At 70.6% G+C, this 56213-nt stretch carries 59 protein-coding genes and 1 tRNA gene (1 of these 60 running past the window's edge); 30 read left to right on the forward strand and 30 right to left on the reverse strand.

All coding sequences use genetic code 11. The features are described 5' to 3' along the window. Nucleotides 1-167 precede the first annotated feature (167 nt). Both BLT23_RS34345 and BLT23_RS34350 read left to right on the forward strand, forming a co-directional pair. On the forward strand, nt 168-2465 hold the full coding sequence (locus BLT23_RS34345) for a DEAD/DEAH box helicase (RefSeq protein ID WP_245744496.1): 2298 nt from the start codon (nt 168-170) through the stop codon (nt 2463-2465). A gap of 242 nt (nt 2466-2707) precedes the next feature. Then, nucleotides 2708-3481, forward strand: a complete 774-nt coding sequence (locus BLT23_RS34350; RefSeq protein ID WP_090057780.1) for an aminoglycoside adenylyltransferase domain-containing protein — start codon at nt 2708-2710, stop codon at nt 3479-3481. 464 nt (nt 3482-3945) lie between these two features. Here the strand turns inward: BLT23_RS34350 and BLT23_RS34355 are convergent, their stop codons facing one another. The 8 genes from BLT23_RS34355 to ssd all read right to left on the reverse strand — a co-directional run bounded on the left by BLT23_RS34355 (nt 3946) and on the right by ssd (nt 9599). Then, nucleotides 3946-4569, reverse strand: coding sequence for a bifunctional DNA primase/polymerase (locus BLT23_RS34355; protein ID WP_090057783.1), 624 nt, complete (start codon nt 4567-4569; stop codon nt 3946-3948). Between the two features lie 205 nt (nt 4570-4774). After that, the gene (locus BLT23_RS34360) at nt 4775-5194 is read right to left on the reverse strand and encodes an Rv3654c family TadE-like protein (protein WP_090057785.1); all 420 of its coding nucleotides are present in this window, start codon (nt 5192-5194) and stop codon (nt 4775-4777) included. Next, nucleotides 5191-5490, reverse strand: a complete 300-nt coding sequence (locus BLT23_RS34365) for a TadE family type IV pilus minor pilin (RefSeq protein ID WP_090057788.1) — start codon at nt 5488-5490, stop codon at nt 5191-5193. Before BLT23_RS34365 ends, BLT23_RS34360 begins: the two co-directional genes overlap by 4 nt. A gap of 10 nt (nt 5491-5500) precedes the next feature. After that, entirely contained in the window at nt 5501-5662 is a 162-nt protein-coding gene (locus tag BLT23_RS34370; protein ID WP_090057792.1) for a DUF4244 domain-containing protein, read from the reverse strand. 9 nt (nt 5663-5671) lie between these two features. Further along, entirely contained in the window at nt 5672-6196 is a 525-nt protein-coding gene (locus tag BLT23_RS34375) for a type II secretion system F family protein (RefSeq protein ID WP_090057795.1), read from the reverse strand. Continuing rightward, the gene (locus BLT23_RS34380; RefSeq protein WP_245744497.1) at nt 6193-6957 is read right to left on the reverse strand and encodes a type II secretion system F family protein; all 765 of its coding nucleotides are present in this window, start codon (nt 6955-6957) and stop codon (nt 6193-6195) included. Before BLT23_RS34380 ends, BLT23_RS34375 begins: the two co-directional genes overlap by 4 nt. Continuing rightward, nucleotides 6951-8063: a TadA family conjugal transfer-associated ATPase gene (locus BLT23_RS34385; RefSeq protein ID WP_090057798.1), complete on the reverse strand. Its 1113-nt coding sequence runs from the start codon at nt 8061-8063 to the stop codon at nt 6951-6953. The genes BLT23_RS34380 and BLT23_RS34385 overlap by 7 nt, the downstream gene beginning before the upstream one ends. 501 nt (nt 8064-8564) lie before the next feature. After that, nucleotides 8565-9599, reverse strand: a complete 1035-nt coding sequence (gene ssd / locus BLT23_RS34390) for a septum site-determining protein Ssd (RefSeq protein ID WP_090058183.1) — start codon at nt 9597-9599, stop codon at nt 8565-8567. A 447-nt stretch (nt 9600-10046) separates the two neighbouring features. On the opposite strand from ssd, the gene BLT23_RS34395 reads away from it, so the two are divergent. The 4 genes from BLT23_RS34395 to BLT23_RS34410 all read left to right on the forward strand — a co-directional run bounded on the left by BLT23_RS34395 (nt 10047) and on the right by BLT23_RS34410 (nt 15861). Beyond that, nucleotides 10047-10841 (forward strand): HAD family hydrolase, encoded by a 795-nt coding sequence (locus tag BLT23_RS34395; RefSeq protein ID WP_090057802.1) that lies wholly within the window; start codon nt 10047-10049, stop codon nt 10839-10841. 592 nt (nt 10842-11433) lie between these two features. Further along, a complete protein-coding gene (locus BLT23_RS34400; RefSeq protein ID WP_425434445.1) occupies nt 11434-13125 on the forward strand; it encodes a glycoside hydrolase family 3 protein in 1692 nt (563 codons plus the stop codon). Beyond that, complete coding sequence (locus BLT23_RS34405) at nt 13122-14330, forward strand: exo-beta-N-acetylmuramidase NamZ family protein (protein ID WP_090057805.1); 1209 nt, start codon at nt 13122-13124, stop codon at nt 14328-14330. Before BLT23_RS34400 ends, BLT23_RS34405 begins: the two co-directional genes overlap by 4 nt. Before the next feature lie 7 nt (nt 14331-14337). Beyond that, entirely contained in the window at nt 14338-15861 is a 1524-nt protein-coding gene (locus tag BLT23_RS34410) for a serine hydrolase domain-containing protein (RefSeq protein ID WP_090057808.1), read from the forward strand. On the opposite strand, the gene pdxR is transcribed toward BLT23_RS34410, so the two are convergent. Beyond that, nucleotides 15844-17181, reverse strand: a complete 1338-nt coding sequence (gene pdxR / locus BLT23_RS34415; RefSeq protein ID WP_245744498.1) for a MocR-like pyridoxine biosynthesis transcription factor PdxR — start codon at nt 17179-17181, stop codon at nt 15844-15846. The two genes, BLT23_RS34410 and pdxR, sit on opposite strands and share 18 nt — an antisense overlap. Nucleotides 17182-17230: 49 nt before the next feature. On the opposite strand from pdxR, the gene BLT23_RS34420 reads away from it, so the two are divergent. The 3 genes from BLT23_RS34420 (at nt 17231) to BLT23_RS34430 (ending at nt 19575) form a co-directional block, all read left to right on the forward strand. Next, the gene (locus BLT23_RS34420) at nt 17231-17677 is read left to right on the forward strand and encodes a carboxymuconolactone decarboxylase family protein (protein ID WP_090057813.1); all 447 of its coding nucleotides are present in this window, start codon (nt 17231-17233) and stop codon (nt 17675-17677) included. 69 nt (nt 17678-17746) lie between these two features. Then, nucleotides 17747-18667: a MurR/RpiR family transcriptional regulator gene (locus tag BLT23_RS34425; RefSeq protein WP_090057816.1), complete on the forward strand. Its 921-nt coding sequence runs from the start codon at nt 17747-17749 to the stop codon at nt 18665-18667. Further along, complete coding sequence (locus tag BLT23_RS34430) at nt 18664-19575, forward strand: N-acetylmuramic acid 6-phosphate etherase (protein ID WP_090057820.1); 912 nt, start codon at nt 18664-18666, stop codon at nt 19573-19575. The genes BLT23_RS34425 and BLT23_RS34430 overlap by 4 nt, the downstream gene beginning before the upstream one ends. Here BLT23_RS34430 and BLT23_RS34435 read toward each other — a convergent pair. The 3 genes from BLT23_RS34435 to BLT23_RS34445 are packed head-to-tail and all read right to left on the reverse strand — an operon-like array spanning nt 19564 to nt 22069. Next, entirely contained in the window at nt 19564-20688 is a 1125-nt protein-coding gene (locus tag BLT23_RS34435; protein WP_090057821.1) for a globin domain-containing protein, read from the reverse strand. The two genes, BLT23_RS34430 and BLT23_RS34435, sit on opposite strands and share 12 nt — an antisense overlap. An 11-nt stretch (nt 20689-20699) precedes the next feature. Further along, a complete protein-coding gene (locus BLT23_RS34440; RefSeq protein ID WP_090057824.1) occupies nt 20700-21134 on the reverse strand; it encodes an Rrf2 family transcriptional regulator in 435 nt (144 codons plus the stop codon). Between the two features lie 38 nt (nt 21135-21172). After that, complete coding sequence (locus BLT23_RS34445; RefSeq protein ID WP_090057826.1) at nt 21173-22069, reverse strand: SDR family NAD(P)-dependent oxidoreductase; 897 nt, start codon at nt 22067-22069, stop codon at nt 21173-21175. Nucleotides 22070-22172: 103 nt separating this feature from the next. Between BLT23_RS34445 and BLT23_RS34450 the strand changes: the two genes are divergently transcribed. Next, on the forward strand, nt 22173-23015 hold the full coding sequence (locus BLT23_RS34450; RefSeq protein ID WP_090057829.1) for a helix-turn-helix transcriptional regulator: 843 nt from the start codon (nt 22173-22175) through the stop codon (nt 23013-23015). On the opposite strand, the gene BLT23_RS34455 is transcribed toward BLT23_RS34450, so the two are convergent. Next, nucleotides 23004-23444 carry an Lrp/AsnC family transcriptional regulator gene (locus BLT23_RS34455; protein ID WP_218133970.1) on the reverse strand — a complete coding sequence of 147 codons (441 nt, stop codon included), beginning with the start codon at nt 23442-23444 and terminating at the stop codon, nt 23004-23006. The genes BLT23_RS34450 and BLT23_RS34455 overlap by 12 nt on opposite strands. Before the next feature lie 106 nt (nt 23445-23550). Between BLT23_RS34455 and BLT23_RS41895 the strand changes: the two genes are divergently transcribed. Next, entirely contained in the window at nt 23551-24366 is an 816-nt protein-coding gene (locus BLT23_RS41895; RefSeq protein ID WP_245744499.1) for a tryptophan 2,3-dioxygenase, read from the forward strand. Beyond that, complete coding sequence (gene kynU, locus BLT23_RS34460) at nt 24363-25463, forward strand: kynureninase (RefSeq protein ID WP_245744500.1); 1101 nt, start codon at nt 24363-24365, stop codon at nt 25461-25463. Before BLT23_RS41895 ends, kynU begins: the two co-directional genes overlap by 4 nt. Here the strand turns inward: kynU and BLT23_RS34465 are convergent. Continuing rightward, the gene (locus BLT23_RS34465; RefSeq protein ID WP_090057834.1) at nt 25453-26181 is read right to left on the reverse strand and encodes an oxidoreductase; all 729 of its coding nucleotides are present in this window, start codon (nt 26179-26181) and stop codon (nt 25453-25455) included. The genes kynU and BLT23_RS34465 overlap by 11 nt on opposite strands. A gap of 259 nt (nt 26182-26440) precedes the next feature. On the opposite strand from BLT23_RS34465, the gene acs reads away from it, so the two are divergent. From acs to BLT23_RS34485, 4 genes are all read left to right on the forward strand, one after another. Next, complete coding sequence (acs, locus tag BLT23_RS34470) at nt 26441-28423, forward strand: acetate--CoA ligase (RefSeq protein ID WP_090057836.1); 1983 nt, start codon at nt 26441-26443, stop codon at nt 28421-28423. A 101-nt stretch (nt 28424-28524) separates the two neighbouring features. Further along, nucleotides 28525-29718, forward strand: a complete 1194-nt coding sequence (nhaA, locus tag BLT23_RS34475; RefSeq protein WP_090057839.1) for a Na+/H+ antiporter NhaA — start codon at nt 28525-28527, stop codon at nt 29716-29718. Then, nucleotides 29715-30158, forward strand: coding sequence for a phage holin family protein (locus BLT23_RS34480; protein ID WP_090057842.1), 444 nt, complete (start codon nt 29715-29717; stop codon nt 30156-30158). The genes nhaA and BLT23_RS34480 overlap by 4 nt, the downstream gene beginning before the upstream one ends. Continuing rightward, complete coding sequence (locus BLT23_RS34485; protein ID WP_090057846.1) at nt 30155-31072, forward strand: alpha/beta fold hydrolase; 918 nt, start codon at nt 30155-30157, stop codon at nt 31070-31072. The genes BLT23_RS34480 and BLT23_RS34485 overlap by 4 nt, the downstream gene beginning before the upstream one ends. Here the strand turns inward: BLT23_RS34485 and BLT23_RS34490 are convergent. After that, nucleotides 31044-32528 carry an FAD-dependent oxidoreductase gene (locus BLT23_RS34490; protein ID WP_090057848.1) on the reverse strand — a complete coding sequence of 495 codons (1485 nt, stop codon included), beginning with the start codon at nt 32526-32528 and terminating at the stop codon, nt 31044-31046. The genes BLT23_RS34485 and BLT23_RS34490 overlap by 29 nt on opposite strands. A 70-nt stretch (nt 32529-32598) precedes the next feature. Here BLT23_RS34490 and BLT23_RS34495 point away from each other — a divergent pair, with 70 nt between their 5' ends. Then, nucleotides 32599-33294 carry a TetR/AcrR family transcriptional regulator C-terminal domain-containing protein gene (locus BLT23_RS34495; protein ID WP_090057850.1) on the forward strand — a complete coding sequence of 232 codons (696 nt, stop codon included), beginning with the start codon at nt 32599-32601 and terminating at the stop codon, nt 33292-33294. A 142-nt stretch (nt 33295-33436) separates the two neighbouring features. On the opposite strand, the gene BLT23_RS34500 is transcribed toward BLT23_RS34495, so the two are convergent. From BLT23_RS34500 to nth, 4 genes are read right to left on the reverse strand one after another with little or no spacing between them, the layout of a single operon-like run. After that, nucleotides 33437-34624 carry a MarP family serine protease gene (locus tag BLT23_RS34500; RefSeq protein ID WP_090057854.1) on the reverse strand — a complete coding sequence of 396 codons (1188 nt, stop codon included), beginning with the start codon at nt 34622-34624 and terminating at the stop codon, nt 33437-33439. Nucleotides 34625-34639: 15 nt separating this feature from the next. Beyond that, entirely contained in the window at nt 34640-35299 is a 660-nt protein-coding gene (locus tag BLT23_RS34505; RefSeq protein ID WP_090057856.1) for an NUDIX hydrolase, read from the reverse strand. After that, nucleotides 35296-35856, reverse strand: a complete 561-nt coding sequence (locus BLT23_RS34510) for a TlpA family protein disulfide reductase (RefSeq protein WP_090057859.1) — start codon at nt 35854-35856, stop codon at nt 35296-35298. Before BLT23_RS34510 ends, BLT23_RS34505 begins: the two co-directional genes overlap by 4 nt. Nucleotides 35857-35915: 59 nt before the next feature. Further along, nucleotides 35916-36623: an endonuclease III gene (gene nth / locus BLT23_RS34515; protein ID WP_245744511.1), complete on the reverse strand. Its 708-nt coding sequence runs from the start codon at nt 36621-36623 to the stop codon at nt 35916-35918. 136 nt (nt 36624-36759) lie between these two features. On the opposite strand from nth, the gene BLT23_RS34520 reads away from it, so the two are divergent. From BLT23_RS34520 to BLT23_RS34530, 3 genes are all read left to right on the forward strand, one after another. After that, nucleotides 36760-36999, forward strand: a complete 240-nt coding sequence (locus BLT23_RS34520; RefSeq protein ID WP_090057862.1) for a hypothetical protein — start codon at nt 36760-36762, stop codon at nt 36997-36999. 206 nt (nt 37000-37205) lie between these two features. After that, nucleotides 37206-37880: a Crp/Fnr family transcriptional regulator gene (locus tag BLT23_RS34525; RefSeq protein ID WP_030469453.1), complete on the forward strand. Its 675-nt coding sequence runs from the start codon at nt 37206-37208 to the stop codon at nt 37878-37880. 536 nt (nt 37881-38416) lie between these two features. Beyond that, on the forward strand, nt 38417-39664 hold the full coding sequence (locus tag BLT23_RS34530; RefSeq protein ID WP_090057865.1) for an MFS transporter: 1248 nt from the start codon (nt 38417-38419) through the stop codon (nt 39662-39664). Between the two features lie 289 nt (nt 39665-39953). On the opposite strand, the gene dnaN is transcribed toward BLT23_RS34530, so the two are convergent. The 3 genes from dnaN to BLT23_RS34545 all read right to left on the reverse strand — a co-directional run bounded on the left by dnaN (nt 39954) and on the right by BLT23_RS34545 (nt 42739). Further along, nucleotides 39954-41045 (reverse strand): DNA polymerase III subunit beta, encoded by a 1092-nt coding sequence (gene dnaN / locus BLT23_RS34535; RefSeq protein WP_090057869.1) that lies wholly within the window; start codon nt 41043-41045, stop codon nt 39954-39956. A gap of 96 nt (nt 41046-41141) precedes the next feature. Then, complete coding sequence (locus BLT23_RS34540; RefSeq protein WP_245744501.1) at nt 41142-41948, reverse strand: MBL fold metallo-hydrolase; 807 nt, start codon at nt 41946-41948, stop codon at nt 41142-41144. Further along, a complete protein-coding gene (locus BLT23_RS34545; RefSeq protein WP_090057871.1) occupies nt 41945-42739 on the reverse strand; it encodes an NUDIX hydrolase in 795 nt (264 codons plus the stop codon). The genes BLT23_RS34540 and BLT23_RS34545 overlap by 4 nt, the downstream gene beginning before the upstream one ends. Nucleotides 42740-42778: 39 nt before the next feature. Between BLT23_RS34545 and BLT23_RS34550 the strand changes: the two genes are divergently transcribed. Both BLT23_RS34550 and BLT23_RS34555 read left to right on the forward strand, forming a co-directional pair. Beyond that, entirely contained in the window at nt 42779-43135 is a 357-nt protein-coding gene (locus BLT23_RS34550) for a hypothetical protein (protein WP_090057874.1), read from the forward strand. A gap of 14 nt (nt 43136-43149) precedes the next feature. Further along, complete coding sequence (locus BLT23_RS34555; protein WP_090057877.1) at nt 43150-44040, forward strand: Gfo/Idh/MocA family protein; 891 nt, start codon at nt 43150-43152, stop codon at nt 44038-44040. A 17-nt stretch (nt 44041-44057) separates the two neighbouring features. Here the strand turns inward: BLT23_RS34555 and BLT23_RS34560 are convergent, their stop codons facing one another. From BLT23_RS34560 to sp36, 4 genes are read right to left on the reverse strand one after another with little or no spacing between them, the layout of a single operon-like run. After that, nucleotides 44058-45179 carry a hypothetical protein gene (locus BLT23_RS34560; protein WP_090057878.1) on the reverse strand — a complete coding sequence of 374 codons (1122 nt, stop codon included), beginning with the start codon at nt 45177-45179 and terminating at the stop codon, nt 44058-44060. An 11-nt stretch (nt 45180-45190) separates the two neighbouring features. Then, nucleotides 45191-45793: a hypothetical protein gene (locus BLT23_RS34565; protein WP_090057881.1), complete on the reverse strand. Its 603-nt coding sequence runs from the start codon at nt 45791-45793 to the stop codon at nt 45191-45193. Nucleotide 45794: 1 nt separating this feature from the next. Beyond that, nucleotides 45795-46250 (reverse strand): RidA family protein, encoded by a 456-nt coding sequence (locus BLT23_RS34570; RefSeq protein ID WP_090057883.1) that lies wholly within the window; start codon nt 46248-46250, stop codon nt 45795-45797. Next, the gene (gene sp36 / locus BLT23_RS34575) at nt 46247-46402 is read right to left on the reverse strand and encodes a Sp36 family protein (RefSeq protein WP_086668176.1); all 156 of its coding nucleotides are present in this window, start codon (nt 46400-46402) and stop codon (nt 46247-46249) included. Before sp36 ends, BLT23_RS34570 begins: the two co-directional genes overlap by 4 nt. Before the next feature lie 68 nt (nt 46403-46470). Between sp36 and BLT23_RS34580 the strand changes: the two genes are divergently transcribed. Genes BLT23_RS34580 through bagB form a run of 3 tightly spaced genes read left to right on the forward strand, consistent with a single transcriptional unit; the run spans nt 46471 to nt 48892 of the window. After that, on the forward strand, nt 46471-46722 hold the full coding sequence (locus BLT23_RS34580; RefSeq protein WP_090057887.1) for a hypothetical protein: 252 nt from the start codon (nt 46471-46473) through the stop codon (nt 46720-46722). Between the two features lie 44 nt (nt 46723-46766). Next, nucleotides 46767-47759, forward strand: a complete 993-nt coding sequence (gene bagA, locus BLT23_RS34585) for an ATPase BagA (protein ID WP_090057890.1) — start codon at nt 46767-46769, stop codon at nt 47757-47759. Continuing rightward, complete coding sequence (bagB, locus tag BLT23_RS34590; RefSeq protein WP_090057892.1) at nt 47756-48892, forward strand: ATPase BagB; 1137 nt, start codon at nt 47756-47758, stop codon at nt 48890-48892. The genes bagA and bagB overlap by 4 nt, the downstream gene beginning before the upstream one ends. A gap of 3 nt (nt 48893-48895) precedes the next feature. Here bagB and BLT23_RS34595 read toward each other — a convergent pair whose 3' ends face one another. Continuing rightward, a complete protein-coding gene (locus BLT23_RS34595) occupies nt 48896-49186 on the reverse strand; it encodes a WhiB family transcriptional regulator (RefSeq protein WP_090057895.1) in 291 nt (96 codons plus the stop codon). Between the two features lie 237 nt (nt 49187-49423). Between BLT23_RS34595 and BLT23_RS34600 the strand changes: the two genes are divergently transcribed. Further along, on the forward strand, nt 49424-51886 hold the full coding sequence (locus tag BLT23_RS34600; RefSeq protein ID WP_090057897.1) for a penicillin-binding protein: 2463 nt from the start codon (nt 49424-49426) through the stop codon (nt 51884-51886). Between the two features lie 223 nt (nt 51887-52109). Here the strand turns inward: BLT23_RS34600 and BLT23_RS34605 are convergent, their stop codons facing one another. Continuing rightward, nucleotides 52110-52757 carry a GntR family transcriptional regulator gene (locus BLT23_RS34605; protein WP_090057900.1) on the reverse strand — a complete coding sequence of 216 codons (648 nt, stop codon included), beginning with the start codon at nt 52755-52757 and terminating at the stop codon, nt 52110-52112. Nucleotides 52758-52810: 53 nt separating this feature from the next. Between BLT23_RS34605 and BLT23_RS34610 the strand changes: the two genes are divergently transcribed. Then, nucleotides 52811-53527, forward strand: coding sequence for an HAD-IA family hydrolase (locus BLT23_RS34610; protein WP_090057902.1), 717 nt, complete (start codon nt 52811-52813; stop codon nt 53525-53527). A 48-nt stretch (nt 53528-53575) separates the two neighbouring features. Here the strand turns inward: BLT23_RS34610 and BLT23_RS34615 are convergent, their stop codons facing one another. After that, on the reverse strand, nt 53576-54046 hold the full coding sequence (locus tag BLT23_RS34615; RefSeq protein WP_090057905.1) for a GatB/YqeY domain-containing protein: 471 nt from the start codon (nt 54044-54046) through the stop codon (nt 53576-53578). A gap of 68 nt (nt 54047-54114) precedes the next feature. On the opposite strand from BLT23_RS34615, the gene BLT23_RS34620 reads away from it, so the two are divergent. The 3 genes from BLT23_RS34620 (at nt 54115) to BLT23_RS40325 (ending at nt 55915) form a co-directional block, all read left to right on the forward strand. Next, nucleotides 54115-55068, forward strand: a complete 954-nt coding sequence (locus tag BLT23_RS34620; protein WP_090057907.1) for a metallophosphoesterase — start codon at nt 54115-54117, stop codon at nt 55066-55068. A gap of 19 nt (nt 55069-55087) precedes the next feature. Beyond that, nucleotides 55088-55161 (forward strand) — tRNA-Pro (locus tag BLT23_RS34625). 232 nt (nt 55162-55393) lie between these two features. After that, nucleotides 55394-55915: a hypothetical protein gene (locus BLT23_RS40325; protein WP_143036144.1), complete on the forward strand. Its 522-nt coding sequence runs from the start codon at nt 55394-55396 to the stop codon at nt 55913-55915. A 126-nt stretch (nt 55916-56041) separates the two neighbouring features. On the opposite strand, the gene BLT23_RS34635 is transcribed toward BLT23_RS40325, so the two are convergent. After that, nucleotides 56042-56213, reverse strand: the end of a protein-coding gene (locus tag BLT23_RS34635; protein ID WP_281248935.1) for a helix-turn-helix domain-containing protein. The gene runs 1058 nt beyond the window's last position; 172 of the gene's 1230 nt are visible here — the last part of the coding sequence; its start codon lies off the right edge, out of view — the gene reads right to left on this strand; the stop codon is at nt 56042-56044.

A 56213-nucleotide genomic window follows, 5' to 3' on the forward strand; every position in this document is an offset into this window, starting at 1 on the left:
CCTCGCGCGACGTGACGCATCCCTCATTGGATGCGATGAGCGGGGAGTCTAGGGGTTGCTCGCAACGGGGCGACGAACCGTTCCGAAGCGTGCACACACCGTTATCCGCGCAGGAAGTCGCGCACGCCCCGGCCGAAAGTGTCGGTGCCGTGTGCGAAGCTCGGGTCGTGGTGGATCAGGGACGGCGGTTGCTGGACCGCGTGCTGGCGGGCGTGCCCGCCGGGGAGTCGCCTCTCACACACGCCCGTGATCTGCCGTTGCGGCAGGCTGATCACGTGGAATGGCCGTCGTGGGCCGCCCCGGCGGTCGTCGGGGCGTTCACGGAGACCGGCGTGCGCGAGCCGTGGCGGCACCAGGCCGAGGCCGCGTCGCTCGCGTGGTCGGGGAGGCACGTGGTGCTCGCGACGGGCACCGCGTCGGGCAAGTCGCTCGCCTACCAGCTGCCCGTGCTTTCCACTCTTTTGGCGGACACGAAGGCGACGGCGCTGTACCTGTCGCCGACCAAAGCCCTTGGTGCCGACCAGCTCCGGTCGCTCGACGAGCTGGGGATCGAGGGGGTGCGCGCGTCGGCCTACGACGGCGACACCCCGCTGGCCGAACGCGACTGGGTCAAGGCGCACGCGAACTGGGTCTTCACCAACCCCGACATGCTGCACCGGGGAATCCTCCCGCAGCACCCGAAATGGCTGCGGTTCTTCCGCCGGCTGAAGTACGTCGTGATCGACGAGTGCCATTCCTACCGCGGCGTTTTCGGTTCCCACGTGGCGTTGTTGATGCGACGCCTGCGAAGGGTCGCGCGCAAATACGGCGCGGACCCGGTCTTCGTTTTGGCATCGGCCACAGTGGCTGATCCTTCCGCTTCCGCACGACGATTGCTCGGGGTTCCCGTTTCCGCCGTCGTCGACGACTTCTCCCCCCGCGCGTCGCGCACCGTCGCGCTGTGGGAACCGCCGCTGACGTCCCTGGAGGGCGAGAACGGCGCGCCCGTCCGGCGTTCGGCCGGAGCCGAGACCTCCCGCATCCTCGCCGACCTGGTGGTCGAGGGCGCGCGCTCGCTCGCGTTCGTGCGCTCACGCCGCGGCGCGGAGCTGACCGCGCTCGGCGCGCAACGCATCCTGTCCGAAGTGGACAGTGAGCTGCCGTCCAGGGTCGCCGCCTACCGGGGAGGGTTCCTGCCGGAGGAACGACGGGCCCTGGAGAAGGCGCTCTCCACCGGCGACCTGCTCGGCGTCGCGACCACCAACGCCCTGGAGCTGGGCGTCGACATCGCGGGCCTGGACGCCGTGGTCGTCGCCGGGTTCCCCGGCACGCTCGCGTCGTTCTGGCAGCAGGCGGGCCGCGCCGGCCGCTCCGGCGACAGCGCGCTGGTCGTGTTCGTCGCCCGCGACGACCCGCTGGACACCTACCTGGTCCACAACCCGGCCGCGGTGCTGGACCGCCCCGTCGAAGCGACGGTCCTCGACCCGCACAACCCGTACGTGCTGGGCCCGCAGCTGGCGTGCGCCGCCGCCGAGATGCCGCTGACCCCGTCGTGCCTCGACGACTTCGGCGGCCCCGTGGCCGAGGCCGTCCTGGCCGAGCTCGTCGCCGAGAAGCTGCTCCGCCGCAGACCGGCGGGCTGGTACTGGGCGTCGCACGACCGCCCGCACTCCGGCGTCGACATCCGCGGCTCCGGCGGCGACCAGGTGGCCGTCGTCGAAGCCGACTCCGGCCGCATGCTCGGCACCGTCGACCCCGGATCGGCCTGCTGGCAGGTGCATCCGGGCGCCGTCTACCTGCACCAGGGCCGCGCGTACGTCGTCGACGAGCTCGACCTCGACAGCGGCCTCGCCCTGGTCCACCGCGAAGACCCGGAGTGGACCACCCAGCCACGCGACTGCGTCGACATCACCGTCGTGCGCGAGCTCGAGCGCACCGACTTCGACGGCGTCACCGTCTCCCTCGGCGAGGTCGAGGTGACGACGCAGGTCGTCGGCTACCTGCGCCGCCTGCCGTCCGGCGTCGTGCTCGACCAGATCCCGCTGGACCTGCCGGAGCAGGTCCTGCGGACCCGCGCGGTCTGGTACACCGTCGACGAGAAGCTCCTGACCGGCGCGGGCGTGGACGCCAAACGCGTCCCCGGCGCCCTGCACGCCGCCGAACACGCCGCCATCGGCCTCCTGCCGCTGTTCGCGACCTGCGACAGGTGGGACATCGGCGGCGTCTCCACCGCCGTGCACCCGGACACGGGCATGCCGACGGTGTTCGTCCACGACGGCCACCCCGGCGGCGCGGGCTTCGCCGACCGAGGCCACTCGGCACTGCGCGCCTGGCTCTCCGCGACCCGCGCCGCGATCAGCTCGTGCACGTGCCCGATGGGCTGCCCGTCGTGCGTGCAGTCCCCCAAGTGCGGCAACGGCAACGACCCGCTCGACAAAGCCGGTGCCGTGCAGGTGCTGGACGTCGTGCTCGCCAAAATCACCTGACCGCGGGGCCGCGGCTTGGCTACCTTGCCGGGTGTGAACGCCTTCAGCTGCTTCGCCGCCGCCCGCACCCGTCGTTCCTGACGCGGCGGACCGACCGCCCGGCACACGTCGACCGTGCCAGGGCTTGGTCGTCGCCGCGCGGCGGCTGGTTGCCGATGCCCGGGCACTGCCTCGGCCGGTGTCACCGCCCTCCAGAAGAACACCCAGCCCACACCACGACGACGGGTTCACTGGAGTCCGCCTTGTTCACACCTTTCCCCGACCTGGACGCCCTGCTCGCCGACCTCGTCTCGGCCGTCCGGGAGATCCTCGGCCCCACCTACGTCGGCACCTACGTCCAAGGCTCGTTCGCCTTGGGCGCGGGCGACATCCACAGCGACTGCGACTTCATCGTCGCCTGCACCGAACTGCCGTCCGGCGCGCGTGAGGTGGCGTTGCGCGTGCTGCACGACGAGATCCCGACGCGGCCGGGCCGCTGGTCGACGGAGATCGAAGGCTCGTACGCCGACGTGGAGTCGCTGCGGTCCGTGGCGGGTCTCGGGATTTCGTGGCTGTTCAACGACCACGGCACCCGCACACTGGCCTGGGACACGCACTGCAACAGCCCGCACACCCGCTGGATCCTGCGCCACCACGGCATCGTGCTGGACGGCCCGCCGGTCACGTCGCTGGTCGACGAGGTTCCCGCCGACGTCCTGCGTTCGTCGATGCGGGCCGAGCTGCCGCACGTCCTGGACGGCATCCGGGAGTGGGCGCCGATGGACAACGCCTGGACACAGCGCTACATCGTCTCGACGTACTGCCGCACGCTCTACACCATCCACACGGGAGAGGTGGAGTCGAAGCGCGGGGCGTTGTTGTGGGCGAAGAAAATGCTCGATCAGCGTTGGCACCCGCTGATCGAGCAGGTCTTGCAGGACAGGGACCTCGGCTGGAACGCCGACGCGGTCCCACGTCCCGGATCCGTGGAGGAGACGCTCGCGTTCGCTTCGTACGCGGAACGTCTCCAGCTCTGACGCTTTCGTGGGCGCGCGCCGCGGGCTCACGGGTTCCCGCGGCGCGCGCTCTCCACGTGCCGAACACCGTGTTCCCGCCTGCTACCGCTTCGCGACCGGATTCCTCGGAACATCGGCGGAATCAGGTTCGTTCGTCTCGACAGGACACGCGGGAGGCGACGGTGTCCACTGTCTTCCGACGAACTCCGGGGAGGAGCCGGCTTCGCCGACCGCGGCAGGACTGGTGTCCTGCCACTAACGTTCCTCGGTCCGGTCACTGGTGCGGGAGGCTGTCCTTCGGGGTGCGTGTTCGGCTTCGTCGCCCTGCTCCTCCGGCGGTCCCGACGTGCGGGTGGGGACCGGTCAGAGGATCGGGCTGGGGTTGAAACGGCCGTGCAGGGCATCGCCTTCGGGGTTGTCGGGGAGAGTCCACGACGACACCCAGCGCGGCCGGGCTCTGTGGTTGTGTCGGGGTGGTTGCCGGGTCAGACGGTTTCGAGCTGGAGGCGACGGGCCGGGGCGTGCAGCGCCTCGACGAGCGCGTCCTGAACGACGTGCGCGTCCGGCAGGTTCCAGCCGCAGACCTGCGGCTTGACCCGCCAGTGCACGACGCCGTGCGTCATGGTGGTGGGCGGCAGCGGGATGTACTCGCCCTTGCCGTACAGGTGGACGTCCGCGTTGTCCGCCAGTGCGGCGGTGAGCGTGGAGCCGGACTTCACGAGGAACATCCAGCGCCCGGACGGGGTCGCGGCGATCGGCACGGGAACACCGATCGACCGCAGCGCGACGGCGGCACGACGGCCGAGAGCGGTGCCGACCTCGATCGCGTCGACCACGTGGCCGGTGGCGACGAGGAGGCTGTAGGAGCCGCCCGTCCACCAGGTGGCGACCTGCTCGGGGTCGGTGCCGATGCGGTCCACCCAGTCGCGGTGCACCGGGATCGGGCCGTGCAGCTCAAGACCGCTGCGGCCGGCCCAGCGGGTGACGCCGTCCTCGGAACGGGCCGGGTACGTGCCGGGCAGCACAGGCCAACCGCGGTGCGCGAGGCTCGCGGCCTCGGCCCGCAGTTCGATGCGGAAGGCCCCGCGCCAGCTGTCCGACCAATCCATCTTCCGTCGCCTTCTTCCCGAGTTCCGACTCGACATCGCCGTGGTGCCGGTGTTTCGCAGGACACCGCGTCGGTGCCGCCACTACAACTAACGACACCGGCCCCGGGCTTGGTAACCCCCGTCGCGACAACTGGTAGCTATGAGACGGCGAACGTGCTTCGGCAGAACGGGCCGCCGAACTACCGGCGTTTGGTTCGATCACCGTTCAGCATGTCCCGGCGCCGGTGTGAGTCCGCTCACCGCAGCGAGTCGACCGCTCATCGTGCTCCAAACGCTCCCGATCTTCAGCCGGACCTGCTCTCGCCCGTGCGTTCACCGGGCCGAACGGCGTCGTCGCCGAGACTTCGGCAACCACCTCCCATCCCGTCGCCGAGCAGCGCACGAGCACCGCCGCGTTCTCCTCCGCCACCAGTTTCGCCAGCTCACAGGCACGCCCCTCGCCTTCGGCGAGATGAGCGGCCGCCGCCAGCGCGGCCAGATCAGCCGCACCGTTCACCCGGTGCCGCACGACGACGACCGCTCCCGCCCGCATCCCGGCGACCGCGAGGACGATCAGCACCAGCATCGCCACCACACCGCTCACCGCGGCCGAACCCCGCTCGTCCCCGGCCGCTCGTCCGCTCATCGCGGCTCCGGGACGGCGAACGCCTCCGCGGTGAGCGGCAGCCCCAACGGACCCCGCTTGCTGACGACCACCCGCACGGCGTCGGCCTGGCTGTGCACGACGACAACCGCCCCGGCGGCGATCTCCCCGGCCACCTGCTCTCCGCGCTCCGGTTCGCCACGCGCCGCGAGCCGAGCCGCCTCTCTCGCGGCGTCCGTGCACTGCATCTGCTCGATGACCGCGGTCAGCCCGGTCGCCGCCAGCGCCATGACGGCGAGCAACGCGCACACGGCGATGGCCGCCTCGACGGTGACCATGCCCCCGTCGTCAGACCGAAGACAGCGCACGCTGTATCAGCCCTTGCAGCAGCCCTTCCACCAGATCGCTGGTGGCCACCATGTACAGAACGCCGGCCAGCGCGGCCACGGCCAACGTCCCGATCGCGTACTCCACGGTGCTCATGCCGCTGTCGTCCTTCAGCAGTTCCATGTCTCTCCTTCAGATGAGGAATCGGTCGGCCAGTCCCAGCACCACCGACGCCACGCCGAGGCACAGGAACGCAGGCAGGAAGCACAGGGCGAGCGGCGCCGCCACGGCCACCGCGGCCCGCTGCGCCTTCGCCTCGGCCTCGTTCACGGCCTCCGCCCTGGTCCTGGCCGCCAGCTCGGCGGCCTGCCCGGCCAGCGCGGCACCGGACCGCGCCGTCCGCCGCGCGGCCCTGGCGAGCGGGGCCGTGGCGGGCCGGTCGAGCGCGGGCGCCCACGCCGTGACCGGATCGGCCCCGAGCCTGAGCAGCTCGGCGACCTGGCTCAGCTCCCCGATGCCGGCCGCCTGGATCGCGGTGGGCACCGGCAGCCCCGCCCGCAGGCAGGCGGCCAGGAGGTCCCAGGCCGCGGCCCGGTCGAACGGCCCGCCGGCCTTCACCGGCCGCCGCGGCGGGTCGTGAGCCCGCGGCCGGAGCCGGTCGATCCCCCGCCCCGTCGGCGCGACGAGCACCGCCAGCGCGAGCAGCAGGAACGTCACGACCGCACCTCGGTGATCCGCCGCGTCCACCACAGCCCCACCGCCAGGAACACGGCGCCCAGAACCAGCAGCCCCTGTCCCGCCGCGGTGCCCGTGAGGACGTGCAACGGCCGCGCCCCGCTGAGCTCACCGAGCAACAGCCCCAACACCGGCAGCCCCGCCAACACGGCCGCACTCGCCCGTGGCCCCGCCATGCGCGCGTTGACCTGCCGTGCGAACGCCGACTGTTCGTCGAGGTCACGCCTCGTCGCGTCGAGGACGTCCGCCAACGCCACCCCGTGCTTCGCCGACACGTGCCACGCCCTGGCCAGCCTGTCTGTGTCGAGGAGCGGCTGTTTCAGGTCTCGTAAGGTCCGCTCGACGTCACCACCCATCCGTGCAGTGGCCGCCACGGCTCTCAGCACGTCACTGGCGGGCTTCGGGGCGTCCTGCGCCGCCCCTTCCGCCGCCGCGGCGGGGTGGGCACCGGCGCGCAACTCGTCGACCACCCCTCCCAGACCGTCGCTGAGTCCTTCCGTCGCTGCTCGGAGCTCTTTGGCTCGTCTGCTCCGCCTGACTCCCCGGTAGATCACCGCTCCCAGGACCACCCCGGCGATCAGTCCGCCGACATCCGCCGCCAGGTAGAGGAGGACCGCCGCCAGTCCGACCCAGACCAGTTGCGGCACAACCACTTCGCGTTTATCTTTCGGCCTGAGGCGACGAACCGGTGTGAACTGCGGCGCGATCAGCAGGGCCGTCGCGAGGAACAGGAGGCTCAGCACAGCAACTCCTTCTCCCGCCAGCCCGCTTCTCTAGTCCAAATAGGACTCACTTGCAGTCCTGCGGGTGTGCGTGCGAACGCGCCGATCTCGTTGAGGTACCTGGAGTTCTCGTCTCGGCGCATGTGCAGCACCAGTTGGACCGCAGCCGCCACCTGACTGTGCAGTGCCTGCGGACTGAGGCCGCCCAGCGCCCCCAACGCTTCAAGCCTGGCCGGCACCTCGCTCGGCGAGTTGGCGTGCAGCGTGCCCGCGCCACCTTCATGGCCGGTGTTCAGCGACGTGAGAAGCTCGCGCACCTCCGCGCCCCGAACTTCGCCGACGATGATCCGATCCGGCCGCATGCGCAGCGCTTCCCGCACCAGCTGCCGAACGGTGATCTCGCCCGCGCCCTCGACGTTCGACGGACGCGCCACGAGCCGCACGAACTGCGGATGGTCGGGCTGGAGCTCACCCGCGTCCTCGACGCAGACGATCCGTTCGGTCGCCGGAACACACCCGAGCAGCGCGGACAACAACGACGTCTTGCCCGACCCGGTACCACCGACCACCAGGAACGCCTTACGCCGCCGGACGATCGTGCGCAGCGCGTCGGCGATCTCGGCGTCGAACGTGCCAAGCCGCTGCAATGCGTCGAGGTCGTGCGTGGCCGGACGGAGAATGCGCAGCGACAGGCAGGTGCGGTCCGCGATCGGCGGCAACACGGCGTGCAGGCGCACCCCACTCCCCGGCAGCCAGCCGTCGACACACGGCGACGCGTCGTCCAGACGCCGCCCCGCCGCCACCGCGAGCCGTTGGGCAAGACGGCGGACCGCGTCCTCGTCGGGGAACGTGACGGACGCCCGGCGCAGACCCGACGTGCCGTCGACCCAGACCTGGTCCGGCGCGGTGACGAGGACGTCCGTGGTGCCGGGGTCGGCGAGGAGCGGGTCGAGAGGGCCGGTGCCGCTGAACTCCTGGCGGAGAACTTGGAGGGCCTCCAAGACGTCCCCGTCGGCCAGTACTCCTCCGGCCTCGGAGCGGACGGCATGGGCCACGACCGCCGCGGTCAGGTCCATGTCCGTGCCGGCCAGGCGGTGCCGGACCCGGTCGATCAGCGCGGCCGTCACGTCGCGCCCCTGGCGTGGCGGCCTCGGTGGATCTCGCGGCCGGTGAGGCGGAGCCAGGTTTCGGTGCACCAGATGAGGAAGCGGGTCATTTCGGGGGCTCCCGGAAGACGAAGCGGGGTGGGAAGGGGCGGCCGTGGACGACGAGGTTGCGCACCATGCGGCACAGGACTCGGAGGAGCGTGACGGGGAGGGAGTGGCTGGCGGGTGGGGGTTGGGCGTGCGGTGGAGGTTGGCTGGAGGGTGGGATTTGGGCGGTCTGCGGGGGCTGGTTGACGGGTGAGGTGCGGGCGGCGGGTGCGACGGGGGCGCTGGGCCGGGGTTGGTTGGCGGACTGGGGTCGGTTGGCGGGCGAGGGTTTGTTGGCGGGCGGGGGTTTCTCGGTGGGCGGCGGTTTCTCGGTGGGTGGTGGGGTTTGGGCTCGGATGGGGTGGCGCGTCAGGGCGAGGTGCCGGGTGAAGGCCGGCTTCGGGGTGGGGACTGGGTTGTGGGCCGGTGGGGTGGTCATGGGCGGAGCTCCTTCAGGACCTGGCGGGCCGCTGTGGCCAGGGGACCTTTGGCGTTGCGGGGGAAGCGGCCTCGTTCCAGGACCTCGGCGAGGCCCGGTTCCGGGCGCATCTGGGTCAGGAGGGGGACGCCGATCACGTCGGCCATGTCGGCGGGCTGGAGGTTGCCCGGGGACGGGCCTCTGACGACCAGGCGGATGGTGCGGCCCTGGGTCAGCAGGCGGGAGGCGACCTTGGTGGCCGCGGCGGTGGCGCGGACTTCGGCTGGGACGACCAGGATCGTCAGGTCGGTGCGGTCCAGGGCCGCCGAGGCGGCTGGGGTGGGGTGGCGGGGCAGGTCGCAGATGACGGTGTTGCCTGCTCGGCGGCCCGCGTCGAGGACCGCGGCCACCGCTGCCGGTTCGGGGTCGGGGCCCGTTCGGTCGCAGGCTAGAACGCTCAGACTGCCCGAGGTCGGGAGGGCTGCTCGCAGGGCCGACATCGGGACCTTGCCGCCGCTGCAGTGCACGCCCGGCCAGCGGGCTCCCTCGTCGGACTCGGTGCCCAGGGCCAGGTCTATGCCGCCGCCCAGCGGGTCGCAGTCGACGAGCATCGCCTCGCCGCCTTGGGCGACCGCCTCGCGGCCGGTGGCGGTGGCGAGGATCGACGCGCCCGCGCCGCCCCTGCCTCCCACGAAGGAGACCACCCTGCCGCGGTCGGACGGCGGGCCCTCTCCCAGGTCGCTCAGGGCGCCCACCAGGGTGCGGCCCTCCACGGGCAGCTCCAGGACGCCGTCGACGCCCAGCGCCACGGCCGGGGCCCAGGGCGGGTCGCCTCCGTGGACGACCAGCACGCCCGTGCGGCGGGGCAGGCCCGCGTCGAGGCAGGCGGAGACCGCGGCCGGGTCGAGCAGGACCAGGGGTGCCGCGTGCCACTGGGCGCGCAGCGCGGTGACGTCCGGGGCGCAGGTGAGCGGGCAGTCGGCCGCGGCGGCCACGCGGAGCACCTCGTCGAGGAGGTCCTGGTCGGTGAGGAGGGCGAGGGGGTTGGTCATGGGTCCACCGTCGTGCGCGGTGAGGAACGACACAACGCTCGAAGATCGAGATGTGGACAACTCGCGAGCTGTGGACAACTTGCGATCTTCAACGCCCTGGACGCCCTGGGCTGTCAGGGGTGTGTGCGACGCTGGAGGGTTGCCCGGAGAAGTGCCGTCGAACGGCCGCAGAGGTCCAGTCGGCCTCGGCCGGAAACGGGGTCCGGATATGGGACGACCCCCGCCAGGGGGGAGGGACGGGGGTCGTCAATGGTTCAGTCCCGGGGGGTCGGACTGAACCCGTCCGTCGAACCGGACTCTTCTACTGTATCCCCATGCGCCAGTGCCGCGCGCAACTTCGGCCACAGCCGAGGGGCAAGTTTCGGTAACCATGCCGCACAACGGTTTCGTCCACGACCGAAATGCCGCCCGAACGGCCTACTCGCCAGTACACCTAAGCTGGCGTCCATGAGCCGGATCGCCGCCTTCTTCGACCTCGACAAGACCGTGATCGCGAAGTCGAGCACGCTGGCGTTCAGCCGGCCCTTCTTCCAGGAAGGGCTGATCAACCGCCGGGCGGTGCTGAAGAGCGCGTACGCGCAGTTCGTGTTCATGCTGGCCGGGGCGGACGCGGACCAGATGGACCGCATGAGGGCGCACATCACGGCGCTGGCGGCAGGCTGGGACGTCGAGCAGATCCGCAGCATCGTGAACGAGACGCTCTTCGACATCGTCGACCCACTTGTCTACAAGGAGGCGACACAGTTGATCGCCGACCACAAGGCCGAGGGTCACGACGTCGTCATCGTCAGCGCGTCCGGCGAGGAGCTCGTCGCGCCGATCGCGCAGATGATCGGGGCGGACTACAGCGTCGGCACGAAGATGGTCGTGCAGGACGGCCGCTACAGCGGTGAGGTCGACTTCTACTGCGCGGCGGACAACAAGGCGGTCGCCATCAAGCAGCTCGCGGCGGAGCACGGTTACGACCTCTCCCGCAGCTACGCCTACTCCGACAGCGTCACGGACCTGCCGATGCTGGAGGTGGTCGGCCACCCGACCGCCGTGAACCCGGACCGGGGCCTGCGCCGCACCGCCCTGGAGAAGGACTGGCCGGTGCTGCAGTTCGTCGACCCGGTGAGCCTGCGCGGCCGGATTCCGACGCCGTCGGGCAAGGCGGTCGCGGTGACGGCGATCGGCCTGGGCGCCGTCGCGGCGGCCGGTGCGGCCTGGTACGGCCTGCGGCGCAAGCGCGGACAGGGCTGAGTCAAGGGTTTCGCGGCCGCGGAACCCGATCGGTACCGGTACCGGCGGGTAGCGGCGACGGGCCGCGCACGTGGTGCCCTGGTGGGTGCACGGGCGCCGCCCTCTCAGCGGTACCGAACACGAAGTCCGGCTCACAAATCCTGACGCCCCAGTACTTTCCTTACTGAACGTGGCTTGAACGGTGCACCCTTCCGAGCCCTTGCTGTGACCGGGCACACGGTCTTAAATAGGTGGTGCGGACCTCCGGTCGGCCAGGGACCCGGCGAAGAGAAGCCGGACTCCACCCCGGCAGAGCTCCGTGCGCGGACTTCGAGTACCCACGCGCAGCACGCCGCGGGAGGCTTGTCGTCTAGGGCCTGCGTACCGGGACGCCGGACGCCGAGGCCAGGGTTGTACGACACGAGTTGCACGCTTGGTAACTCGCAAGCCCGCGCTGTCGACGGGGCACCCTTTCGAGGGTGCCCCGTTTGCTTGTCCCGGCGGAAGTGCCGCCGGACGGCACAATGTGCCCCCGTTGACCCACCCCGCAGCCGTGAGTAACTTGCGAACTACGCCAGTTACCTGTGGGAACATCACCGGGAGGCACGGACAAGTGCGGAAGTTCGCCGCGTTGACGCTGGTCACAGCCCTGCTCGCGCTCACGCCGGTGGCGAGAGCGGACGCCTCGGTGACCACTCTGCGTGGGATGTCGCTGGAAGAAAAGGTCGGCCAGCTCTTCGTCACGTACGTCAACGGCCAGGCCGCCGACGTCCCCCACCCCAAGAACCAGACCGACTTCGGCGTGGCCACGGCCGCGGAGATGGTGCGCAAGTACCAGCCGGGCGGAGTCATCTACTTCAACAACTCCAGCCGCGACAACATCGAGACGCCGCGGCAGATCGCGCAGCTGTCGAACGGCCTGCAGAAGGCCAGCAAGGTGCCGCTGCTCATCTCCATCGACCAGGAGATGGGCCTGGTCACGCGGATCGGGCCGCCCGCCACGCAGCTGCCGGGCAGCATGGCGCTGGGCGCCGGCCGCAGCACGGCCGACGCGGAGGAGGCCGCCAGGATCACCGCGCAGGAGCTGCGGGCGATGGGCATCAACCAGAACTTCGCCCCGGACGCGGACGTGAACTCCAACCCGGCGAACCCCATCATCGGCGTGCGCAGCTTCTCCAGCGACCCGCGGCTGGCGGCCGACATGGTCCGCGCACAGGTCCAGGGCTACGAGGGCCGCCGCTGGTTCGACCCGTCGTCGGTCACCTCGACCGCCAAGCACTTCCCCGGTCACGGCGACACGTCCGAGGACAGCCACACCGCGCTGCCGGTCTCGAACCGCAGCCTGGAGCAGTGGCGGCAGATCGACGCGCCGCCGTTCCAGGCCGCGATCGACGCCAAGATCGACTCGATCATGACCGCGCACATCCAGGTGCCGCGGATCGACCCTTCCGGCAACCCTGCGACGCTCAGCCCGAACGTCATCACCGGCCTGCTGCGCGACGAGCTGAAGTACGACGGCGTGGTGGTCACCGACTCGCTGGAGATGGACGGCGTCCGCAAGCTGCACACCGACGCCGAGATCCCGGTGCTGGCCATCAAGGCGGGCGTCGACCAGCTGCTGATGCCGCCGAACCTCGGTCTCGCGATCGACAGCGTGCTCAAGGCCGTGCGCAGCGGTGAGATCTCCGAGCGGCGCATCGACGAGAGCGTGCTGCGCATCCTGAAGATGAAGCTGCTGCGCGGCGTCATGCTCACCGCCCAGGTCGACGAGAACAGGGTCGACCGGGTCGTCGGCTCCAACACCGAACGGGCGCAGGCCATCGCCGACCGCACGATCACCGCCGTCCGCAACGACGAGCGGGCCATCCCGCTCAACGCCACGGCTCCGCTGGTCGTCGGCACGAGCGACGCTCCGGCGACGGCACTGGCGACCAGGCTCGGCGGCGCCAAGGTCGTCACGGCGACCAGCCCGACACCCGCGCAAGTCGAGCAGGCGCTCGCGGCGGCGGCGACCGCGGACAAGGTCGTCGTGCTGACGAACAACCTGAGCACCAGGCCGGCTCAGCTCGATCTGCTGAACCAGCTGGTCGCGACGGGCAAGCCGGTCATCGCGGTCGCCACCGGCAACCCGTACGACGTGGCGCACAGCGATGCGAAGACGTGGCTCGCGACCTACTCCACCACGACTGTCTCGATGGAGGCGCTGGCACGCATCCTGCTCGGTGAGGCCACGCCGAAGGGCAAGCTGCCGGTCGACGTCCCCGGCCCGACGCCCTACCCGTTCGGCCACGGGGTGACCTGGTGAGGCGGCGGAGCTTCCTCGCCGCGGGCGCGCTGTCCGTCCCCCTCGTCACCGCGTCGTCCACCGTGAACGCGACACCGCGGCTCGCCACGGCCTCCGAGCAGCTCGCCCAGGACGGCTGGCGCAAGCTCAGGGGCCGCAAGACCGGTGTGCTGACGAACCCGACGGGCATCCTCACGGACCAGACGCACATCGTCGACTCGATGGTGGCCCACGGCGTGCGGCCGACGGCGGTGTTCGGCCCGGAACACGGCTTCCGCGGCACGGCGCAGGCCGGTGGGTCCGAGGGCGACTACGCGGACCCGCGCACGGGCATCCCGGTGTACGACACGTACGGCGCCGACGCCGCGAAGATCCGGGCGATGTTCGTGAAGGCGGGCATCGACACGGTCGTGTTCGACATCGCGGACGTGGGCGCGCGTTTCTACACCTACATCTGGACGCTCTACACGGCGATGGACGCCGCGGCGGGCCTCGACTTCATCGTCCTGGACCGCCCGAACCCGATCGGCGGCGACGCGGCGGGCCCTCAGCTCGACCCCGCGTACGCGACGTTCGTGGGCCTGAAGCCGATCGTGCAGCAGCACGGCATGACGGTCGGCGAGCTGGCCCGGCTGTTCCAGGGCGAGTTCGGCCTGGCCACCCGGCTGGAGGTGGTCGACGTCCGCGGCTGGCGGCGCGACCAGCTCGACACGGGCCTGCCGTGGGTGCCGCCGAGCCCGAACATGCCCACGCAGGACACCGCGTTCGTCTACCCCGGCACGTGCCTGTTCGAGGGCACGGTGCTGTCCGAGGGCCGCGGCACCACCCGCCCGTTCGAGACGGTCGGCGCTCCCGGCGTCGACTGGCGCTGGGCGGAGGCCCTGAACGGGCTGGGGCTGCCGGGCGTGCGGTTCCGCGAGACGTACTTCTCCCCCACGTTCAACAAGTTCCAGGGCAAGACCTGCGGCGGGGTGACCCTGCACGTCACCGACGCGGGCAGGTTCGACGCCATCGGGGCGGCCGTGGCGATGCTGGTCACCGCCAGGTCGCTCTACCCGGACGTGTTCGCGTGGCGTCCCGACAACTGGATCGACAAGCTCAGCGGCTCCGACCGGCTGCGCACGATGATCGACGCCGGGACGTCCCCCGGCGAGGTCGCCGGCGCGTGGCAGGAGGAGTTGCAGCAGTTCCGCCGCACCCGCCAGCCCTACCTGCGCTACCGGTGAGGACGCCATGCTCATCCCTGCACTGGCCGTCGCACTCGTGACGGCCGCCGTTCCCGGACACTTCGACCAGCCCGCGGACGGTTTCGCGCCGCCGGGCACGACGCTGCGCGCGTCCAACCCGTACTGGGCGAACCTCGACCCCGAGCCGATCAACGCGGCGCTGCGGCAGCTCCACGACTTCACCAAGCCGCAGGCCAACGGCAAACCGCTCTACGCCGGTGCCGTCACGATGTACGTGCACGACGGCAAGATCGTGGCGCACGACCGCACGGGCTACGCGGTCCTGTACGAGGACCAGCAGACGCAGCTGCCCGAAGAAGAACGCGTTCCCATGCGCAAGGACACGATCTTCGACTTCGCGTCCATCTCGAAGCTGTTCACGTCGATCGCGGTGATCCAGCAGGTAGAACAGGGCCGGGTGGCCATCGACGAGAGAGTTGCCACCTATCTGCCCGAGTTCGGCGTGAACGGCAAAGAGGACATCACCGTCAAGCAGCTGCTCACGCACACGAGCGGCCTCGAACCGTTCATCCCGTTGTGGCAGCGGTATCCGGACGTCCCGTCACGCATCAAGGCCGTGATGGACGTGGCGCCGAAGTCCACGCCCGGCACGACGTACGTCTACTCCGACCTGAACCTGATCACGCTCGGCGAGCTGGTTTACCGGGTCAGCGGCAAGCGTCTCGACCAGGCGGTGCGCGACGGCATCACGAAACCGCTCGGCATGAAGGACACCGGCTACAACCCGAAGGCCAAGCACCGCACGGCCGCCACGGAGTTCCAGGCGTCACCGCCCCGCGGCATCGTCCGCGGTGAGGTGCACGACGAGAACGCGTGGTCGCTGGGCGGGGTGGCCGGGCACGCCGGTGTGTTCGGCACGGCGAAGGACCTCGCTGTCCTCGGCCAGACGATCCTCAACGGCGGCACGTACGGCGGTCGCCGGATCCTGTCCGAGCACTCGGTCGGGCTGATGCTGACGAACTTCAACCAGCAGTTCCCCGACAACGCCCACGGCCTGGGCTTCGAGCTGGACCAGCGCTGGTACATGGGCGGGCTGAGCGGTCCGGGGACGGCGGGCCACACCGGCTACACCGGCACGTCGTTCGTGATCGACAAGGCGTCGCGGTCGATCGCGATCCTGCTGACGAACCGGGTGCACCCGAGCCGCGACTGGGGCAGTGTCAACCCGGCGCGGCGGGTGGCGGCCGACGGCCTGGCGAACGCGCTGGCGGTCAAGGCGAACGGAAAGCAGTGGCGCGCAACGGCTTCCGGCGGCACGCTCACGGCGGACCGCCCGGTCGAGGTCTTCGTGGACGTGGACAAGGGCGACAAGCTCACCGTCCAGCACTGGGACGGCACCGCTTGGCAGGACGTACGCACGATCACCACCACTGAACGCCGATGGGTGGCCGTCGAGCAGAAGAAGTCGCGGTTCGTCTTCACCAAGGCAGGCCAGTACGACGGCCGTGGTGTGTACGTGCACGCACGGGGCAGCGTCACGGCCGACGGCTGGTCAGTGGCACGCCGCTAGCGCCTCCATGAAGGACGGGAGCGCCCGTGGAAACGCGGGCGCTCCGAAACTCACGACCACTCCCGAACGGTCGTCGTCGCTCTGCTCGTGCCGGAACCACGAGAGAGGGCTGACCGCGACCCCACGTTCACGCGCGGCGTCCACAACGGCCTTCTCGTGCGGCGTCTCCAACACGGCGTGCATCCCGGCGGCAATGCCGGATACGGACGCGTAAGGCGACACGGCATCCACGAGCCGGTCGCGACGCCGTTGGTACTTCAACCGCATCCGTCGCACGTGGCTGTCGTACGCACCGCGCGCCAGGAAGTCGGCCAACGTCAGCTGGTCGAGCATGCTGACGTGCTGCTCGCGGTTGGTCTTCAACGCGAGGACCGGGTCGACGTACCGGTCCGGCAACACCATCCACGCGATCCGCAACGCCGGTGACAACGCCTTGCTCGACGTGCCCAGGTACACGACGTGTTCCGGGTCCAGCCCTTGCACGGCCCCGACTGGTTGCCGGTCGTAGCGGAACTCGCCGTCGTAGTCGTCTTCCAGCACAAGGCCGTCAACGCGCCGTGCCCACTCCACGGCCGCAGCGCGCCGCCTCGGGTGCAGAGGGCCGCCCAACGGGAACTGGTGCGCCGGAGTCAAAACGCACGCGCGCAGGTCGTCGGGCAACTGCTCGGTGTTGGCGCCGTGGTCGTCCACCGCCAGCGGCACCGTCGACGTCCACAGCGACCGGTGGAACTGCAGTCCGTACTCCTCGACGACGACAGGCGGCGTGAACAGCTTGTCGAACATCTGCACGGCGCCGCCGAACCCGGAGCTCACGACGATCCGCTCGGGATCGGCCCGCACGCCCCGCGCCCGCGACAGGTACTCGGCGAGCGCCGTCCGCAGCTCGATCCGCCCCCTCGGGTCGCCTGGCCCGAACGCCTCCGACGGCGCGGCCATCAGCGCACGGCGGGTCGACCGGACCCATTCCGCGCGTGGGAACTCGGTGACGTCCGGCGTCGACACCCTGAGGTCGTACCGCACGTCCGACGCCGGCGCCCCGCGGTGCACGGGGGCGGGCGGCTCGACGCGTTGCGCCACCACGGTTCCCGACCCCTGACGCGCGGTGAGCCACCCTTCGGCCACGAGTGCCGCGTACGCCTCGGCGACGGTGTTGCGCGCGATCCCCAGGTCGGCGGCGAGCGAGCGCGACGCGGGCAGGCGGGTGCCGGGCGGCAGCCGTGCCGACCGGACCGCTTCCCGCAGCGACGCCGTCAACCGCTGCCGCAACCCACCTGGACCGGACAGGTCGAGGTGGAAGTCAAGATTGGCCCACGATTCCACGATCAGATTGCACCACGCCGGGGGCCAATCAGCGGCCTAGGTTGGGGTCATGACGAACCGCATCGACATCGCCAAGAAGGCCCCGAAGGTCTACCGCGCCATGATCGCCCTCGACGCCGCCGCCCGTGAGGGCCTCGACGAGCAGCTGGCCGAGCTGGTGCGCATCCGGGCCTCGCAGCTCAACCACTGCGCCTACTGCCTCAACATGCACACCGTCGACGCCAGGAAGGGCGGTGAGTCGGAGGCCCGCATCTACCTGCTGAACGCGTGGGAGGAGGCCGGGGACCTCTACACCGAGAAGGAGAAGGCCGCGCTTCGGCTGACCGAGGCCATCACCGTCCTGAGCAGCCACGAGTACGTCAGCGACGAGGTCTACGAGCGGGCCGCGCGGCACTTCGGCGAGGAGGAGCTGGCCCAGCTCATCGCGTTGATCTTCACGATCAACGCGTGGAACCGGATCGCCGTCTCGACTCGCAAGGTGCCCGACGTGCGGTGACACACGCGGGAGAGTGACTTTCGGACACAGTGCGTTGACCCTCGCAGTGGCGGTTAGTAAGTTTCCCACGTGTCCACTGAAAGCAGTGCCGAGTCCAGCCCGCTGGTCAAGATCCGGTCGTTGCTGCCGGGTCTCGCGCGCGCCGAGCAGCGCGTCGCGAAGGTGGTCCTGGAGAACCCGGGGACGGTCGCACACCGCAGCATCACCGAGGTGGCCGAGCAGGCCGGCACCAGCGAGACGACGGTGACGCGGTTCTGCAAGGCCATCGGCGTCGGCGGCTACCCGGAGCTGCGCATCGCGCTCGCCGCCGACACCGCCCGCAGCGCCGCCCGTGCCAACCACGACATGGGCGGCGACATCGGCCCCGGCGACGACCTCCGGCAGGTCGTCGGCAAGGTCGCGTTCGCCGACGCCCGCGCCGTCGAGGAGACCGCGGAGCAGCTCGACGTCGAGGCCCTCGACAAGGTCGTCCAAGCCGTGGCGGGTGCCCGCCGGGTGGACGTCTACGGGTTCGGCGCGAGCGCCTTCGTCGCGTTCGACATGCAGCAGAAGCTGCACCGCATCGGCTTGACGTGCTTCGCGTGGAACGACACGCACATCGCGCTGACGTCGGCGGCCGTGCTCACCGGCGCGGACGTCGCCGTCGGCATCTCGCACACCGGCTCGACCTCGGAGACCGTCGAGGCGCTGCGGGTCGCCCGCGAGACCGGCGCGACGACGGTCGCCCTCACGAACTTCCCGCGGTCGCCGATCACCGAGGTCGCCGACCACGTCCTCACGACGGCCGCGCGCGAGACGACGTTCCGCTCCGGCGCGATGGCCAGCCGGATCGCCCAGCTCACGGTGATCGACTGCCTGTTCATCGGCGTGGCCCAGCACCACGTCGACACGGCCAAGACGGCGCTGGAGGCCACGTACGAGGCGGTGTCCGGTCATCGGCTGGGCGCCAGACCGGACGGGCGAAGGCGGCCGCGGGAGACGTCTAAATGACCTCGCCCCGGAACGATGTGGTGGTGCGCGTGGAATCTCCGACCGAGCAACGGAACCCGCGCACCGCGGACATCGACCGGGTCCCCACGCTCGACGTGCTCCGGATGATCAACGACGAGGACCGCACGGTCCCGGCCGCGGTCGCGCGGGCCCTGCCGGACCTGGCCATCGCGGTCGACCTCGGCGTCGCCGCGATCTCCTCCGGCGGTCGCGTCCACTACGTCGGCGCGGGCACGTCCGGCCGGCTCGCGACGCTCGACGCCGCCGAGCTGGTGCCCACGTTCAACGCGCCCGACGACTGGTTCGTCGCCCACCACGCCGGCGGGACCGAAGCCCTCGTCCGTGCCGTCGAGGAGGTCGAGGACCACTCCGGCGCCGCTCAGATCCGCCGCTACGCGACCGGGAAAGACCTGGTGGTGGGCGTGACGGCGTCCGGGCGCACGCCGTTCGTGATCGGCGCTCTGGAAGAGGCGCACACGCTCGGCGCCCGCACCGTGCTGGTGTCGAACAACGCGTCGGTGCCGTTCACGCCGGACGTCCTCGTCACGCTGGACACCGGCCCGGAGGCCATCGCGGGCTCCACCCGGATGAAGGCGGGATCGGCCCAGAAGCTCGTCCTGACATCGTTTTCCACCGCGGTGATGGTGAAGCTCGGCCGGACCTACTCGAACCTGATGGTCAGCATGCGCGCCACCAACGCGAAGCTGCGCGGACGCACGATCCGGATCCTGCACGAGGCCACCGGCCTGCCCGCGAACGACTGCGAGCAGGCGCTGGCCGAGTCGTCCGGCGACCTCAAGGTGGCGCTGGTCCACCTGCTCGCCGGGGTGCCGGCCGATCGTGCGGCGGCGGCGCTGGAGGACACGCAGGGCCACGTCCGCGACGCGCTGGGCCGGCTAGCCGGCTGACGTGACGTCGGGCCCGAAGATCTCGTAGTGGACGTCGGTGACCCCGGCGCCGATCAGCTGGGCCCGCGCGGCGCGCAGGAACGGCGCTGGTCCACACAGGTAGGCGGTGGTGTCCGCCGGGATGTCGATGCCGCCGAGATCGACGTACCCGGTCCGCTCGGCAGGCCACTCGCCGACCGGCCGCTCGTAGAAGACGTGCGCCTGCCCGTCCTCCAGCTTCGCGACGAGCTGGGCGAGCTCGGCGCGGAACGGGTGGCTGAACTGGTCGTGGTCGCCGTGCACGGCGATGACCCTGCGCGGTGAGCCGGTGGCGACCAGCTCGGCGAGCATCGCGATCATCGGCGTGCAGCCGATCCCGGCCGACGCGAACAGCACGGGGTTGTCGCCTGGCCGCAGCGTCACGTCCCCGGTCGGCCGGCTGAGCTTGAGCGTGCTGCCGACCGGCGCGTGGTCGTGCAGGCGGGTCGACACCTCGCCATCCCGCTTGACGGAGAACTGCAACGCGTCGTCGGTGCGGCCGGAGAGGCTGTACTGGCGGATCTGCCGGGCGCCGTCGGGCAGCGGCACGTGCACCGAGATGTACTGGCCGGGCTTGTTCAGCGGCACCGGCCCGCGCACCGGCCTGACCACGAACGTCACGACGTCGTCGGTCTCCTGGAACCGCGCGATGACCCGGTACTCGTCCTGGCCGCGCGGCAGAAAGCGCTCCATCCCGATCAGCGTGTCGGCCATCAGCCAGTAGACCTCGCTCCACGCCGCGGCGATCTCCGGCGTGACGTCGAGGACCTCGCCGATCGCGGCCATGAGGTGCTTGTGCACCACCGTGTACTGGCCGGCCGTGACGCCGACGGACACGTGCTTGTGCGCGATGCGGCGCAGCATCGCGTCGGGTCTCTTCCCTTCGAGCAGCCCGGTGGCGAAGACCGCGACCGACCCGGCGAGCGCCTGGGCCTGGGTGCCGTTGGCCTGGTTGCCGCGGTTGAACAGGTGCCGCAGCAGGATCGGGTGCTCCTCGAACATGCGGGCGTAGAAGTTGCGGCTGATCTCGCCGATGGCCGCGCCGACGGCGGGCAGGGTGGCTTCGACGAGTTCGGCGGACTTCGGGGACAACATCGGCGGGCTCCTCAGTTCGGCTGCAGGCTCAGCAGTACGGGACCGGTGGGATCGGCGACGAGGTCCTCGACGCGCAACGGATCGAGCGAGGCGTAGAAGGCTTCCTGGGCCTGGCGCAGCGCACGCCGCAACCGGCAGGCGGCGCTCAGCGGGCACCGCACCTCGCCTTCGCAGTCGACGACGTCGCCGACGCCCTCCAGCTCGCGCACCAGCCATCCGACCGAGAGGGAGCGGCCTTCGGCGGCGAGCGCCAGACCGCCTCCCCTGCCGCGCCGCGCGCGCACCACTCCGAGGTGCTGCAACTGGGCCACGACCTTGGCCGCATGGGTGTACTGCACTCCCATGACTTCGGCGACTTCCCGCGTGGTCGGGTTGGCCCATTCGTCGGAAACGGCCAGCCGCATCACGATCCGCAACGCGATGTCGGTGCTCTTGGTCAGCCTCACGTGATCGACGCTAGCGTAATTGGAATCTGAGATACGTGTTATCCGCGCGACACCGGCGCCAGCAGCTCGGCGGTCACGTCCCACAGCCGCCGCTCGCGGTCCCTGTCGTGCGCCACCGGTTGCACGTCCGCGACCCGGTTCTTCAGCACGAACGCCCCGTCACGAAGGTGCGCCCACTTGTCGTCGAGGGCGACGGAGGCGAGCAACGGCCCCGAGGTCTGCGGCTTCGACATCCCCGGCAGCCTGCCGAGGAACCGGCTGACAGCCTGGACGGCGGGCGGTGCGTTGCGGCCCAGTCCCGTGCCGGGCATCCAGCCCGGTTCGAACACGGACACACCGATGCCGTCTCCGACGCGTCGTTGCAGCTCGTGCGCGTAGTAGAGGATCGCCAGCTTCGCCGTGGAGTAGGCGGCCATCGAGTCGTCGGCGCGGGCGCCGGCCAGCTCCACCGGGTCGGCCCACCGCGCCGGTGTCACGCCGAGCAGCTTGCGCCAGAAGTTCTGGTGGTAGGTGTTCGACCCGAGCAGCACGATCCGGGCCGGTGCGGTGAACCGGTCGAGCAGGGCGCCGATCAGCTGGGCGTGGGCGAGGTGGTTGACCGCGAACGTCAGCTCGTGGCCGTCGGCCGAGGTCTGCCCGGCCGAGGCGAGCCCGGCATTGGCGACCAACGCCCGCAACGGCCGCACGGCACCGCTGTCCAGCAGCTCACGAACGGTGGCAGCGGCAGCGCGGACGTCCGCCAGGCTCGCCAGGTCGCAGCCGATCTCGTGAACGTCCGCACCGAGCGCGCGGGCCTCCGCGGCGACGGCGGTGAGCTCCGCTCCCCTGCGTCCGACCAGCAGCAGGTCGGGCTTGTCCTTCCGGCGGGCCATCGCGAGCACGGCGTGCCTGCCGAGGTTCTTCGTCGGTCCGGTGATCAGCACAGTTCCAGTCATGACCCCGAGCTTGCGAGGACCACCGGACGTCAACCAGCGGCCCGGTTTTCGTAGGACTGGCAGACACAGGACAACGTCCGCGAGCCCGCGCACACTGGAGGCCGTGGAGACGTGGGAGTTCGGCCGGACGGTGCGGCGCTGGCGCGACCGGGTCGCACCGGAAGCAGCCGGGGTGCCCACCGGCCGTCGACGCCGGGCGGCCGGGTTGCGCCGCGAGGAACTGGCCGCGCTCGCAGGCATCTCCGCCGACTACCTGACCCGTCTGGAACAAGGCCGCGCGAGGGCCCCCTCGGCACAGGTCGTGGAAGCACTCGCGAGGGGTCTACGACTGACCGACGCCGAACGCGACCTGCTCTACACCCTCGCCGGACACGCCACGCCAGGGCGGGACGTCGTGCCGTCACGGGTGACCGCGAGCGTGCGGAGGTTGCTCGACCGTCTGTCACACACGCCCGTCGTCGTGCACGACGCGACGTGGACGCTAGTGCAGGCCAACGCGCCGTACGACGCCCTCATGGGCGACACGACCGCGTGGAACGGGTTGGAACGCAACGCCGTCTGGCGCAACGTCACCGGTATGCCCACACGGGTCGTCCACACGCCTGAAGAGCAGGCACTGCACGAGGCTCGCCTCGTCGCCGACTTCCGCCTCACGGCCTCGCGCTACCCGGCCGACCTCGGGCTGCGCCGCCTGGTCACCGCCCTGACCGGCAATGAACGCTTCGCGGAGCTGTGGAACGCCGACGACCCGGCGATCCCCGCGCCGCCGACCCGGCACAAGACGATCGACCACCCCGCCGCGGGCCTGATCACGCTCGACTGCGACACCCTCGTCGTCACCCAGGACGACCTGCGGATCACCGTCTACACGGCGGAACCGGGCACCGAGGACGCCGACCGCCTCGCGCTGGCCCTGGTCGTGGGGACCCAGTCGCTAACCGGGTAGCACCGGACGCCACGGGATCGGCGTCGACAGCACCATCGCGCTGGACGTCTCCCCGTGCGTCGCCAACCGCACGAGCAGCCGTTCCAGCTCGACGATCGACGTGGTGACGACCTTGACCACCGAGCAGATGTCTCCGGTCAGCCGCACCACCTCAACCACCTCGGGCAGGTCGTCCAGCAGCTCGGGGTGCACGGTGATGCACCGCGGCCCGTAGCACTTCATGCGCACCAACGCGACGACCGGACGTCCGACGACGGTCGGGTCCACCACGGCGCGATAGCCGGTGATCGCACCCATGTTCTCCAGCCTGCGGACCCGTTGCGCCACGGTCGGCGGCGACACGTGGACCCGACGCGCCAGCTCGTTGTACGACAGCCGCGCATCCTCTTGGAGGGCCTCCAACAGGGCCTTGTCCACCTCGTCCAACATGAATGCAAAGCTACCCGCCGAACTGCTTTGCGTTCGGAAGAGATTCGCGCCGAACGCCTTTCGTCGTCCATTCAGGTGAGCGGCGGTTCCGGCGAAGATTGAGGACATGAGCTGCCCCGTGTCCCCCAAGCTGGATTTCGGCGGCACCACGCCGTACGAGGACTACGTGCACGCGTCGGTGCTGCACACCCTTCAACAGCAGTGGTCCAAAGATCCGCGGGAGATGTCGTTCCTGGTCATCACGCAGGTCATGGAGCTGTACTTCGGCCTGCTCTGCTTCGAGTGGCGGCAGGCGCAGAGCGAGCTGCGCTCCGACGACCTGCGCGCGGCCGTGCGCACCCTGCGCCGCTCCGACCTGCACCTGCAGGCCCTGTCCGCCGCATGGCGGCCGATCGCGCGGATGACGCCGACCGAGTTCAACTCGTTCCGCGACGCGCTCGGCGAGGGGTCCGGCTTCCAGTCCGGCATGTACCGCGAGATGGAGTTCCTCCTCGGCGAGAAGTCCCGTTCGATGCTCGTGCCGCACCGCGCGGTGCCCGCGATGCACGAGCAGCTGGAGAAGTCGCTGGCCGAGCCGTCGCTCTACGACGACGTGCTGGCGGCGTTGCGGCGGCGCGGTTTCGACATCCCGCAGGCCGTGCTGGACCGCGACCTGACGCAGGCGTACCAGCCGTCCCCCGAGGTCGAGCAGGTGTGGGCGGCGATCTACCGCGGCGACGACCGCGACCTGCTGGAGCTGGGCGAGGCGCTGACCGACATCGCGGAGGAGTTCGCGCGCTGGCGCTACGACCACCTGCTGGCGACCCGTCGCTCGATGGGTGCCAAGACCGGCACGGGCGGGTCCGCCGGTGTCGCGTGGCTGGAGAAGCGCACCCAGCGGTCGGTGTTCCCGGAGCTGTGGACCGCGAGGAGCTACGTGTGAGGCGGCACCTGTTCGACCTCCCCGAGGGGGTCGTCTACCTCGACGGCAACTCCCTGGGCGCACTGCCCAAGAACGTCGCCGCGCGCATGCAGGAGGTCGTGCGGCACCAGTGGGGTGAGCGGCTGATCCGCTCGTGGTCCGAGGGCTGGTGGGAGACGCCGCAACGGGTCGGCGACCGCATCGGCAGGCTGGTCGGGGCCGCGCCGGGCCAGGTCGTCGCCGGCGACTCGACGTCGGTCAACGTCTACAAGGCGCTGATGGGCGCCGTTCAGGGCACCGACCGGTCCGAGATCGTGTGCGACGAGTCGACGTTCCCCACCGACGGCTACATCGCGCAGTCCGTGGCCTCGTTGACGGGGTTGCAGATCCGGGCCGCACGTCCGTCCTCTTTGGACTTCACCGAGGACACCGCCGCGGTGCTGCTCAACCACGTCGACTACCGGACCGGCGAGCTGCACGACATGAAGGCGCTCACCGAGCAGGCGCATTCCGTCGGCGCGCAGGTGGTCTGGGACCTCTGCCACAGCGCGGGTGTGCTGCCGGTCGAGCTGGACGCGCTCGGTGTCGACTTCGCGATCGGCTGCACCTACAAGTTCCTCAACGGCGGACCGGGCTCACCGGCGTTCATCTACGTGCCGCACGCGAAGCAGGCGACGTTCGAGAACCCGCTGTCGGGCTGGAACGGCCACCGCGAGCCGTTCGGCATGAAGCCGTCGTACGAACCCGATCCCGGCATCGTCCGCGCACGGGTCGGCACGCCGGACATCCTGTCGATGCTCGCGCTCGACGCGGCCCTGGACGTGTGGGACGACGTCGACCTGGCCGAACTGCGGCAGCGTGGTCTGGCGCTGACGGCGTTGTTCCGCGAGCACGTCGAGAAGCTCACGAACCTCGAGGTCATCACGCCGGAGAACCGCGGCAACCAGATCTCGGTCCGTTGCCCGGACGCCAAGGCCGTGATGGACGAGCTGATCGCACGTGGCGTCATCGGCGATCACCGGCCGCCGGACGTCCTCAGGTTCGGGTTCGCGCCGCTCTACGTGACCGACGAGGACGCCATCCGGGCCGCCGAAGTGCTGGCCGACGTCATCCGGTGAGTGCGGCGTCCGCGATGCTCTTCGCCTCGCGGGCGCCCGCCTCCATCGAGGAGCAGACGAACAAGATCCACTGCGCCAGGCCCTCCAGGGTCCCCGACGCGAACGCGACCGACGCGGCCTCGTACTCGGCCGACCGGCGCAGGCACGCCACCTCCGGCACGCCCAGGCCCTTCGGGTCGAGGCCGGTGGAGATCGACGTCATCCTGGCCGCGGCACGGGCCACCACGCCGTTGGCGACGTCGAACGGCGCCAGGCCGAGCAGCTCGCCGTGCACGACCGCCACGAGCACCGGCGCCGGCACGGACGTCCCGCCGGTGACCAGCGAGCCGAGCAGGTCGAGCCGCTGCGACACGTCCTCGGAGACGCGCGGCCTGCCGAGGTCGGTCGTCAGGTCCGCGGCGGCCAGGACGTGCAGCCGCGCGAGGGCCTGCAACGGCGCGCGCTGCCACGTCCCCACGAGCCCGCCCAGCGCCTCGGCGACCCGCAGGGAGCCCGCGAGGACCGGGTCGGAGACCTCGCCGGACTCGGGGATCTCGGTCGGGCCGCCCTCCAGCGCCGCCGACGCGCGGGCGGCCCTGACCGACGCCTCCGCCGCCGTGGTGGCCCAGCCGCGCAGGTTCACCCGATGACGGTGGACCTGGAAGACGGCGTCCTTGGCGGCGTTCGCGGCGTCGGCCACGCCGGGCAGGGACAGCAGCGGGGCGAGGGGATCGGTCACGGTTGCGGAGAGTACCTGACCAGGTGAAACGGGTGATCCAGCTCACTGTGCGGACCGCTGAGCGCGCAGTCTCGCCCGTTCAACGAGTCATGCGTGCCAGGAACAGACAAAACGGGTTACACAATGACGGCCGTGTAACACCGCCCGCCCCAAATTGGTCTGAACCTTTTTGGGGAGGAACCTGTTGGAAGTGAACTGGCTCGCACTACGGTCAGTACCCGTCCCCAACCGGTCTGGACTTTCCAGGAGGTCTCGCACCATGACGCAGTCGCCAGGCCAGGGCAAAGCCTTGGACAACCTGCTCACGGAGAGCAGGACGTTCCCGCCCTCCGACGAGTTCGCGGCACAGGCGAACGCGAAGCCCGAGCTGTACGAGGAGGCGAAGGCCGACCGCGAGGCGTTCTGGGCGAAGCAGGCGGAACGGCTGCACTGGGACACGAAGTGGGACCAGGTGCTCGACTGGTCGGACGCGCCGTTCGCGAAGTGGTTCGTCGGCGGCAAGCTCAACGTCGCCTACAACTGCGTCGACCGGCACGTCGAGTCCGGCCACGGCGACCAGGTCGCCATCCACTGGGAGGGCGAGCCCGGCGACTCCCGCGCCATCACCTACGCCGAGCTGCAGCGCGAGGTCTCCAAGGCCGCGAACGCGCTCACCTCGCTGGGGATCGGCGCCGAGGACCGCGTCGCGATCTACATGCCGATGGTGCCCGAGGCGATCTTCGCGATGCTCGCGTGCGCCCGCGTCGGCGCGATGCACAGCGTCGTGTTCGGCGGCTTCTCCGCCGAGGCGCTGCGCACCCGCATCGAGGACTCCTCGTGCCGCCTCGTGATCACGACCGACGGCCAGTACCGCCGCGGCAACCCGGCCCCGCTCAAGCCGGCCGTCGACGAGGCCGTCGCGGGCGCGCCGTCGGTGGAGAAGGTCATCGTCGTCAAGCGCACCGACACCGAGGTCGCGTGGACCGACAAGGACGTGTGGTGGCACGAGCTGGTGGACTCGCAGTCCGACCAGCACACCCCCGAGGCGTTCGACTCCGAGCACCCGCTCTTCATCCTCTACACCTCGGGCACCACGGGTAAGCCGAAGGGCATCCTGCACACGTCCGGCGGCTACCTCACGCAGACGTCGTACACGCACCACCACGTGTTCGACCTCAAGCCGGACACCGACGTGTACTGGTGCACCGCGGACATCGGCTGGGTCACCGGCCACAGCTACATCGTCTACGGCCCGCTGTCGAACCGCGTGACGCAGGTCGTCTACGAGGGCACCCCGAACACGCCGCACGAGGGCCGCCACTGGGAGATCATCCAGAAGTACGGCGTCTCGATCTACTACACGGCGCCGACGCTGATCCGCACCTTCATGAAGTGGGGCGCGGACATCCCGGCCAAGTACGACCTGTCGTCGCTGCGGGTGCTGGGCTCGGTCGGCGAGCCGATCAACCCCGAGGCGTGGATCTGGTACCGCGAGAACATCGGCGGCGGCAAGGCCCCGATCGTCGACACGTGGTGGCAGACCGAGACCGGCGCGATCATGATCTCGCCGCTGCCTGGTGTCGTCGCGACCAAGCCCGGTTCTGCGCAGCGCCCGCTGCCCGGCATCGGTGCGAAGGTCGTCAACGACGAGGGCGTCGAGGTCGAGCACGGCGGCGGTGGCTACCTGGTGCTCGACGAGCCGTGGCCGTCGATGCTGCGCGGCATCTGGGGCGACGAGGAGCGCTACAAGGACACCTACTGGTCGCGTTTCGCCGACCAGGGCTATTACTTCGCGGGCGACGGCGCCAAGTACGACTCCGACGGCGACCTGTGGCTGCTCGGCCGCGTCGACGACGTGATGAACGTGTCCGGCCACCGCATCTCCACCACCGAGGTCGAGTCCGCGCTGGTCTCGCACCCGACCGTGGCCGAGGCGGCCGTCGTCGGCGCGTCCGACGCGACCACCGGCCAGGGCATCGTGGCGTTCGTGATCCTGCGCGGCGGCGCCGGTGACGACGCGGGCGGCGCCGAGGCCATCAAGGCGCTGCGCGACCACGTGGCCAAGGAGATCGGCCCGATCGCGAAGCCGCGGCAGATCATGGTCGTGCCGGAGCTGCCGAAGACGCGGTCCGGCAAGATCATGCGCCGCCTGCTGCGCGACGTGGCGGAGAACCGCGCGGTCGGCGACGTGACGACGCTCGCCGACTCGTCGGTGATGGACCTGATCTCGGCGGGCCTGCAGTCGGGCAAGTCCGAGGACTGATCTCACGGGTCACAGGTGACGGGCGTCCCCCTCCGGGGGCGCCCGTCCGCGTTATGGTTGGACACAGGTGTGCCGGGAAGTCTGGTCGGCGTGGAATCGCCATGCCCGCCGACCGCCCCGGGAGCACCGTGTCGAGCAAGAAGACCGTCGCCGCCGAGTTCGCCCGCTACCTCCGCACCGAGACCGTGGGCGGCACCGTGTTGCTCGTCGCCACGGCCATCGCGCTCGTCTGGGCGAACTCGCCGATCTCGGAGACGTACTTCTGGCTGCGCGACCTGCACCTCGGGCCGCTGTCGGTCGGTGACTGGGCCAAGGACGGCCTGCTGGCGATCTTCTTCTTCGTCGCGGGCCTGGAGCTGAAACGCGAGCTCGTCGTCGGCGAGCTGTCGAACCTCAAGGCGGCGACCCTGCCGGTCATCGCGGCGGCCGGCGGCATGGTCGCGCCCGCGCTGATCGCGCTGACGATCGGCTGGGGAGAGCCCGGCATCGAGAAGGCGTGGGCGATCCCGGTCGCCACGGACATCGCGTTCGCGCTGGGCGTGCTCGCGCTGACGGCGTCCGGGCTGCCGTCGAGCATCCGGGTGTTCCTGCTCAGCCTCGCCGTGGTGGACGACCTCGGGGCGATCATCGTGATCGCCGTCCTGTTCACCGCCCAGTTCAACCTGCTCGCGGGCGCCGCCGTCGTGGCGCTGCTCGCGCTGTACTGGTTCCTGCAGCGCAGGCGGGTCACCAGCGCGTGGCTCTACGTGCCGATCGCGCTCGGGACCTGGTGGTTCATGCACGAGTCCGGCATCCACGCCACGATCGCGGGCGTCGCGCTGGCGCTGCTGACGAGGGTCAAGCGCGACCCGTACGAGCAGCACGCGCCGGCCGTGCGGCTGGAGCACCGGCTGCAGCCGTTCTCCGCCGGGGTGGCGGTGCCGGTGTTCGCGCTGTTCGCGGCGGGTGTGCCGGTGGGCGCCGAGGCGATCGGCAAGCTCTTCTCCGACAAGATCGCGATCGGCGTGGTCGTCGGCCTCGTGGTCGGCAAGGTGATCGGCATCGTGGGCGCCTCGGCGCTCGCCGTGTGGCTCAAGGCGGCGGTCTGGCCGTCCGGTGCCGGGCCGCGCGACATCGTGGCGGTCGCGGTGCTGGGCGGTGTCGGGTTCACCGTCAGCCTGCTCATCGCGGAGCTCTCGCTGGCCGAACCGGAGACCGCGAAGGCCGCCGTGCTGTTCGCCTCGATGATCGCCTCGCTGCTCGCGGCGGTGTTGCTCATTCGCCGCAGCCGGGCGCATGGCACGATGTCGGAGTGACCACCAGGGAGCACATTGCGTCGATTCCGCTGACCGCGGACGACCCGACAGCCGAAGCCACGATCGGTGGCCTGGTCCGCGACGCGACCGCCCACGTGTCGACTCTGGTCAGAGCCGAGGTCGAGCTCGCCAAGGGCGAGATCGCGGCCGAGGTCAAGAAGGGTGTGAAGGGCAGCGTCTTCTTCATCGTCGCGCTGACGGTGTTGTGCTTCAGCCTGTTCTTCCTCTTCATGGCGCTCGGGTTCGGGTTCGCCGAGTGGTTCGGCTGGGGCTACTGGGCGGGCTTCGGGCTCGTCTTCGCCGTGATGATGCTGACCGCCGTGCTGTTCGCGTTCCTCGGCTACCGCAAGGTGCGCAAGATCAGGGCACCGGAGAAGTCGATCGCGGCCGCCAGGGACACCGTCACGGCGCTGACCCAGCGCAAGGGTGACTCCGACTGAGCCGCAAGCCCGACCCGTCGGTGGTGCGGGTCGCTGGCCCCTGGACGCACCGCGACGTCTCGGCCAACGGCATCCGCCTGCACGTCGCCGAACTCGGCGACGGACCGCTGGTGCTGCTGCTGCACGGGTTCCCCGAGTTCTGGTGGTCGTGGCGGCACCAGCTGACGGCGCTGGCCGAGGCCGGGTACCGCGCGGTCGCCGTCGACCTGCGCGGGTACGGCGACTCGGACAAGCCCCCGCGCGGCTACGACGGGTTCACGCTCGCCGGTGACGTCGCCGGGCTGGTCAAGGCGCTCGGCGCCCGCCGCGCGCACCTCGTCGGCAGCGCCTGGGGCGGTGCGACGGCGTGGACGGTCGGCGCGCTGCACCCGCGGGTGGTGTCGTCGGTCTCGGTGCTGTCCGCACCGCACCCGCTCGCGATGCGCCGCGCGTTCCGCCGCCACCCGCGGGTGAACTCGCACGTGCTGCGCTTCCAGCTGCCGATCCACCCGGAGCGCTGGCTGACCGGCGAGAACGGCCTTCAGGTCGCCAAGCTGCTGTCGGCGTGGGCCGGTCCGAAGTGGCGGTCGGCGCCGGAGTTCGACGAGGTCATCCGCCGTTGCCGGCAGGCGATGACGATCCCCGGCGTCGCGCACAGCGCGATGGAGTACTACCGCTGGGCGGTGCGGTCACAGCTGCGCAGCGACGGCCGCCGGTTCACCGAGGCGGTCGACAAGCCGCTGGAGGTGCCGGTGCTGCAGATCCAGGGCGCGCTCGACCCGATCACCCTGGAGTCGTCGGCGCGCGAGTCGCTGCCGTGGCTCGGGCCGGAGTCGGACTTCCGCTACCTGCCGGAGGTGGGGCACTTCCCGAACCAGGAGGCACCCCACACCACGAGCCGGCTGATCACCGAGTTCCTGCGGAAGTCGAGCTGAACGCGCTCTTCAGCTCGTGCGCCGGGTCGGCGGGCAGCTCCACGGACCGCCAGGCGATGTAGCCGTCCGGCCGGACGAGCGAGGCACCCTTCTCGGACAGCCCGAACACGTCGAGCCGCTCCACGCGCTCGTACCGGAGGCCGAGTCCGGCCGCGGCCTCCTCCCACTGCGGGTGGTCGGCGACGAGCACCCAGCCGCGTTGGAAGAGGTCCAACGTGGACTTGCCGGGCTCGATCCACACGTGCGGCGCTCGCGTGCCGGGCTGGCCGTTCCACTGCTCGGGCAGCTGCGCGGGCGGCAGCTCGGGACCGGCACCGAGCACGGCGGCCGAGCGGTAGAGCAGGCCGAAGTGCATGGCGTCGTTCTCGTAGAGCGGCCCCTCCTCCTTCTTGCCGTCCCGGTCGTGGCCGTCGTTGCGCGCGAAGATCTGCTGGTGGCAGAGCAGCGCGACGGGCCGCCGTTCGACGTCGTAGGTGTCCAGGAGGGACGGTCGTGACTCTCCGTTGAGGACGGCGGCGAGCTTCCACGCGAGGTTGTGCGCGTCCTCGATGCCGACGTTCGCCCCGAACCCGCCGCGGCTCGGCGGCAGCGTGTGCGCGGCGTCGCCCGCCAGGAACACCCGGCCCTGCGAGAACCGGTCGGCGACCGAAGCGCTGATCGTCCACCGGCCGGTCGTGATGATCTCCACGGGCAGGTCGTCGCGGCCGATCGCCCGGTTGATCTGCCGCAGCAGCTCCGCCTCGTCGTACTCGCGGTCGTCGAGCATCAGGACCCAGCGGCCGTCGCCGTAAGTGGTCAGGAAGCCGACACCGTCCACGACGAACTGTCCGATGCCGTCCTTGAGGTACTCGTCGAGCGGCGCGCGGAACAGCACGCTGCGGGACGTGTGCATGTAGCCGCGGCCACTGCGGGTGATGCCGAGCGCCTCGCGGATCGGGCTGCGGTGCCCGTCCGCGGCCACCAGGTAGTCCGCGCGGATCTCGTACGGTTCGCCGTCACCCTGGACGACGGCCGTGACGCCGTCGTCGTCTTGGACGAACTCCAACATCCTGGTGCTCATCCTGATGTCCGCGCCGAGCTCGCGGGCCTTCTCGCGCAGCATCGGCTCCATCCGGTCCTGCGCCACGCCCACGCCCGCGCTGGGTGAGTGCTCGACGTCGGAGACCTTCGCCGGCGGCGACCAGAACGTCTCCTCGAACCGTTCGCCGACCAGGCTCGCGACCCGCACCCGCCGGATGCCGAAGCCCTTCGACATCCGGCTCTCCGGCAGGTCCTGCTCGATCCCGGCCGCCCGCAGCAGCTCACCGGTCCGCGCCGTGAAGCCGACCGCCCGCGGGTGCGGCGAGCTGCCAGGGTGCTTCTCCACCAACGTCACGTCCACACCACGCCAGGCCAGGAACAACGCGGCCGACGTCCCCGCCAGACCGCCCCCGACCACCAGCACCGAAGTCTTCATCGCATCCTCCAGATACACCGTATTGGCTCGATACACTGTATCGCGATGAGACGGTGTATTGTCCAGTCCGATGTCGAACGAGACCGTGTGGGAGCGCCCGGAGCCTCCCGGAAAGCCGTCCCCGGCGCCGCTGAGCAGGGACCTGATCGTCGAAGCCGCGATCAGGCTCGCCGACGGGGGCGGGCTCGACGAGGTGTCCTTCCGCAAGGTCGCCGCCGCGCTCAACGCCGGACCGATGCGCCTCTACGGCTACGTCGAGACCAAGGACGAGCTGCTCGACCTGATGGTTGACGAGGTGTACGGCGAGATCACGCCACCGCCGCCGTCAGCGGACTGGCGGGAAGGGTTGCGGCACGTCGCCCACGGCGTCCGGGCGGCGGCCAAGCGGCACGAGTGGTTCATCGACCTGCTCAGCAACCGTCCCCACCAGGGCCCGAACGCGCTCACCCACCTGGAGTCGACCCTCGCGACCGTCGGGTTCGACGACATCGACGAGGTGATGAGCGCGGTCGGCGCGGTCATGGCCTACGTCTTCGGCGCCGTCCGCGGCGAGATCACCGAACTGCGCGCCGAACGCACCACGGGCATGACCGAGGAGCAGTGGCAGCGCGCCAACGGCCCGTACATGGAACGCATGCTCGCCACCGGCCGGTACCCGATGCTCGGCAAGGTGATGCACGAGTCGAGCGACCGCGACCCGGAGGCAGTGTTCGACGAGGGCCTCGACTACGTCCTGCTCGGCATCGCCACCAAGCACGGCCTCTGACCCGCACCGCCCGGCTCCTTGGCGCGAACCACCCGTCCGCACACCCACTTCACCCTCTCCGGGCACTCACGCGGGGCGCTTTCGTACGCGTCACAAGTACGCGGGGACCCCGCGTACTTTCGGCAACCGCACGTGAGGTGGGTCAGTTGGCGCAGCCCTGGGTGGACACGCGGCGGGTCAGCGTCGGCGCCTTCTGCACCATCGGCTGCACCTGCTGGGCCGTGAGCACGAACCCGGTCTCCGGGTCGTCGACCGCGGCGCCGAACACCACGCCCATCACCCGGCCGTTCGTGTCGACCAGCGGGCCACCGGAGTTGCCGGAACGGACCTCGGCGCGGACGGTGTAGACGTCCCGCGTCACCGTCTGCGCGTCGTAGATGTCCGGGCCGCGCAGCAGCGAGATCCGCTCGCGCACACGGGCGGGCGACGACTTGTACGGACCGTCCAGCGGGTAGCCGAGCACGATGCCGTCCTCGCCCGGCTGCACCTCGTCCGCCCGGAACTGCAGCGGCGTGGCCTCCAGGTCCGGCACCGCGAGCACGGCGATGTCCGTGCTCGGGTCGTAGGAGACGACGGTGGCGTCGAACTGGCCGCGGCCGACCTCGATCGTCACCTCGTTCGTGCCGGCGACGACGTGCGCGTTCGTCATGACGCGTTCCGGCGCGATCACGAAGCCGGTGCCCTCCAGCGCGCGCGAGCACGACGGCGCCCGGCCGCGGACCTTGAGCACCGAGGCCCTCAGCCTCGTCGCCACCGGGGAGTTCGCCAGCTCGGAGTTCGGCGGCTCGACCTCCTTGAGCGGCGTGCGGTTGAACGGGTCCATCGCCTGCGGGAAGCCCGAGACGTCGAACAGCTTCTGCAGGTCACCCGACAGCACGCGGGCGGCCTGCGGCATCGTCTCGTCGACCTTGCCGAGGATCACCGACTGCTTGAGCGACGACGTGAGGTCCGGCAGACCGACGACCGAGGTCAGCGGCAGCGCGATCATCCACGCCACGACGAACACGACGAGGCCCTGCACGATCGCGCCCAGCGCGTTGTCCGCGCCGCGCAACGGCGACGCGTTGACCCGTGCCTTGATCGTCCTGCCGATGTAGACGCCGATCGTCTCGCCCAGAGCCACGAGCAGCACGACGATGCCGACCGCGAACACGACCTTGGTGACGACGTTCTCGAACTGGGACACCAGCAACGGCGCGATCTGCGTGCCGAGGACCAGGCCGACGAGCACACCGACGAACGCGGGCAGCGCGACGACCATGCCCTGCCGGGCGCCGGACACCGCCGCTATCGCGGCAAGGCCCAGCACGAGCAGGTCAACCCAGTTCAACCCAGAACCTCCGCCTCACTGTGTAGCGCGCAACGCTAGTTCAAGGTCGCGCACATCCGACGCGTCCCACGGCTGTTCCCAGCCGCCGAGCGCGATCAGGCCGTCGATCAACCCCGCGGTGAAGCCCCACACCAGCATTCCCGGAGCGGAGAAGGCCGCTCCGACGTAACCCGCGGGGTGGCGCACGCGGAACCTGTTGGCGGGATCCGCGAGATGCGCCACGGGCACGCGTGCGACGGCCGCGGTCTCCGCCGGGTCGACGGGTGCGACGGGGCTCGGCTGTTCCCAGTAGGCGAGCACGGGCGTGACCACGAACCCGGACACCGGCACATGCACCTCCGGCAGCAGGGCGAGCGGTCTCACTCCTGACTCAAGTACACCTGTCTCCTCGTAAGCCTCGCGTAATGCCGTGGCGACGGGTCCGTCGTCGTCCGGATCGGACGCTCCGCCGGGGAACGCGACCTGGCCGGGGTGCGATCCGAGCGTGTCCGACCGGCGCAGCAGCAGGACGTCCGGCCCGTGCTCCTCGGACTCGCCGAAGAGCATCAGCACGGCCGCCTCGCGGTAGGCGCGCGTCGGTGCCCTGGGGTCGCGCGGGAACGTGCTCGCGTCGACCTGCTCGACCGCCTTGGCCAGGCGCTGCATCCAGTCGGGTGGCTGTGCTGCCTCGGTCATCGAACTGCCTTCTCCACCTGCTCGGGTGCCGTGAACGGCGGTTCCGTGATCTGCCGGACCTGACCGTCCGCTGCTACGTAGTACGTGGCCGGCAGCGTCATCGGCGCCTTCACGACCTTGCGCAGCTCGTCGGGTCCGTCGTAGACCGAGGGCAGCCGCACGCCGAGCCGGGTCAGCAGCTCCAGCCCGTCGGCCTCCTTGCTCTGCACGAGCACGGGGACGACCGGCACGGCGCCTGGCCGCTGCGCGTAGGTGTCCAGCACGGGCAGCTCGGCCCGGCACGGCTCGCACCAGGTCGCCCAGAAGTTGATCAGCATCGGCCCCTTCAGGGCGAGGGCCGTCCGGGTGCCGTCGGCGAGACACGTGACGCCGACGCCGCCCTCCTCCGCGCCGGGAAGGCAGGGCCGCAGCTGGGCCTGCGCGCGCAACGCCGCCACGTCCTGCTCCTGACGGGTGGGCACGGGCGTCTCGGGAGCCTCGTCCCGCGGCCACAGCGCCACGACCCCGGCCACCGCGAGGACGAGCACGACGACGAGCCAGCGCGTGCGGTTGTTCACCGCGACCGGGGACCTTGAGCGAGCGTCACACCGTCAAGGATGCCAGGACCCGGAGCCGGTCAGCCGACCAGCTTCTCCCCCGCCCTGACCCGGTCGGCGAGCTCGAGCAGGTGCGGCTTCTCGTCGCCCTTCACCAGCTTGGCCGCCTTCACCGGGTCCTCCGGCCCGAGGCCGTACGACGGGCAGTCCTTCATCAGCAGGCAGGCACCGCACGCAGGCGTTTTGGCGTGGCACACGCGGCGGCCGTGGAAGATGATCCAGTGCGACGCCATCGTCCAGTCGCGCTTCTCGATCAGCTCGCCCACGGCGTGCTCGACCTTGACGGCGTCCTCCAGCTCGGTCCACCCCCAGCGCCGGACGAGCCGGCCGAAGTGGGTGTCGACTGTGATGCCGGGCACATCGAAGGCGTTGCCCAGAACCACGTTGGCCGTCTTGCGTCCTACACCGGGGAGCTTGACCAGCTCTTCGAGGGTGCCGGGCACCACTCCGTCGTACTGCTCCACCAGAGCGGCACCGAGACCCAGAAGAGACGTCGCCTTGTTCCGGTAGAAGCCGGTCGGGCGGATCATCTCTTCGAGCTCGACCCTGTCGGCGCCGGCGTAGTCGGCGGCCGTCGGGTACTTGGCGAAGAGGGCGGGAGTGACCTCGTTCACCTTCTTGTCGGTGCACTGCGCGGAAAGGACGACCGCCACGATGAGCTCCAGCGGCGTGGTGAAGTCCAGCTCGCAGTGCGCGTCGGGGTATCCCTCGGCGAGCACGCGCACCATCCGGCGGGCCCTGCGGGTCAGGCCGAGCTTGGTTTCCGGCTTCTTGGTAACGGGCACTGACCCAGAGTAGGCGACACGCCGGAAGCGACCCCTAGATCCGTACTCGAATCCCACATGCGCCACACTGCGGAGCATCATGACTGCCTGGCTTGTGATCGTCGTACCGATCGTGATCATGTTCTTCGCGCTCTTCATGGAGCGCGTGGAAGCGAAGCTCCGGCACGTTGCCGTGCAGGAGAACGAGGTCGAGGAGTTCCTGGAGTCCGCCAGGCCCGAAGAGGTCAAGGCGCTCTACGGACACGGCATCGGTCGCGCACTCGACATGTTCCGCCTCCGCCGCCGTGGCCGCGGCACCGCGCGCAAGCGCGTCCGGTGACGGCCGTGCGTTGACACACACCCGAATGGCGTAGACTGGTTCGTTGGGCTCTGGATCGAGTCAGTCTCGTTGTTCGGAGCGAGACGGCGAGCCGAACGGCGATCCTCCGAAGAGCCCTTAGACTGCAACGCAGTGATCGGCGGCACGGCGCTGACTCCACCAAAGATGGTGGTAGGCGTGCCGTCGCGTCGATTAGGAGGGACGAGGTGGACGAGACCCTGGCGCGAGCGGGCATCTTCCAAGGGGTTGACCCGGCGGCAGCGGAGGCGCTGGCGCAGACCCTGGAGACGGTGGAGTTCCCGCGTGGCCACGTGATCTTCGCGGAGGGTGAGCCGGGCGACCGCCTGTACATCATCCAGTCCGGCAAGGTGAAGATCGGCCGCAAGTCGCCGGACGGCCGCGAGAACCTGTTGGGGATCTTCGGACCCTCCGACATGTTCGGCGAACTGTCCATTTTCGATCCCGGCCCCCGCACGTCGACCGCGACGACGGTGACCGAGGTGCGCGCGGTGTCCATGGACCGCCCCGCGCTCCGCCAGTGGATCACCAACCGGCCGGAGATCGCCGAGCAGCTGCTGCGCGCACTCGCCCGCAGGCTGCGCAGGACGAACTCCATGCTGGCCGACCTGATCTTCACGGACGTGCCCGGCCGCGTCGCCAAGGCGCTGCTGCAGCTCGCACAGCGCTTCGGCTCGCAGGAGGCCGGTCTGCTCCGCGTCACGCACGACCTGACGCAGGAGGAGATCGCCCAGTTCGTCGGCGCGTCCCGCGAGACCGTGAACAAGGCGCTCGCCGACTTCGCGCACCGCGGCTGGCTGCGGCTCGAGGGCAAGAGCGTCCTGATCCTGGACCCGGAACGCCTGGCCCGCCGCGCCCGCTAGGGCCCGGCAGCCGAGCGGCTCCGACGCACGCAGGCCCTGCGTTCCCCGGTGGGGACGCAGGGTTTTCGCGTGCTCGGGCCAGGGGTTGCTCGGCGACGTTCGCCGGTGACTTGGACAGGTCGGCGGCGGCGACGGTTCGCCGGCACAGGACTCCGCCGGCACAGACGTCCGCTGACACAGACGTCCGCCGGCTCGCGGGCCGGCACGGTGCGAAAACACAGAGGACCGGGCGCCACCCCCGACGTGGCGCACCGGTCCTCTGCGTTGCACGGCCCATCCCCCGACGAACCGTGCCTTCCATCCCTCTGGCGCGCAGGCCCCGACCCTCAAGCCAGAGGTTGGTCTTCGGTCAGCGACTCAACTTTCGCACGCCGCCACCGTGACCACTCAAGCCCTTTCACCCTCAAGGACCTCGTATGTGGCCGATTCGTTGCACGTTTCACCCGGTCATCCCATTGCTGTGACCCAATCGCAACCGTGGTGACTCTCGGCACCCGATCTGGTACACGCGTACCACGTTTGTCATACTGGTACACATGTCCCACTCTGCCCGCCTGTCCGACTACCGTGCTGCCCTGATGACACCGGGCATGCGCGGTCCTGTTGTCGCGTCGTTGCTCGCCCGCCTGCCCATCGCGATGGTCGGGCTGTCGCTGCTGCTCTACGTCGAGCGCGTGACCGAGTCGTTCGCGATCGCCGGTCTGGTGTCGGGTGCGGCGCTGGTGGGTGTGGCGCTCGGGTCCGTGATCCAGGGGCGGTTGATGGACCGGTTCGGTCCGACCCGTCCGCTGGTGTTCACGACCGGGCTGTTCGCCGTCTTCGTGACGATCTCGGTGTTCGCCGTCGAGGCGGGCATGCCGGTGTTCGTGCTGGTCCCGCTGGCCTTCGGTGTCGGCGCGACCGAGCCGATGGTGGGGTCGGCCTCGCGTGCGCTGTGGGAGCGGATGGTGCCGGCCGGACCGACGCGGATGGCGGCCTACGCCTACGAGGCGATCAGCATGGAGGTCTTCTTCATCCTGGGACCGGGCCTCGCCGGCCTGCTGCTCGCGGCACCGTGGGCGGGCACCGGCGTCGTGGTCGGGTCGGTGCTCATGATCGTGGGTGCGCTGTGGTTCGCGATGAACCCGGTCGTGCGCGCGTGGGGCGCCGCCGAGAAGACGCCGCGCCCGCTGCTCGGCGCGTTCGCCTACCCCGGCATGCGCACGGTGGCGCTGGCCGCACTGGGCTTCGGCGTCACCATCGGGTTCGTCGAGGTGGCGGTGCCCGCGTTCGCGAAGGCCGCGGGCCAGGCTTCGATGGGCGGCCTGATGCTGTCGCTGTGGTCGATCAGCTCGGTGATCTTCGGCGTGCTCTACGGCATGCGCCCGTGGCCGCGCCCGATGCACCTCCGCCTGCCGGTGCTGCTGGGCGGCTTCGCCCTGCTGTCGTTCCTGCTGGCGATCCCGGCCTCGCTGATCGGCCTCGCGCTGGCGCTGTTCCTGGTCGGCACGCTGATCACGCCGCAGTCGACCGCGCACTCCGCGGCGATCGAGCAGGTCACGCCGAACGGCATGGCCGCGGAGGCGTTCGGCTGGGTGATCACCTCGGTGACCGTCGGGCTCGCCATCGGGCAGGGCCTGTCCGGCCAGCTGATCGAGCACTTCGGCACCCGGCCCGCGTTCCTCGCCGCGGGAGCCGCCGGACTGCTGGTGGCGCTCGCCGTGTGGCTGCTGCGCGGAACCGTGCAGCGCGGCGTTCCGGCCGACGTGCCGGCCCGCTCGGAGATGGAGCTCGCGGCCCGCTGAGCCGAAAGGCCCGAGGAGCGGGGCGGGCTGGGTCGGGGTCGCACGGCCGGAGGTTTCCGGGTCGTGAGGCGGGCACTCGGTGAGGGTGCCCGCCGGCGGCGCATCGCAGCCGGGTGCCGCGCGAAGCGTCCTGGCGAGCGCCGCACATCGCAGCCGCACATCGTGCCGAACAGGTGCCCGCGCAGTGACGGCCCGGCCAAAACAGGTCCGCCCGAACAGCCCGACCCAAGCGGCCCCACCGGAGCCCGCCCGCCCGAGCGGCCCGGCCACAGTGGCTAGGCCGCAGTGGCTAGGCCACCGAGCGCATCGGGACCACCAGGTAGGTCAGCTCCACGCCGTCCTCGCCCGGCGGCGACGTGAGCACCGTCGAGCGGAGGCCGTCCTGGATCTTCAGCTCGATCCGGCGGCCGGCGAACGCCTTCAGCGCGTCGGCCAGGTAGCGGGCCTGGAAGGTCTTGGTCAGGCGGTCGCCCTCGACCGTGGCCTTGACGAACTCCTCGGACTCGCCCTGCTGCGGGTCGCTGCCCTTGACGCGGATCTCGGAGTCCTCGACCTGGATGGTGACCGCCTGGTGCGGGCCGCCGTAGGGCGTGGCTCTGCGGACGGCGCGGGCGAGCGAGTCCGCGTCGACCAGCACGGTGCTGTCGATGTCTGCCTCCAGTAGTCGGCGCGCCCGGTCGTCCGGGAACGGAGCGGCCAAGAGCGCGGTGGAGATCGAGTTGGTGGCCCAGGCGAGGGCGATGCGGTCCTCGTTCGCGTGCAGCGCCACCCGGCCGTGGGCCTGGCGGGCGGCCTCGGTGAGCGGCTTCGCCGGGACGAGCAGGTCGATGCGGCCCGACTGCTCCCACGGCAGCGTCGCGTACGCCATGCGGTAGCGGTCGGTGGCCATGACGTGCAGCTTCTGCTCGTCGGACTGGACGCGGATGCCGGTGAAGATCGGCAGCGCGTCGTCCTTCGAGGCGGCGCCCGCCACGGCGGTGATCATGCGCAGGCTCGCCGCGCCGACGTGGCCCCGCAGTGGCGGCAGCTCGGGCACGCCGGGGTGGGTGGCCAGGTCGAGCAGCGGCAGCGCGAACCGGGACGTGGGGGTGCGGACGGCCAGGCGCTGGCCCTCCACCTTGAGCCTCACCTGGGGGTCGTCGAGCGCCTGGAGGGTGGCGGCCAGCGGTTTCGCGGGCACGAGCACCTCTCCTTCGGTGTGGACGGTGGCGTTGACGGTCAGGCGCACGCCGTGCTCCTGGTCGCTGCCCGCGATCTCGACGTCCGTCCCCGCCCGCAGCCGGAGCCCGGCGAGGACCGGGTCGAGCACGCGGGCCGGCAGCAGCCGCGCCACCTCGGCGGCGGCGCTCGCGAGGTCTGCTGTCGTGGCGGTGAGGTCCATGCCTGCGGACGTTAGCGGGCACCCCTGACAATTTCGGATGCCTCGGACGACTGCGGAACGTTAGCGGTCATCACCACGCCGTGAAAGAGCTCCGTCTCAATCGGTGCGCAGGTACTCCAGCTGGGCCCGCACCGACCACTCCGCCGCAGGCCACAGGACGCGGTCGACGTCGGCGTAGACGATCTCGACGACCTGGCGCGGCGTGGGAGAACCACCCAGCCGGGTGACCGCGCGGCGGACCTGTTCCAGGCGTTGCGTGCGGTGGGCGAGGTAGGCGCGGGCGACGTCGCCGGCCTCCGGCAGCTCCGGGCCGTGGCCGGGCAGGACGGCGGTGCCGGGCGGGAGCTCGGCCAGCAGCCGCAACGACTCGAAGTACTCGCCGAGCTTGCCGTCCGGGTGGGCGACGACGGTGGAGCCGCGGCCCAGCACGGTGTCGCCGGTCAGCACGGCCTCGCCGTCGATCACGAAGCACAGCGAGTCGCCGGTGTGGCCGGGCGTGGCCAGCACGCGCAGCTCCAGGCCCGCACCGGTGACCACGTCACCGTCCACCAGGCCCTCGGAGCCGTGCGTAAACGTCGGGTCCAGCGCCCGCACCGGAGCGCCGACCATCTCGGCGAACGTCCGCGCGCCCTCCGAGTGGTCCGGGTGGCCGTGCGTCAGCAGGATCTCCGCGACCGGGCCTACCGACGCGATCCGCTCCAGGTGCGCCTGGTCGAGAGGGCCGGGGTCGACGACGACGTACGACGACGCGTCCGGGGCCTTCAGCAGCCACGTGTTGGTGCCGTCGAGCGTCATCGGCGACGGGTTGTCCGCCAGCAGCACGGCGGCGTGCGGCGTCACCTGGCGCAGCTCGCCGTACAACGGGTGCTCCGCGCGGGCACCGATCAGCGGGGACCCGCTCACGGCAGCACCACCCTGATCACGTCGCCGTCGCGGATCAGCTTGGGGATGATCTTCTCGACACTGCGCTCCGCCGCCATCACCTTCGCGACGCTGCCCAGCGCCCCCACCTCGTCGAGCGTGCGCCAGGTGGGCGGCATGAGCATCCGGCGGCCCTCGAACGCGTCGCTGATCGCGTCGGCCGGGGTCTGCCAGGACGCGTCGGACGCCTCCGTCGTCTCGCCGTCGGCGTTCTGCCCCTCCGGCAGCCCGGCCACGAAGAACCGCGTGTCGTACCGGCGCGGCTCCTCGTACGGGGTCACCCAGTTCGACCAGGGCCGCAGCAGGTCGGCGCGCAGCACGAGGCCCTCGGACGCGAGGAACTGCGCCAGCGACAGCTCGCGGTCCACGAGCTTCTGGCGCGCGCCCGCGTACGCCGAGGTGTCGGCCACGACCGACGTGGCGTCCGGACCGGCGAGCAGAACGCCCGACTCCTCGAACGTCTCCCTGACCGCGGCGCACACGAACGCCCTGGCGGTCAGCGGGTCGACCCCGAACACGGTGCCCCACCACTCGGGCCGCGGACCGGCCCAGGCGACGGACGTGTCCGCGTCGCGCCGGTCGACACCGCCGCCGGGGAACACCGACATCCCGCCCGCGAACGCCATGCCCTTCACGCGGCGCAGCAGGAACGCCTCCAGTCCGGCGGCACCGTCCCTGAGCAGCACGACGGTGACGGCGTCGCGGGCGGGCACGGGTTGGGCGGGCGGTGTGCTGGGTACCAGGTTTCCCGGCAAGGTCATGTCGTCGGGCATCCTCCGAGCGTACGACCGCGCCTACAAGAGGATGGTGTGATGGCGACGAACGTCTCCGGTTGCCTGGTGAAGATCCTGCTGTTCCTGCTCGGCGCCGTGCTGGGCACCGGTCTCACCGCGGTGACGGGCGTGCTGCTGTTCCTCCCCGACAGCACGGTGGTGGTGAGCGTCGAGCCGACCTCCACCTCGCCGGGCGTGTACGTGAAGAAGGTCGAGCAGTTCGTGGGCGGCACCCACTACGAGATCTGGCTCGGGCCGACGCCGGACCGCGGTCACGTCGTGCGGGTCCCGGCGGGCTGGGACCACGACCCCGAGCGCGAGACCACCGACGGCGGCCTGCGGCTGCGGTTCGACAACGGTGGCGAGATCTTCGTCCCCGAGGCCAGCTACTCCTGAGGGAGGATGTGCGAGTGGACGAACAGTTGCGCGTAGGACTCGTCGGCGCGGGACCGTGGGCGGAGATGGTGCACGCCCCCGGCATCGCGAACCACCCCGGAACCACGCTGACCGGTGTGTGGGCCAGGCGGCCGGAGGCGGCGCGGGAGCTCGCGCACGCTCACGGCGCCGAGCCGTTCGGTGACTACGCCGAGCTGCTGTCCGCTGTGGACGCGGTGGCGTTCTGCGTGCCGCCGGGCGTGCAGGGTCCGATGGCCGTCGAGGCGGCGGAGGCCGGCAAGCACCTGGTGCTGGAGAAGCCGATCGCGGAGAGCGTCGAGGTGGCGGAGCGGCTCGTCGCGGCCGTCGAGGCGGCCGGGGTGGCGTCGCTCGTCGTGCTGACCCGCCGCTACGCGCAGGAGACCAAGGAGCAGCTGGCCCAGCTGCACCGCACGGGTGGCTGGACGGGCGCCGACGCCCGCTGGATCTCCGGGGCGCTGTTGCGGGGCCCGTTCTCGAACTCGCCGTGGCGGCACGACAAGGGCGCGCTCGACGACGTCGGCCCGCACGCGTTCGACCTGCTCGACGCGGCGCTGGGCGAGATCACCGACGTGGTCGCGGCGACCGTCTCGGACGCCGGGCTGTGGCAGCTGATCCTGAAGCACGAGGGTGGCGCCACGAGCACCGCCTCGCTGTGCCTGTCGCTGCCGTTGCAGCCGCCGTTCGCGGACCTCACGGTCTTCGGCACGAACGGCGCCCGCACGCTGACGAACCGGGACACGCCCGCGCTGGAGTGCTTCACGAACCTGCTCGACGACTTCGTGGCCATGGTGCACAGCGGCACCACGACCCACGAGTGCGACGTGCGGCGCGGCCTGCACCTGCAACGGATCATCGACCTGGCCCGGCGCAAGGCCGGGGCCTGATCCGCCGGGCACACCGCCTACGTGGTGGTGTGCCCGTTGTTCGCGGCACCGAACGCCGTGGGGCGCGCCGAGCGGTCGACCTGCCAGCGGCCGCTGTCGGTCGCCTGCGGGCCGGTCTGCTCCCGCTGCGCCAGCTCCTCGTGGAGCTGCTGCAACAGGGCGCGTTCCCGCTCGCTGAGGTTGGCGTCCACCGAGGACGGTTCCGCCGGCGGTTCGGCGAGCGCGGCCTGCAGTGCGGCCAGCTCGTCGCCCTTGATCTCGGCGGTGACCTCGGCCCGGTTGATCGGCGTCGGCTCCGGGAGGGCCTCCGCCTCCTGCACGGGCTCCGCGGGCGCGATCGGGATGCGCTTCACGGGCTTGGGCGGGAAGGGCTGCGACCCCTCGAGCGCCGGTGTCCTGGTGCGACGTGAGCCGGTCTCCTCCGTTGGCTCCGGCGCCGGTGTCGGCTCGGCCACCGGCGCCGGAGCGGGAAGTTCCTCTGACTGGTCGAACCAGGCACCTTGGGGCGACACCGGCTCCGCCACCCTCGCGGGGGCTCCCGACATCGGCACCTGCTGGGACGACGTCACCGCGGCGGAGTGGTACTCGCCGAGCTGCGTGCCGGTGGTCAGCACCTCGACCGCGGCGCGGACGCCCGCCTTGCGCAGCACCGTGTCCACCCGGTAGGCGGTCGCGGGTGCGAAGCCCTGCGGTCCGATGTCCACGAGCACGACCCGCTGCGGCAGCGGGCCGGGCGTGGAACCGGCGGGCGAGGACCGCCAGACGGCCCGCACCGAGCGGACGTCCGGCAGCACCGACACCGCGCGGACCAGCGCCGCGGTGATGTCCGCGACCGGGTCGGTCTCGGAGGTGAAGCGGTGGCGGATGAACGGGAGCATCTCGACGACCGGCAGCCGGTCGGTCAGCGACGCGTCCGAGCGCACCTCGTGCAGTGCCCACGTGATCGCCGCCCGCTCGTCGGGCAGCACCGGGATGCCGCCGGCGAGGAGTGTCCCCACCAGCATCTCGACCGCGCGGTCGAGCTCTCCGACCGCGAGGAACTCGCGTGCCTGTGACAGGGCGGCGTCGTCGATCCGCCCGGCCATCGACAGCAGGAGATCGTGCAGACGGACCGGCAGGCCGACACCGTCGTTCGTCACGTCAAGTCTCCTTAGCTGAGCACCAGGTGCTCCTCGGACTCGGCGCCGGCGCACACCAGCTCCGATGCCGCCAGCGCCGCCCGGTGGTAGGGCGGCAGGTCCAGACCGGACGGCACGACCTCGACGCACGGGTCGTGCTCGCCCAACGCCCGCAGAACGCGCTGCAGCTCGCCGGTCAGCCGCGCGTGGCCGGACGTGGCCGCCACCAGCAGGACGCGGTTGACCCCGGAGGGACCGATGCGCCAGCAGGAGCGAACTTCTCCGACCCCGTGCCGGCCTCGCAGCGTGGCACCGAGAACGACGGTCGCGGAATCCCCCATCGGCACCCGATCGGGTGATTCCGGGGAAAAGGTGTAGTCGGTGGGGGGCACTTCGTCCAGCCCTTTGACCGAACTGACAGCACCAGGTTCCGCCCCGTAGGGCACGAGGGCGTCCTGCAGAAGGCGCATCTCGTGATCGGTCAGAGGGATGCGTCCGTGCAGCAGCGTGCGCGGGAGCGACCGCGCGAGCACCGTGTACGCGTCGGACGCCGCCCAGTCCCGGTACCTCCACAGCAGCTCGTCGGGAATCCTCCCGGCAAGCCGCAGCAGCAGTTCGTGGCACGTGTCCGACATGTCACACCTCGACGATCAGTTCGATCTCCACCGGGGCGCCGATCGGCAGCTCTGCCACCCCCACGGCCGACCGGGCGTGCTTGCCCGCGTCGCCGAAGATCTCGCCCAGCAGCTCGGAGGCGCCGTTCACGACTCCTGGCTGCCCCGTGAAGCCCTCGGCGGAGGCCACGAACCCGACAACTTTCACGACTCTCTTGATCGAGTCAATCCCCACGAGCGCGTCGACGGCCGCCAGCGCGTTCAGGACGCACGTCGCGGCGTACCGCTTCGCCTCCTCCGGGGAGACCTCGGCGCCGACCTTGCCGGTCGCGGGCAGCTGCCCGTCGACGAACGGCAGCTGGCCGGAGGTGAACACCCACGGACCGCTCTGGGTCGCCGGGACGTACGCGGCGAGCGGCGCGGCGACGGCGGGCAGCTCGACGCCCAGCTCCTTGAGCCGGGTGGTCCAGGCGCTCACGCCTTCACCCTCTTCAGGTACGCGACGTGCTGCTCACCGGTGGGGTTCGTCAGCACGGTGACGAGCTCCCAGCCGTCCTCGCCCCACTGGTCGAGGATCTGCTTCGTGGCGTGGATCAACAACGGCACGGTCGCGTACTCCCACTTCGTCATGCGCGGAGCCTAACGCGCCACCCGTTCGACGCCTGCGCGGTCGCCGCTCTTCCCGCTACCTTGATCACGTGGAGACGTGGCGCGTCATCGCGACCAGCCTGTTCGCGCTGGGCGGGCTGGTGATGGTGCTCGTCGCCATGGCCCAGGTGCGCGACCGCAAGCACAGCCACCGCGGGCAGGTCGCGCAGGCCGGGCTGATCGGGCTCGTGGTCGTGGCCGCCCTCACGGCGAGCATCGCGTTCCTGCTGCCGTCGGTCGTGGCCTGGGCGCTGGTGGCCGCGACGGCCGCCGCCGTTCTCTTCCTCACCATGGTCGATTGACCGACCGATCCACGTTCGACGGAATTCACACATAGTCTGGACGTGTGACGTCGTGGACCGAGGAGCTGACCCGAGCCCGCCTGCACGTGGTCTCCGGCAAGGGCGGCACCGGCAAGACCACGGTCGCGGCGGCGCTGGCGCTCGCGCTGGCCACGGGCGGCCGCCGGGTGCTGCTGGTCGAGGTGGAGGGCAGGCAGGGCATCGCCCAGCTCTTCGACCGCCCCCCGCTGCCCTACTCCGAGGAGCGGATCGCCGCGGCACCGGGCGGCGGTGAGGTGCACGCGCTGGCCGTGGACGCCGAGGCCGCGCTGCTGGAGTACCTGGCGATGTTCTACAACCTGGGCTTCGCGGGCCGCACGCTGCGCAAGATGGGCGCCATCGAGTTCGCCACCACGCTCGCCCCCGGCCTGCGGGACGTGCTGCTGACCGGCAAGGTCAAGGAGTGCGTGAACCGGACGGGGCCGGACGGCCGCCACCTCTACGACGCCGTCGTGCTCGACGCGCCGCCCACGGGCCGCGTCGTCAAGTTCCTGGACGTCACGAAGGCGATGGCCGACCTCGCGAAGGTCGGGCCGATCAAGGGGCAGAGCGAGGGCGTCGTGCGGTTGCTGCACTCGGGTGACACGGCGGTGCACCTCGTCGCGCTGCTGGAGGAGATGCCGGTGCGGGAGACCCTCGACGCGGTCGCCGAGCTCGACGCCGCCGACCTGCGGCCGGGCGCGGTGCTGGTCAACCGGGTCCAGCCGGAACGGCTGCCGGCCAGGTCGATCCCGGTGGCGGCCGAGGGCAGGGTCGACGGGTCGCGGGTGCGCGACGGGCTGGCGTCCGCCGGTCTCGACCTCGACGAGTTCACGCTCGAGGGTTTGGTGGACGAGACGGTGGAGCACGCCATCAGGGTGCGGTCGCAACAGGAGGCGATGGAGCTGCTCCGCGAGTCCGACCTGCCGACGATCGACCTGCCGGAGCTGACCGACGGGGTCGACGTGGCGGCGCTCTACGAGCTGGCAGAGGTGCTGGTCGCGGCGGGTGTGCGGTGACCGGCGCCTTCTCGCGGCTGGAGTTCGACCCGCTGCTCGACGACCCGGACACGCGCGTGCTCGTGTGCTGCGGCTCCGGCGGCGTCGGCAAGACGACGACGGCGGCGGCGCTGGCGCTGCGGGCGGCCGAACGCGGCAGACGCGTGGTCGTGCTGACCATCGACCCGGCCAGGCGGCTCGCGCAGTCGCTCGGCCTGCGGGAGCTCGACAACCACCCGCGCGAGGTCGTCGTGGAGGGCTTCGAGCCCAAGGGCGAGCTGTTCGCGATGATGCTGGACATGCGTCGCACGTTCGACGACATGGTGCTCACGCACGCCGGCCGCGACCGGGCCGACCAGATCCTGTCGAACCCCTTCTACCAGACCATCTCGTCGTCGTTCTCCGGCACGCAGGAGTACATGGCGATGGAGAAGCTGGGCCAGCTCGTGGCGCAGGACGAGTGGGACCTGATCGTCGTCGACACGCCGCCGAGCCGGTCGGCGCTCGACTTCCTGGACGCGCCGCAGCGGCTCTCGACGGTGCTCGACGGGAAGTTCATCAGGATGCTCTCGGCGCCCGCGCGGGCGAGCGGACGCGGTCTGATGAAGATCGTCGGAACGGGCTTCAGCCTTTTCACGCGCGCCGTCTCGACGATCGTCGGCGGTCAGCTGCTGCAGGACGCGTCGACTTTCGTACAGGCTTTCGACAGCATGTTCGGAGGATTCCGCGAACGTGCCCAGCGCACTTACGAACTCCTCCGATCTCCGGGCACGGGTTTCGTCGTCGTGGCGGCCGCGGAACCCGACGCGCTGCGCGAGGCAAGCTATTTCGTGGAGCGCCTCAGCGCGGAGGGCATGCCTTTGTGCGGGCTCGTCGCGAACAGGACCCACCCGGTGCTCGCGGGGGATCTGCCGGCGGCGAAGGCGCTCGCGGCGGCCGACGACCTCGACCGTTCGGGTGAGGCGCCGCTCGCGGCGGCGGTGCTGAGGCTGCACGCGGACCGGGTCGCAGTCGCCGATCGGGAAAAGCGGCTGCTGGCCCGGTTCACGCGTGCCCACCCCGGTGTCCCGCTGGTCGGCGTGCCCGCGTTGCCCGCGGACGTGCACGACCTGGACGGTCTGCGGGAGATAGGTCGCCGGCTCGCCGGCGAGTAGCGGTTATCCGACCCGCGAGTCCTCGACGTGCTCCTGCCGTGCGTGGCTGAGCAGCTCGAACCACGACTCCACGTCCGGCCTGCGGCGCAGCAGAGCGCGGCGTTCGCGCTCGGTCATGCCTCCCCAGACCCCGAACTCGATCCTGTTGTCCAGCGCTTCGGCCAGGCATTCCATGCGCACCGGGCAACCCAGGCACACGAGCTTCGCCTTGCGCTGCTCCGCGCCCCGGACGAAGAGCTGGTCCGGCTCCTCGTCACGACACGAAGCGTTGATACGCCAATCCCCCTGGTTCATATCCCCCACTCCTCAGTGCTGTCCAAATGTGGAAATCCGCCACACCCCTGCCACGGATGCCGTAGCGTTCGAGCTACGACTGCATTCCTTGGACGTTGACGGACTGTAGTGCCGTTCGGTTCCCTGTCCAAGCCTGGGTCACCCGACTGTTACCTGTCGTGCGTATGACTACTCATGCTGAGTAACGAGAGTTCCTGATCACGCTCACCCGTTCGTGTACGGCGTACGCTGACCCGCGTGCGAGTCAGGAATGGCGTGCTCAAGATGCTCGGCCTGTGCCTGCTGGCAGGGGTTCTCCTCGCCGGCATGCTGTTCCCCGTCGTGGGCGCGACCGGCCTCGTCTCCAACCGCGCCAGCGACACCGTGGACAGCATCTCCGCCGACCTGGTGACCACGGATCCCCCGTTGATCACCACGGTCACCGACAAGGACGGCGCGCCGATCGCCTACCTGTTCGACCAGTACCGGGTGCTCACGCCGCCGGAGAAGATCTCGCCGACGATGAAGGCGGCGCTGATCTCGGTCGAGGACCGGCGGTTCTACGAGCACCAGGGCGTCGACTGGAAGGGCACCATCCGCGCGGGCCTCACGAACCAGGTCAGCGGCTCGGTGTCGCAGGGCGCGTCCACCCTGACCCAGCAGTACGTCAAGAACTACCTGGTCCACGTCGTGGCCCGCAACAACAAGCTGGAGCAGGCCAAGGCCCAGGAGCAGACCATCGCGCGCAAGATGCGCGAGGCCCGCATCTCCCTGCAGCTCGAGCGCAAGCTGGGCAAGGAGGAGATCCTCGCCCGCTACCTCAACGTCGTCCCGTTCGGCTCGACGATCTACGGCATCGCGGCCGCCGCCCAGGCGTACTTCGGCACGACGCCGGACAAGCTGACGGTGCCGCAGTCGGCGATGCTCGCCGGGATGGTGAACAGCCCGTCGGCGCTCGACCCCGAGGCGTACCCGGACAAGGCGCTGGAACGCCGCAACAAGGTGATCGACCGGATGGTCGAGAACGACAAGCTGTCGCGGGACGCGGGCGAGGCGGCGAAGAAGGAAGGGCTGGGGCTCGCGACCCCGGTCCGCACCCCGCCGAACGGCTGCGTCGGCGCCGGTCCGGAGAACGGCTTCTTCTGCTCGTACGTCATGAACTACCTGCAACGCGCCGGGTTCAGCGAGGAGCAGCTGCGCACCGGCGGCTACACCATCCAGACCACCCTGGACCGCCAGATCACCGCGAACGCGAAGGCCGCGGCCGAGGCGGGCGTCCCCAAGACCACCGACGGCATCGCGAACACGATGGCGGTCGTCAAGCCCGGCAAGGAGCGCCACGAGGTGCTCGCGCTGGTCGCGAACCGCGACTACGGCCTGAAGGCCGACCTCCGCCAGACCACCTACGACCTGCCGAGCGGCGTGGAGAACAAGTTCGGCGCGGGCTCTGTCTACAAGGTCTTCACCGCCGCGGCCGCGATGGAGAAGGGCCTCGGCATCGAGAACGTCATCCAGACGCCGTCGTCCTACACCTCCCGGGTCTTTAAGGGCGGCGCCCAGCGCTGTCCCGGCACCGGTGAGCCGGCCACCCGCTGGTACTGCCTGTCCAACTTCGACTCGAGCTACCCGTCGTCGATGACGCTGCAACAGGCCCTCGCCACGTCGCCGAACACCGGCTTCGTGATCCTGGAGGAGCAGACCGGCATGGACCCGGTCGTCGACATGGCCTCGCGGCTCGGCATGCGCGAGACGATGGCGACGAACCTGCAGGGCACGCGGCCGGACCCGAAGGCCAAGGACAAGCAGAACCGCATCTCGCAGACGGAGTTCTACAAGCAGAACGGCGGCAACGCGTCGTTCACGCTCTCCCCCGCGCCGGTGTCCACCCTGGAGCTCGCGAACGTCGCCGCCACCATCGTCAGCGGCGGCAAGTGGTGCCCGCCGACGCCGATCGGCAAGGTGCTGGACCGCAACGGCAAGCCCGTCACGGTCAACGAGGCGCCGTGCGAGCAGGTCGTGGCCGAGGGTCTCGCGAACGGCCTCGCCGCCGGCATGAGCAAGGACGACCTGGCGGGCGGCACCGCGTCGGCCGCGGCCCGCGCCGCGAAGTGGACCCGGCCGATGATCGGCAAGACGGGCACCACCGAGGAGTACAAGTCGGCCGCGTTCATCGGCGCGACCCCGGACTTCGCGGGTGCCGTGCAGACGTTCAACGACGGCACGAACCCCCGCCCGATCTGCGTGACCGGCGCGCCCCGGCTGTGCGGCAACGGCAACATCTTCGGCGGCACCATCCCGGCCAGGACGTGGTTCGAGACGATGACGAAGGTGCACGAGCCGTTCCCCGTCTCGCAGCTGCCGCCGGTCGAGCCGCGCTACCTCAAGGGCGGCAAGGAGATCCAGATCCCGGACGTGGTGGGCCGCCAGGTCAACGACGCCGTCCGCGTCCTGGAGCAGGCCGGATACCGCACGACCCAGCAACAGGTGAACTCCGAGGCGCGCAAGGGCACCGTCGTGAGCCAGACGCCGCGCGGGAACGCGTTGCGCGGCACCGTGATCACCCTGTCGGTGAGCACCGGGTACGTGCCGCCGCCGGTCGCGCCGGAACCGCCGCCGAACCCCGACCCCGGCCAGAACCCGTCCCCCGGCAACCCCGATCCGGGCAACCCCGGGCGTCCGCCGTTCACGATCCCGACGGAGCCGGGCAGGCCGCCGCGCTGACCGCCAAGCACGCTTCCGGCAATGCTGTCCGTAACACCCCGCCCATTCGCAACGCACTTTCGTGTTTCCCGCCGGGTACGCGGGGGCCCCACGTCCTTTCCATTCGAACGCGGGGACCCCGCGTCCTATAGCCACGTCACGCGGAGGCATCGGGGGGACTGACGGATTACACACGGGCGGGTGTGTGACGGGCGAACGTGGGACTGGACCTCTGGCGCAGCACCTAGAGGAGCTCGTTGAGGCGGTGCACGCTTGTCTCGACGTGCGCGCGGATCTCGGCGACCGCGCGGTCGTGGTCGCCGAGGCGGATGGCGTCGAGGATGAGCCGGTGCTCGGCGACGACCTCCTCCGGCGTCTCGGACTTGCTGAGCACCGTGAGGTAGAAGCGCAGCTCCTGCGTCAGTGACGCGAAGAACTCGTCCAGGCGCGTGCTGTCGAGCAAGGCGACGATCGCCTGGTGGAACGCCAGGTCGCGGTCGACCACCAGGGCCGCGTCACCGGCCCGCGCGGCCTGTTCCAGCTCCTCGAACGCCTTTACGATCGCGTCGAGCTGCTCCGGCCGGGGTGTGCGGACGATCGCGGCGGTCTCCAGCCGTTCGCGGGCGGTGTAGAGCGCCTCGACCTTCTCGCGCGTGGGCGCGATGACGACGGCGCCGCGGTTGACCTCGTACCGGACCAGGCCGGTCAGCTCCAGGATGCGCACGGCCTCGCGGATCGTGTTGCGCGCGACACCGAGCTCCGTCGCGATGGCGCTCTCCCTGAGCCTGTCACCAGGGCCGAAGGCACCGGCCATGATCCGTTCGGCCAGGCCGTCTGCCAGCTGCTGGGCCGTCGTCGTGCGGCGTACCGAGAGTCCTTCGAGGGCGGACATGAGGCCGAGTTTATCGGGTTGCCCTGCAGTTGAACTGTACTACAGTTTGCTGCATGGACCTGACGAAGTTCCAGGCGCTCAGCTTCGACTGCTACGGCACGCTCATCGACTGGGAGACCGGCATCTCCGCCGTGCTCACGCCGTGGGCACGGGAGTCGGGGCTGGAGATCACCGAGGAAGAGCTGCTGCGGGCCTACGCGGACCAGGAGGCGGCGGTCGCGGCGTCGACGCCGGCACCGCTGTACCCGGAGGTGCTGGCGGAGTCGTTCCGGCGGACGGGCGAGGCGCTCGGACGTCCGGTGAGCGACGAGCAGGCGCGGCGGCTGGGCGACTCGGTGCCGGACTGGCCCGCGTTCCCCGACTCCGCGGAAGCGTTGGCACGCCTGGCTTCTCGCTACCGGCTGATCATTGTGTCCAATGTGCACCGTGCCGGGTTCGCGGGCAGCAACCGGCAGCTGCGCGGGGACTTCGCGGCGATCATCACCGCGGAGGACGTCGGCGGGTACAAGCCCGCGGAGAACCACTTCCGCGCCCTGGACGCGAAGCTCGCCGAGCTGGGCGTGGAGCGCTCACGGTTGCTGCACGTGGCGCAAAGCCTGTTCCACGACCACGTTCCGGCGAAGCGGGAGGGGCTGCGGTCGGTGTGGATCAACCGCAGGAAGAACCGGCCGGGCTGGGGTGCGACACCGCAGCCGTCCGAGGAGTTCGGCTACGACCTGGAGTTCGCCTCGATGGGCGAGTTCGCGGACGCGGTCGACAAGGCTTTCTGACGATCGGTTGTGCCGCAGCGGTCCGGAAACCGCTGCGGCACGACGTTCTCAGCCGGCGAGCCTGGACTTCACCGCGGCGGCGACACGGCCACCCTCGGCGCGCCCGGCCACCTCGGCGTTGACGGCCTTCATGACCTGGCCCATCTGCTTGGGCCCCGGCTTCTCGCCGAGCTGCGCCTCGACGGCGGCGACGGCCTTGTCCACAATGGACGCCAGCTCGGCGTCGTCCAGCTGCGCCGGCAGGTAGGTCTTCAGCACGGCGAGCTCCTGGCGCTCCAGCTCGGCCTTCTCGGTCCGGCCGGCACCGTCGAACGCCTCGGCGGCCTCCTTGCGCTTCTTCGCCTCGCGCGTGAGGACCTTCACGACCTCGTCGTCACTCAGCTCGCGCGCCTGCTCGCCCGCGACCTCCTCGTTGGTGATCGCCGTGAGCGCCATCCGCAGCGCACCCGCCGTGACCGTCTCCCGGGCCTTCATGGCCGCAGTCAGGTCGTTCTGCAGCCGCGTCTTCAACTCCGCCATGAGTCGGAACGGTACCGCCCGCCGGATGCCGCGCCGATCGAGTTATCCCGCTTCCGTACCCTTGACGCGTGAACAAGCTCGGCCGAGCCCTCCTCGCCACGACCGCAATCGGCACCGCGACCATCGCGTACGCGGCGGGAATCGAGCGGAGGCACTGGACCCTGCGCACAGCCACGGTGCCCGTCCTCTCCCCCGGCGCCAAGCCGATCCGCGTCCTGCACATCTCGGACCTGCACATGACGCCCAACCAGGTGTCGAAGCAGCGCTGGGTGGCTGCCCTAGCCGACCTGGACCCGGACTTCGTCGTCAACACCGGCGACAACCTCGCGCACAAGGACGCAGTCCCCGGCGTGCTGCGAGCGCTCAACCCGTTGCTCGACAAGCCGGGCGTGTTCGTCTTCGGCAGCAACGACTACTACGCGCCCAAGCCGAAGAACCCGGCGCGCTACCTGCTGCCGTCGTCCAAGACCAAGCGCATCCACGGCGTGACGCTGCCGTGGCGCGACCTCCGCGCGGGCATGGTCGAACGCGGCTGGGAAGACCTCACGCACCTGCGCAAGACCATCAAGGTCAACGGCCAGGAGATCTTCTGCGCGGGCCTCGACGACCCACACCTCAAGCGCGACCGCTACGCCGACATCGCGGGCACCCCGGACCCGTCCGCCGTGCTGCGCCTGGGAGTAACTCACTCCCCGGAACCCCGCGTGCTCGACCCGTTCGCCGCCGACGGCTACGACTTCGTGATGGCCGGCCACACCCACGGCGGCCAGCTGCGCGTGCCGTTCTACGGCGCCCTCGTGACGAACTGCGAACTGGACCGCTCACGCGCCCGCGGCGTGTCCCGGTGGGGCTCGCACATGTGGATGAACGTGTCCGCCGGACTCGGCACTTCCCCGTATGCGCCGGTGCGGTTCTGCTGCCCTCCGGAGGCGTCCCTGCTGACCCTGGTCCCGAGGCCCGTCGCGCCTGGTCAGGGCCGAAATGAGGGGGTCCGATTCGGAGCTGGGGCGGACATGATGTAGAGTTCTACTCGTTCCCAGCCGGGGTGTGGCGCAGCTTGGTAGCGCGCTTCGTTCGGGACGAAGAGGTCGCAGGTTCAAATCCTGTCACCCCGATTGAGTTAGTCGCAGATCGGCCCCTGTCCACAAGACAGGGGCCGATTTGTGTTCGAGGGCCGGTCCAGATTGAGGAGAACGACTCCACGACCCGCCGCTCAGACCGGGACACACGCACTCATCGGTACTACGCGTGGCGCAACTGGTCGAATGAAACGAAGCTACATCCCCTCAGTTCACGGATCAGCGCCACGGCGACCATCCACCGAGTTCTAGGGTCACCGTAGGAGAGTTGGATGGCCTCGACTGGAACTGGCGCGAATGTGCCTGGCCGGTGGAGAATGCCCGACACGCCCGCAACCGCGAACGTTCGAGCTCGAATTGCCACGGCACCGCGCTGAAGCGCCGGGCACCGCCGCAACGAGATCGCGACGCACTGAGCGCAGATGGGCGGTTCCACCGAAGCCATGCCTTCGGGCCAGCGCGGCCAATCTCCTCGGTAGTCGCGCATCAGCCAAAGGACACCATCCGCCGTCTGGTCTGCCGGTCCCGCGCACACCTGGCACAGAAGCTCGCTCATGGCCCGACGCTGCCGCGCCGGGTGCACTTTGCTGAACTCCGGCTTGCCCTCGTCTCGGCGTTCCACGACTTTCCGCCACAGAACGCCCTGAGCATCCCGATCACCCGGAAGCTCGTTGGCATATCCGACGCCAAGACCGTCAGGTCGCAGGACCAGACTGCACGTCAGGTCCTGTTCGGAGTCTTTCGCAGTGACATATGGCGCGACGATGCGGCCAGGCGAGGCAAGCCGTGAACCAGGCGCGTCGGGATCGCTCGGATCCGCGATAGGCAGGAACTCACTGGAAATCGACCGCATGTCGGAAACATAAGACGGCCGCAACATGCCATGGGGTACAACGCGTCCCCCCACCTGATCAGGTCAAGCCGCGATGCCCACTCGCTCACACAGTTCGTGGACGTCCTGCCGCAATCCGGTCGGCGGGTTCCTGCGCAGGCCGAGCAGCATGTCCCGCGCGAACCCGTTGTACTTGATCGTCTCGGGGGCGGTGCGCTCGGAATGGTGGAGCAGCGCCCAGACCGCGTGCCGTTCG

The sequence above is a fragment of the Lentzea fradiae genome, from assembly GCF_900100955.1.
GTDB lineage: Bacteria > Actinomycetota > Actinomycetes > Mycobacteriales > Pseudonocardiaceae > Lentzea > Lentzea fradiae.

Bases quoted from the DNA above. Each gene is read 5' to 3' on its own strand.
- BLT23_RS34355 (WP_090057783.1), bottom strand. From the start codon at position 4,569: ATGGATTGGTCGGACAGCTGGCGCGGGGCCTTCCGCATCGAACTGCGG.
- BLT23_RS34360 (WP_090057785.1), bottom strand. From the start codon at position 5,194: ATGAGCGGACGAGCGGCCGGGGACGAGCGGGGTTCGGCCGCGGTGAGC.
- BLT23_RS34365 (WP_090057788.1), bottom strand. From the start codon at position 5,490: ATGGTCACCGTCGAGGCGGCCATCGCCGTGTGCGCGTTGCTCGCCGTC.
- BLT23_RS34370 (WP_090057792.1), bottom strand. From the start codon at position 5,662: ATGGAACTGCTGAAGGACGACAGCGGCATGAGCACCGTGGAGTACGCG.
- ssd (WP_090058183.1), bottom strand. From the start codon at position 9,599: ATGACCAACCCCCTCGCCCTCCTCACCGACCAGGACCTCCTCGACGAG.
- BLT23_RS34395 (WP_090057802.1), top strand. From the start codon at position 10,047: ATGAGCCGGATCGCCGCCTTCTTCGACCTCGACAAGACCGTGATCGCG.
- BLT23_RS34410 (WP_090057808.1), top strand. From the start codon at position 14,338: ATGCTCATCCCTGCACTGGCCGTCGCACTCGTGACGGCCGCCGTTCCC.
- BLT23_RS34420 (WP_090057813.1), top strand. From the start codon at position 17,231: ATGACGAACCGCATCGACATCGCCAAGAAGGCCCCGAAGGTCTACCGC.
- BLT23_RS34430 (WP_090057820.1), top strand. From the start codon at position 18,664: ATGACCTCGCCCCGGAACGATGTGGTGGTGCGCGTGGAATCTCCGACC.
- BLT23_RS34435 (WP_090057821.1), bottom strand. From the start codon at position 20,688: ATGTTGTCCCCGAAGTCCGCCGAACTCGTCGAAGCCACCCTGCCCGCC.
- BLT23_RS34445 (WP_090057826.1), bottom strand. From the start codon at position 22,069: ATGACTGGAACTGTGCTGATCACCGGACCGACGAAGAACCTCGGCAGG.
- BLT23_RS34455 (WP_218133970.1), bottom strand. From the start codon at position 23,444: ATGTTGGACGAGGTGGACAAGGCCCTGTTGGAGGCCCTCCAAGAGGAT.
- BLT23_RS41895 (WP_245744499.1), top strand. From the start codon at position 23,551: ATGAGCTGCCCCGTGTCCCCCAAGCTGGATTTCGGCGGCACCACGCCG.
- acs (WP_090057836.1), top strand. From the start codon at position 26,441: ATGACGCAGTCGCCAGGCCAGGGCAAAGCCTTGGACAACCTGCTCACG.
- nhaA (WP_090057839.1), top strand. From the start codon at position 28,525: ATGCCCGCCGACCGCCCCGGGAGCACCGTGTCGAGCAAGAAGACCGTC.
- BLT23_RS34490 (WP_090057848.1), bottom strand. From the start codon at position 32,528: ATGAAGACTTCGGTGCTGGTGGTCGGGGGCGGTCTGGCGGGGACGTCG.
- BLT23_RS34495 (WP_090057850.1), top strand. From the start codon at position 32,599: ATGTCGAACGAGACCGTGTGGGAGCGCCCGGAGCCTCCCGGAAAGCCG.
- BLT23_RS34505 (WP_090057856.1), bottom strand. From the start codon at position 35,299: ATGACCGAGGCAGCACAGCCACCCGACTGGATGCAGCGCCTGGCCAAG.
- nth (WP_245744511.1), bottom strand. From the start codon at position 36,623: ATGGTGCGCGTGCTCGCCGAGGGATACCCCGACGCGCACTGCGAGCTG.
- BLT23_RS34520 (WP_090057862.1), top strand. From the start codon at position 36,760: ATGACTGCCTGGCTTGTGATCGTCGTACCGATCGTGATCATGTTCTTC.
- BLT23_RS34530 (WP_090057865.1), top strand. From the start codon at position 38,417: ATGTCCCACTCTGCCCGCCTGTCCGACTACCGTGCTGCCCTGATGACA.
- dnaN (WP_090057869.1), bottom strand. From the start codon at position 41,045: ATGGACCTCACCGCCACGACAGCAGACCTCGCGAGCGCCGCCGCCGAG.
- BLT23_RS34545 (WP_090057871.1), bottom strand. From the start codon at position 42,739: ATGCCCGACGACATGACCTTGCCGGGAAACCTGGTACCCAGCACACCG.
- BLT23_RS34550 (WP_090057874.1), top strand. From the start codon at position 42,779: ATGGCGACGAACGTCTCCGGTTGCCTGGTGAAGATCCTGCTGTTCCTG.
- BLT23_RS34565 (WP_090057881.1), bottom strand. From the start codon at position 45,793: ATGTCGGACACGTGCCACGAACTGCTGCTGCGGCTTGCCGGGAGGATT.
- sp36 (WP_086668176.1), bottom strand. From the start codon at position 46,402: ATGACGAAGTGGGAGTACGCGACCGTGCCGTTGTTGATCCACGCCACG.
- BLT23_RS34595 (WP_090057895.1), bottom strand. From the start codon at position 49,186: ATGAACCAGGGGGATTGGCGTATCAACGCTTCGTGTCGTGACGAGGAG.
- BLT23_RS34605 (WP_090057900.1), bottom strand. From the start codon at position 52,757: ATGTCCGCCCTCGAAGGACTCTCGGTACGCCGCACGACGACGGCCCAG.
- BLT23_RS34610 (WP_090057902.1), top strand. From the start codon at position 52,811: ATGGACCTGACGAAGTTCCAGGCGCTCAGCTTCGACTGCTACGGCACG.
- BLT23_RS34615 (WP_090057905.1), bottom strand. From the start codon at position 54,046: ATGGCGGAGTTGAAGACGCGGCTGCAGAACGACCTGACTGCGGCCATG.